Consider the following 48,689-nt stretch of genomic DNA (forward strand, 5'->3'; position numbering starts at 1 on the left):
CCCCGGCACCCTCCCAGCCCGATAACGAGTTGGCGCCCACCCAGGCCATCGCGTATGCTCTCGGACGTCGCCAAGCGCCGGTAACCCGGCGAAGACACCCCTCCAGAGCCGCTAAGCTCAGGGGGAAGCAAGGTCCTGTGGAGCAGTTAGGAGTGCTCGCCACCCTGTCAAGGTGGAGGCCGCGGGTTCAAATCCCGTCAGGACCGCCAGGCGCCCGATCCGAGCGCCCTGGGCAGGTAGCTCAGTCGGTACGAGCGTCCGCCTGAAAAGCGGAAGGTCGGCGGTTCGACCCCGCCCCTGCCCACACCATCGAGCACAACAAGAAGCGTCTGACCCGCAACTCCGCGGTCGGGCGCTTTTTTCGTCTGCGCGACCATGCCGGTCGCCCCCGGTTTCCCACGGCAGCCCGGGCCGAACTCGATGGGACGAGAAGGCTTTCGAAAGGGTTGGGTTTGAGCGGAACCAGGCATCGGACCGGCTGGCAGCCCCACAAACTCCGTGAACACCGCGAGAACCACGGCTTGACCCTGGAGGCCGCAGGCGACAAGTTGCGCCAGGTCGCACATCGGACAGGGTTGAGGGTCGCGGCGAACTTCCAAAGTGTGTCGGGTCACGAGAACGGCAACATGTACCCAGGCCCGCACTACCGCCGCGCCTACTGCCTCATGTACGAGGCCACCGAGCCCGAGCTCGGCTTTCGTCTCCCACTCCCCGCCGAGGAGACCGGAGACCTCACCCTCCCCTTGCCGGGACCCCTCAGCCCAGCAGCCACCGAGGAAGCCGCCTCCGCCATCACACAGGGCTTGGACCGCGTCTCCGACCAAAGCCAAGACCGCGACCCCACCGCCGGCGACGCCCTCAAAGCCCGCGTAGTCAGCGCATGGCGAGGCCGGGCCATGAGCGGCAGCATCGCCACGACCACCCTCGTCCTGGTCGGCGGTTACGCCGGATCAGGAAAAACCGAATTCGCCCGCTTTCTCGGCGACGTATCGGGCTGGGCATTTCTTGACAAGGGCTCGATAACGCGACGCCTCACCGAACGCCTACGTTCCAGGCCGCGCCACACCGCCAGCGATCAAGCTGCGATCACCCCATCCTGCATGGCGTGCTAAAAAGGCTCACTACTTCGATTTAGGGGAACCGACATACGAGGCAAGTACGTCGATGGCTGCCGCTAGGGAATCGACTATTTCAGCGCGCGGCAAACCTCCCCGCAACTCGACACGATATCTTCCACCACTTTGCATTGTCACCCAGAATTGGCGGGCGTTCCTCAGATTGACGTCATCGTGCAGGCGAAGTTGGGTATTGTGGCTGATCAAAGGAAAGAGCGAGCGCAATCCCTCAACTGTATGCACCGCGAACAAGAGGGGGCGGATCTCAAGAAAGTCATCATCCTCTAGGAGGGCTTGCCATTGAAAATCGACGGCATCACCCTGTTCAAAGGAAGCGGCCATTCGCGTGTGACTCATAAACGGGAATCGGGCAGTCAACTCTGTCAAGGTTGAGCCCTCGAACCAAAAGCTGATCACTTTCACCACGGATGCCAGATCGTCAGTTCCCCCAGTCGCGTACAAGAATCTTTTCTGAGAAACGATCATGGAGAACAGACGCTCTTCCGCGCCAAGGAGAACCGACGCCGATCTTCCCGCCGAGACGGTATCCGGTGCCGTAAAACGCACCTGCCCCGGCGCAGCCTCCACGCCTTCGAGTTCGATGCCCTGCCGTGTCGCAGCGCCGAGAAGTGCCGACTTCAAGCTGCCCGCAGAGATGACGTCCAGGTAAAGCCCATTATCGACCGTAGCATAAAACTCAGCGTGCGACGATCGCCTGTCGTCAACCACACCCACCCTCCTTGAAGTGACAGCGCTAAAAGAAATCACGGAATCTTCCGAGGCGTGAGGATGTGCGTGCCGGCGCCTTGGTAGGCCTTGTCGGCCGGCACGAGCAGCCCGGTGGCGGCCAGCGCTCGGATGAGGCCCCAGATCCGGGTCGCTGTCAGGTCGTGGACCGAGCTGCGCAGTGGTCCCGACACCCACAGCAAGGTCCCGTCCGGTGCGGCGATGACTTGGGGGTTCATGCCGTGGCGGCGATGCTTTCCCGAGTAGTAGGGCCGGGCGGCGACGACCCTGTCGATGGAGATCAAGGTTCCGTCCAGCACCAGGTACGGCAGCCCGGCTTTGACCGCTCTAGCCAGCGCCGCGCCGAGTTTGACCGCGCGGGCGGCGAGCAGGTCGACGGTCTCGTTGACGTAGCGCCACGCGGTGGTGGTGGAGATGCCGATTCGGCACCCAGTTCGGCGTAGGTCTCGCCTTTGCGCAGGTAGACCAGGGTCATCACGGCCTGCATGCCTGAGGGCGGGCACCGGCCTTTGCTCCCAATGGCCCGGCGGTGGCGGCAAACGACACCGGTGGCGTAGGCCGGGGTCCGGCGCGACAACGGCAGCGAAGCACGGTACAAAAGCATCTGAGGCCTCTGATGGGGTCGGGACGTTGTGAGAGACCAACCGTCCTACGAGGGTTTCTTGACGTCCGGCACCGTCCACGCCGTCCGCGATCATGCTGTGATCAGCCCACACCGAACTGCCGCTGGAAAGGGTCAATGAGCCTCACTGCCTTTCCGGACCACTCCATTGCAGTGGGGTCACTGTCCGGAATCCTCGGGCACTTCGGTAGACTACCGCTATCCATAGTCACCATTTTCTACATCACTCAAAAAGTCGGACCAATAACTTCCGTCGAACAGTGCAGATGAATCTCCTTTTGCCATCCGTGTACGAATGTCATTAGCAACCTTCAACCAACATTCGATGCACTCTTCCCCCAACTCTTCTTCTTCCTCATCGACACACTGTTGACTAGAAATCCTCTTTTCGCAGATAGCCATGAATTTCAGGAAGCCTTCGAGGCTCGAATTAATCAGAGAGCGACCGATAGGCGGATTCTCTGCCACCTCCCATATGGAAAGGTCAGTTGGCGAAATGCAGACCTTGCGGTGATCCCGAGTGAACCCGAAGTGAACTAGGCCGACACCAGGCCCCTCCTCGATGAGATTGAGTCCCTCTGCGGCTTGGAAGTAATAGAAGAATCTTGCGGGGACGCCCAAGTGCCGAAGTTCCGTTCTAACGTGGAGATCCACATCACCCCCCACCGCCTCCACGTAGCCAGCGACTCCGTGTTCCCATTCATGGGAATTATCGTTCAACGCTCACCGCCCCCCACAGGCCATTGATTGCCGCAGCGCGGTCTCGACGCGCCGCACTCTGTACCACCTTGTCGCTGTTCCAAACAGCACTCCACGTCACTTCGGCCTCATCGAATTGAGGCAGCCAATCGGCGCCACACTTGGCACATGACTGATACTCGACGTACAACTTTTTTTACGACGGAAGGCGAAGCACCCAATTCGCTGAGCCGAGCCACCATGTTCTTCTCCGCATGCCCCGCGCTATTAGAATTCACCACGAGGGTTTGAAGAAAACCGGCCTGATCTCTGTAAAGAGCAGCGGCATATGGGTTTGCGCTTTTCGCGCCGCCAAGAATTCGCGCCTCCAAAGTTGCCTGACTCAGCTCGGTGCTACCGTACGTTACCTGTTTACCGCAGTTGTGGACGAGGACTGGGGTGTTGGCTGTGAGGGCGTAGTAGGTGTGGTCGGTGTCTACGGTTAGGTTGTGGACGCGTAGGTAGGCCGTGTAAGGCTTGACCGCACAGGACCGTCTGGGGTGCGGTTTTGCCCGTGTCGGGGTCGGTGGCCAGGACATTGTCGCCGACTTTGAGCTTGTCGATCGGTTTGCGGGTGCCGTCGGCCATCAGGACGGCGGTGCCCGACACGAAGCTGCACATGGTGGAGCCTGCCGCCGCCGCCTTGGTGGCCGGTTTGGACGCGGTCTTGGGCTTGGTCAGCGACACCGGTTTGGCCTTGGCGACCGGGTTGCCCTTGCTCGGGGTACCACCTTTGCCGCCGCCGGATTTGATCTTGCTGGCAATGCGCGGGGCGACGTTGCGGATCACCGGGGTGGCGACCTTGGCGACCAGGCCCCGCGGCTCCGTGGGTGGCCACCCCTACCGCCGCGCCTACGGCGCCGGCTTTGAGGAAGCCCCCCGCGCTCCATGGGTCGCGTGGGGTGTTCTGGGCGTGGCTGACGATTCTGTAGACGGCTCCGGCTGCCGCAGCGCAGGCTGCGCCGCCGACTCCGGTCCAGGCGATGGTGGCTCGGTGCTTGCTGACGAAGTTGCCGGTCGCACTGGCCGCCTTCTTCAGACCTCCCTTGGCCTGGCACACCCAGTTGCAGGGCGGGGGTGCCGGCGGTGGTGCGGGGGGCGATCTCCTTGGCGTAGTGGTCGTAGGTGTGGTTCGCGGCGCCCGGTCGGTCAGTAGTTGCTGCCGGTTATGACGGCCGCCGGCCGTTCGGCGGGGAAGCGGTGGGTGAGGGCGGCAGCGATGGCTAGGGCGCCGGCTGGTTCGAGGAGTAGGCCGAGCATGTCTTGGGCTGCTCGGAGGCCTGCGCGGATCTGGTCCTCGTCGACGAGTACGACATCGTCGACGTAGGCGCGCATCCAAGCGACGGCTTCGGGCACGGGGACGCGGACGGCGACGCCGTCGGCGATGGTCCGAGCCTCAGGTGATGACACCGGGGTGCCGCGGCGCCAGCTCTCGGCCATCGCCGGAGCGCCCGCGGCGCACACGCCCACCACCTGGGTCGCCGGAGAGCGGGCCTTCATCCAGCAGCCGATGCCGCAGACCAGGGCGCCGTTGCCGACGGGCACCAGCACCAGGTCGGGATGTAGCGCGGCCAGTTCGATGGCGATGGTGCCGGCGCCCTCGCAGATGCGCGGCTCGCGGCCGTCCTCCACGAAGAGCCAGCCCTCGTCATTCGCGCTGTACGCCCGGGCCGCGTCCTTGGCGGCGTCGAAATCGTCGCCGGTCTGCACGATCTCGGCGCCGAGCGCGCGCATGGCAGCGACCTTGGTGGGGTTCGCGTTTCGCGCGCAGAACACCGTGACAGGAATCCCCCGTGCCCGTCCCGCGTAGGCGATGGCCTGGCCGAAGTTGCCCGCGGACGCGCACAGGACCCGCTGGCCTGCACTCAACCCGCGCATGAAGTAGTCCGCTCCGCGGCCCTTGAACGAGCGGATCGGGTTGAACGTCTCCAGCTTCACCGACAAGTCGGTGCCTACCTGGCGGGCGAGGGCCGGGTCCACGTACTGCGGCGTGTTCCGGAACACCGGCTCGATCAAGGCGGTGGCTTCCTCTATGCGCTGCACCTGCAGTGGTTCGGTCACCTGATTATCGTATACGATATGCGAATGGCAGTGAGAGCGACCGTCCAGTTGGGCGACCCGAGGCTGCGGACGTCCTGCACCGAGATTCGCGACCCGGGCGGAGCAACAACCGCGGAGCTGGCGACCGACCTCGCCGACACCCTTGCCGACTGGGTCGGCCGGACGGGATATGGGCGGGGCATCGCCGCCCCGCAGATCGGCGCACCGGTTCGGCTGGTCTATCTGCATCTGGACCGGCCGTGGGTGCTGGTCAACCCGGCCATCGTGGCCCGCTCCGAGACGACGTGGGAGCCGTGGGACGCGTGCCTCAGCTTCTCGCTGGAGTTCTTTTGCAGGGTCCGCAGGTCCACGTGGGTGGACGTCACGTACCAGTCGCTCAACGGTGAACGGCACGATCTGCGCGCGGACGGGGAGCTGGGCGAATTGCTGCAGCACGAGATCGACCATCTCGATGGGGTGGTCGCCGTCGACCGGATGACCTCGGTCGACACCCTGTGCATGCGCTCCGAGTTCGAGCGCCGGCACCGCGCCGAGAGCCCGTACCGCCGATGACCTCCCAGCAGCCGATCACCCGGGCCGAGCCGCTGCGCGAGGCCGTCTATCTGCGCATCGTCGAGCTGATCTCTTCCGGTGCGTACGCGCCGGGCGCGCCGCTGACCGAGGCCGGCCTCAGCCGGGCACTGCAGGTGTCGCGGACGCCGGTCCGCGAAGCATTGCTGCGGCTACAGGCCGAAGGGGTGCTCACGTCCACACTCGCCCGCGGGTTCACCGTCCGGACGCTTGCGGCCCGCGACGCGGCGGAGCTCTACCCCGTACTCGCCGCCCTGGAGGGATTGGCGGTCCGGTCGGTCACCTCGCTGGACGAGACCGCGCTCGGCACCCTGCGCCGCATCTTGGACGAGCTCGCACACTGCACGGATCCCGTACAGCGCTGGCGGCTCGACACCGCGTGGCACACGACGCTCACGGCCGCGGCGGGCAACCGGCACCTGCAGGCGATGATCGGCCAGTTGCGCACCAACCTCTCCCGCTATGAGCTCGCCTACATGCGCGAAGTCTGGCGACGCGACGCCGCCGACCGGCAGCACGCGGAGATCCTGGCCGCGCTCACCGCCGGCGACCGCGACCATGCGGCCGTTCTCGTCGAGCGCCACTGGCACGACGGCATGAAGCTGGTCATGGAGTGGCTGGCCGACCGGCAGGACGGCCCGAACGATCGGACGGACGGGACCGCGTAGCACCGCTCACTATCGGGACGGACGGTGCCGCCGCCGTAGTCGAGCCCCCGGTTCCTCGTCAACGAGATCGGGCGGGGGCTGGATGGGTGGCTTGTTCGTCTTGGGGCGCGGCTTCTTGAGCGGTGTTAGAGGGGGCGCCAGCGGGTGGTTTCGGTGGGGGTGTGGTGGCGGACGCGCAGGACCTCGCGGAACATCCGCTGGCGGCGCTGGAGGCCGTGGACGAGCATGATCTGGTGAGCGGCGACCTCGTCCGCGATGTTCAGCAGGCCGCTGCGGTCGGCGTGCGCGGACAGGCCCATGGTGGCCACGCGCGCGCGTACCGGGACGGTCACCTCCCGGCCGTGAGCCGGCAGCGTGAAGCCGCCGCCCTGCTCCGACAGCTTCCGCAACCGTGATCCGGGCGACTCCTCGTCCTGGTAGCCGGAGATGAAGAGGGCGCTGCCCGGTTCGGGGAGGATTCGTGCCGCCCACTGCACGGCCGGGCCCGCGGTCAGCATGCCGGAGGTCGTGATGACGACCCCGTTCCGGAACGTGTCGAAGTCGGCGGGGCGGTCGGCGATGGCGACGGCGCCGCCGAAGATCGTCAGAGGGCGGGCGGAGCCGGCGGTCGCCGTCTCGAACGCCGTGCTCAGATCGACGGCCATTCCGTCGATGCGGACCGGGACCTCCGGCAGGTGGCGCCGCATGAGGAGGGCGATCTCCTGGGCCCGGCCGAGGGCGAACGCGGGGACGAGCACCCGCCCGCCGCCCTGGTGGATCTCCCGGACCTCGCGGACGAAGTCGCCCACCCGCAGGTCCCGGTCGTCGCGCTCGACGCCGCAGCAGGTGGTCTCCATGACCAGCAGATCGGCGTCCCGCGCCGACTCCGGTAGCGCGTAGCCGTCAACGCTCTCCTGCCGGAATCCGGAGATGTCGCCGGTGACGACGACGCGGCGGTCGCCCGCGCGGAGCACCACCCCAGCCGCGCCCAGAATGTGGCCCGCCGGGAACAACTCGACCGTCAGCTCGCCGACACGGCGCGTTACCCCGAACGAGACCTCCTCGCAGCGGCGGGCCGCCGCGTCCGCCTCGGCCGGGCCGTACAGCGCGGCGGCGTCGGTGCCCCACCGGGTGAGCCGACTACTCCTGGCCGAGAGTGGCCATCACGCACGGAGAGTGACCTTCCAGGCCGAACCCGGACGGAGCAACGCCACCGAAGACCAGCCGCCACCCCACAACTCGTTGACTTGCGGCGTGTTGCCCTTATGGAGCGCTCCATAAGGGCAACACGCCGCAAGTCAACGCAGCCGGTGGACCTTGGTCGGTACCGCACCAGGGCGCGGATTGGGGCGACGCCTAGCGGATTCGGCGCTGTAACGGCTGAAGGAAGCGAGCCTTGTGCGCCAGCGGGGACGGCAGACCGCCTACTGGTACTTCGTGCGATGGCAGGAGCAGCGGGTCACGCTGCGGATGCTGGACGCGCTGCGGTGGCAGGTCCGCCAGGTCCAGGGCCGCGACGCCGAGCCCAGCGCGGGCATCCTCGACTCCCAGGGCGTCCAGGGCAGGGATTATGGAAGTGGTTCGTAGATGGAGTTGACGGCGGGTTGGCCGGTGTAGTTGGGGCCGGCTTGGTCGTCGGCTCCCATGTAGCGGTACGGGAATCGGGGTTGGGCGCTTCCGCGGCGGGAGATGCGGCGGCGGGTGGAGTCGTAGGTGAACCCTCGGGCACGAAGCTGGGCGGTGAGGCGACGGCCGATGGGTACGGCGTCCGCTCGGCGGACCGAGCCGGGGTCGAAGTTGGCGATGAAGAGCCCGTCGGTGGTGAGCCAGGAGGCGATGCGGCTCAGGGCACCGAGTTTGTCGCCCACGTAGTGCAGCCCATGCACGCAGGTGATCAGGTCGAAGCGGCTGTCAGGCGTCCACTGGTTCACCGAGCCGCTGATCAGGCGGAGAGATGGGGAATGGCTGTCTCGGACGAAGTGGTCTACGAGGTCCAGCCCGGTGATCTCCACCTGCCCGGTCAGGCCGCGGTCGGTGAGGAGCCCGGCTGCTTCGGCCGGCGCGCGTCCGCTTCCGCAGCACACGTCCAGCCAGCGTACGGGCGTTGCCCTGCCGGCGCGGGCGGTCAACTCGGCCATGACGTCCATGCCGAGTTCCCGACCGTAGCCGTTGGAGCCGCTGAGGGACCGTTCGCGGTTCATCATGCAATTCGCCACGACCGACGAGCGCACCAGCGCGTTCTCATCGAGCAATCGCGTCACTCCGGCATTGTGGCCCATCAGTGAGCTGGTTCCAGCGTCATCGGGGTTTGGCGATGGAGGGCGAGGGGGCCTGGAGGATGGCGGTCATGGGGCTGGGTGTCCTGCCTGTGCCGGTGGTCGCTTTCCACGTAAGAGATCGGTAAGGGGATCGGCAGGTCCATCGGCCCTGGTCAGGCGTTAGGTTGATCTTGCCGCGCGGATCTTTCCCTCCACCGAAATCCTGCAAGGAATTCCCATGCGTAAAGCCATGCGTATCGCCGTGACCACCATGCTGCCACTGGGGCTTTGCGCCGCCTTGCCGGCGGCCGCCGCGCACGCCGGCCCGGCCGAATGCGGCCGGGTCACCGGGAGCTGGGAGCCCGTCACCGTGAACGGGCTCAACCAGGCCAACGGCATCAACGAGACGGGTCAGATCGCGGGTGCCAAGCTCACCAACCCGGGGCAGGTGCCGCCGCGCAACGTCGCCGCCGTCTGGCGGGACGGGCAGGTCACCGAGCTGGGCTACCTCTTCGGGGCCCAGCTCCGCGGCCCCAACAGCGTTGCCACCGGCATCGACGACAAGGGGAACGCCTCCGGCTTCAGCACGCACCTGGACGGCAAGCGGCACGCCTTCATGTGGAACGGCTGGCTGCTACGCGACCTCGGCACGTGGGGCCAGCGGTCGGAGGGCCACGCCATCGGCAACGGGCGCGTCGGCGGGTACGTCGCCCCCGACGAGACGTCCGGCGACGACCTGAAGGTGCGGCGGCCGGTGTACTGGGAGGGCACCGAGTCGCACATCCCGGGCGCTTCGGGTGCGGAGATCGTGGACGTGAACGAGACCGGCGGGCTCGCGGGCAACGAGAACCTGTCGTTCGACACCGATCTCGGCGCGCCCGGCTCCTCGCGTGCCGTCCGCGCGTTCGCGCGCCTGGGCGCCGACTTCCGCGTGCTCGGAACACTCGGTGGCAACTGGTCCTACGCCGAGGGCATCAACGACCGCGGCCAGGTGGTCGGGCAGTCCTCGACCGGTCCGGACGGCGTCGGGCAGGACGGTTTCATCTGGGACGCCGCGGACGGCATGCGGCGGCTGCCCGACCACGACACCGGCAACGCGGCCAAGCCGGTCGCCATCAACAATGCCGGCGAGATCGTCGGCACCTACCGGTGCGACTTGGGCGAGGGCGCGGCCGTCTGGACCTCTCCGAAGGACGACCCGTACCTGCTGCCGCTCCCCGCGGGCGCCACGAGGGCGTCCGCTACGGACATCAACGACCGAGGCGAGATCGTCGGCACGGCCGCCTACCCGGGCGGCGTGACCCAGGCCGTCGCCTGGCGCAAGAAGAACTGACCCCGCGCATGCCCCCTGGGGACGCCCGCCGCCTACGAATCGGCGGGCGTCTCCGCGTCCGGAGACGGACGGTCAACAGGGCGCAGCTTTGACGGAGCTCCACCTGCGGCTATTCCTTGACCGCTTGCAACGTGTAGCTGGCGGCCAGGCGTTCGGGATGGTGAGTTAGGCGCCATTCGCCGGTCTCGTCCCTGGTCATGTGGCCGGGAATGGCCTGCCAGGGGACGCTGTCGTGCTCGGTGAGGCCGGTCAGTCGCATTCCGGCCGCGAGCAGCGCGGTTATGGTCTCGCCCAGGCCGTGGCTCCATGTGTGGGTGAGCGCGTGCGTGAAAGTGGTGTCGGTCTGCACGTAGGTACCGGCTTGTTCGAAGATCACCGGGTCGGCGGTCTCGAAGTAGGGGTAATGCAGGACGGGCGGGTCGGCGGTCTCGTCCAGTGCGTGCAGCATGGGGTGGCCCTCGCGGATGAACAGGCGGCCGCCCGGTCGCAGCAGGTCGGCGACGACGCGGGCCCACCGCGCCACGTCCGGCAGCCAGACCAGGGCGCCGATTCCGGTGTAGACCAGATCGAAGCTCTCCCGGCCGAAGACCTCGACGGCGTCGTAGACCTCGGCGTGGCGGAAGTCGATGGTGCTGTTCGTGCCGGCGGCCAGTCGTCGTGCCTGTTCCAGTGCGGCTTCGGAGAAGTCCAGCCCGCTCATCGTGGCGCCTAGTCGCGCAAGGGACACGGTGTCGGTGCCGATGTGGCATTGCAGGTGGACGGCACGCAGCCCGGTCAGGTCACCGAGGCGAGGGCGGTCGAACCGGACGACGCCGCTGAGGTGCTCGGGGTCGTTGATGAACTGGTCGAACTCGTAGTCGGGGGAATCCGCATGCGCGGGTGCTCGCTCGTCCCAGTTGGCCCTGTTGATGGCCACGTAGTCGTTCACGGCAGCACTGTGTCAGCGCGCCCCGCCCTCACCAAACGAATATCCGCCTGGCCGGCCGCAGCGGTTCGGTCCGGGTTGCTCGGGCTGCTTGTGCGCCCATGATTCGACCGGGATGCGACCGGGGGCAGGCCGGGTGGGGCTGGTTCTGTGGGAACGGACGATGCGTGCGATCCGAGAGGGGGCATCGGTGGCCCTGCCGCACCCGGCGACGGTCGAACTGCGCCACCAGGGCTGGACGCTTCTGCGCGACCAGCCGTTCCTCCGCGCCGACGCCACCGCGGACCCGCACCGCTGCCTCGGCCTCGCCGCGGGGTGGGGGCGTCCGTCCGCGCGGGACGGGGGGCGCGCGGCGTGGCCGGTGCGGGCGACGCGGGCGGGCGGAACGGTCTCGCAGACGAGCGGCGCGGCTCCGCTGCACACCGATGCGGCCTACCGGGAGCGGCCGGAGGCGGGGATGTGCCTGTTCTCCGTGCGGCCGGCGCGAGACGGCGGCCGCACCCTGCTGCTGGACGCGGACACGGCGCTGGCGGACTTGCCGGACCGGATGCTGAACCGGTTGCGCCGCGCGGACTGGTCGTGGCGGACGCCGGAACCGTTCGTGCCGGAGGCGCCGTTCCGGGCGGCGGTGGTGACGCTGCCGCCGTCCGGAGCGGCGGCACTGCGGTGGCGTCCGGACCTGCTGATGTGCGGCGATGCCGAGCAGCGGGCCGCGGCGGAGGAGTTCGCGCGGCACCTGGCCCGGCTGCCCGCCGTCGAGCTGGCACTGCGGCCCGGTGACGCGCTCATTCTGGACAACCGGCGCATCCTGCATGGTCGTACGGCGTTCGGTGATCCGGCGCGGATGCTGGTGCGGGTGCGGTTGTGGACGCTGCCGTGAGCGTCGCGACGGCTCCGGTCTCCTCGCCCGCGGCGGTCCGGTGGGCGCACGCGGCGGTGGCGGCGGCGCTCGGGGTCCCCGCGACGGGGAGCGAGCAGTCCGTGTGGGCGGTGCGGGGGCTCGCCGAGACGGCTCTGGGCTGCCTGCTGCTGAGGGTTCCGGAGGCGCTGTGGATCGTGGACGACGCCGTCCGGGACGCGCGGTTCGGTCCGGCCGGGGCGGCGGCGGCACGGCTGCGGCGGGTGCGGGCGCTGGCGGGGCCGGTGCCGCCGTTCTACCCGGAGGAGTCCGAGCCGGCCGTGCCGGTGCGGGCGGTGGACGCGGATGTCGCGGCGGCCGCGGCGGCGCTGCGCCGTTACTGCGCGGCGCTTGGCGACCTGCCGGGGGTGCGGCATGACGCGGACGAGTTGTGGGGCGGCGGCCCGGCGCCGTCAGCGCACGCTCTGCTGGCTCGCGGGGCCGTGTTGCGGCCGTCGGCGTACGACCATGCGGGCGTTCGGACGTCGCCCGCGTTCCCGCCGGGGACGGCGTGGCGGACGTGGTTCCGGCTGCCGCACGGTCCCGTGCTGGTGGAGCGGCCGCCGGTGGCTCCCGCACCGGCCAGGGCGGTGTGGCGGGCCGTGCACGACGGCGCCCATCTCGATCATCTCGCCGCGCTGCCGCCGGCCGCACCCGCGGTCGCGGAGTACGGTGCCGGGCTGCTGACCGCCGAGGCGTACGCGATGGCGGTGGAGATCGTCGCGGCGGCCGAGGCGTGGTGGACCGGGCGGGCCGGCCTCGTCCGCGAGCTTTGCAAGGGCATCGCGGAGCGTGCCGGGCGGCCGTCCGGCGACGGCGGGTTCGGGGCGCTGCCGTCGCTGGCCTCCGCCTACGTCCTCGGGCCGCTCCGCCTGCTGGGCGGGGCGGACCGGACGCTTCCCGGACGGCTGGGCCCGGACCTGCGGACGCGGTGGCGCCGCGTCGCCGCGCTCGTCCCGTCGGCGGCCGAACTGGACCGGCGGATGGGTGCGCTGTGCTGACCGCGGTGCCGGTTCCCGGGCCGGCGGGGTCACTACGGGTTCCGGGGCGGTCTGACGTGGATGCGGAACGGGGCGAGCAGTGCGTTGAGGTGGGCCGCGCCGGCGGCGTCGTCGAGCGGCAGCGGCTGCTCGTCTCCCGGCTTCAGCAGCCCGGGCGGTGTCCGGTCCCCGAACAGGACGGCCGCGGGGTTGCCCAGGTCGCGGCGCGACGGCCAGATCAAGCCCTGCCCCCAGTCGGCCCGGTCGCGCAGCCAGTGCCCCCACCGGCGGGTCCGCGGATACTCGGGCGGGTCGGCGGTGACCAGCCACTCGTCCTGGCAGGCGGCGGCGAGCTCGGCGCTGTCGCGCAGGGAGATCAGGTCGAGGTCCGCCGTGGTGCGCACCGACGACAGGACGAGGCCGGTGAGCGCGGCGCGGCGCAGGTGCCGGACGCCCCGCTCGTTGAACGGGACGGACCGCACCAGCGACTCCAGCAGCGCGGTCTCGGGCCGGAACCCCGCGTACAGGAAGGGGTACGGGTCGTCCCGCGTCGCGTCGAACCGGCCGCCGCCGAACTGCCCGTCGGCGGGCACCGGGTTGAAGGTCTCGGCGGAGCGGGTACCGCGGTGGACGCGCCACAGGACGGTCCCGGCGGGCAGTGCGGCGCGCGCCGGATCGACCTGCGCCGTGGCCGGGGGCGGCGTGGGCGGCATCGTCACACCACCGCCAGTTCGGCGCGGGCGGCGGCGAGCAGGTCCGCGTCGGGGACGTCGCCGAGCAGTTCGGCGGGCACGCCGCCGTCGAGCCAGGCGTTGCCGCACAGCCACCAGTCCGCGACGCCCCACGGGTCCCCGGCCGCGTCGAGCAGCCGGTTGATCTCCAGCACGACCGGGACGGGGTTCCCCGCGGCGTCGAACTGGAAGGCGGGGGCGCCGTCCGCGCCGTCCCGGGACCGGAGCCGGACGAGGGCGTCGCGGTCCGCCGGCGGGACGCGGACGTCCGCCCAGGCCACCATCGGCGCGGCGAGCAGCCGGGCGTCGGCGGCGCGGACGTCGAGCGCGGCGCGCGCGGCGATCCGCAGGCTCGCCAGCGCGGTGTCGGACCGGCCGCCGGACGTGCCGAACCGGAAGCCTTCGAGGAGTTCCCGGCGGGCGGGGTGGTCGGCGGGCAGGCCGGTCAGCAGGGTCCGGACGAGTTGCGCGACGGTGGCGGCGTCCGCGTCGGGCTCCGCGGCCGCGAGGGCTTCCAAGGTGGGCTCGGGCAGTGCGTCCACCGTGTCCGGCCAGGTCTCGGCCAGCGTGGCGAGCGCGTCGGACAGAGACAAGGAACTCCTCCAGCGTCGGGGGCGGTGTCCGGAGCCATCGTGGCTTCCACGGGAACTTGTACCGACTCTTCTTTTTATCTCCTATAAAGCTGTACCTTCGATAACGATCGGGGGAGGGGATGGGGTTCCTCTCCACGGAAGCACGCCTGGGGGCGCCGCGTGAGCGGTTCTGGTGGATACGAGTACTCCTACGCCGACCAGGAGCGGTCACGCCGCGCGGCGTTGCGCGGCGAGCTGGCGGCTTTGGACGCGCGCTGCACGGCGGTCCGGGCGGTGCTGCGGCGGCTCGGCGCGGGACGTGAGGCCCCGCGAGAGGTCGGCGCGCCCTCGGCGGACGCCGGTTCCGGCGAGCTGCAGGCGCTGGTCGACCGGGCCCGCGCGCTCGTGGAGGAGGCGGAGCGGAAGGCGATCGAGCTGCAGACCGACAGGTTGCTGTCCCGGGTCGCGTCCCGCGGCGACGAACGGCGCACGCGCCGCCGCGCCCCCGGCCGGGCGGCGGGCGGAACGGCCGATCGGGCGGGTGCCATGTTCGTCGACGCCGACCCGGACCACGCCCGCCGGAGCGCGCTCGAACGGGCCGAGCAGGTCCTCGCGCGGGAGGGCGGGCGCTGCGACCCCGAGCACCTGGATCGCATCGACGAGGTCCTGGCGGAGATCCGCGCCGCCCGCACCGCCGAGGCGGCGCGGCTGGGGCTCGCCCGCCTGGAGTCCGAGGTCATCGCGTCCGTCAAGGCCCGCGCGGACCGGGCGGAGGCCGCCGTCACCCACGCGAGGCTGTCCGCACGCACCGACGACCTGCCGGCGGAGCAGCGCCGGGTGCTGCGGGCGCAGTTGGACGCCGCCCACCGATCCGGGGACCGGGCGGCGGTCGCCGCGGTCGGCGCGCGCATCGAAGAGGCGGTGGCGGCCCACGAGGCGGAGCAGGTTCCGCAGCGGGTCGCGGCGGCCGCCACCGCGGCGCTGAAGGCGATCGGCTGCGACGTCGGCGACGAGTTCACCGCGGTCCTGGCGCACGACGGCCAGGCCGTCGCCGCGCTCGGCACCGCGTGGTCCGAGGCGTACGGCACCGACCGGTACTGGTTGCTGGTCCGCCACGACCAGAAGAGCCGGCGGATCTCCACCGCCGTCGTCCGCAACCCCGACGCGCCCGCCGACGCCGCCGCGGACGTCGAGGCGCAGCGGATGTTCTGCGCACGCAGGGACGAGGTGCGCGCCGGGCTGGGTGCGGCGGACGTGACCGTCCAAGGGGAGGCATGGATCGCCCCGGGGCAGCCGGTGCCCAACGCACCGACCGGCCCGGTGAGGCGCGCGAAGCCCGCCTCCGGCAAGCAGACCGAGAGGAGACGACGGACGAACACCGTTGCGGAACCGCGGGCTCGGGAGCGGGAGCTGCCGTCGTGACCGCCGCCGTACCCGCCTGGGTGCGGGAACTGGAGATGGCCGTCCCCGTCTACCCGCAGGTGCTCCTCACGGGCAATGTCCGGGACCGGTACATGCTTCCCGGCCGGGACGGCCGGCCGCAGCCCCACAACCTCCTCCAGGTCGTGCGGCACACATGCCAGGCGCAGGGGTTCGGTGCGTTCCTCTGGCACGACATGGTGCGGCAACGCATCCTCAGCGAGCAGTTCGACGCGTCGGTGCGCCTGCCGGAAGTACTGAACTTCCCGGACGCCAGGCCCGGGGACGCCCCGCCCGGGGGCGGCGACGAGCCCGCCGACCCCATGAACCAGCTGCAGCGGTTGCGCGACATCCTGGTCGCGCTGGTCCTGAACCGCGGCCCGGCGATCGGGGCGCTGTTCCCGTACGCCCCCGCCGTCGGCGGGGGCGACCCGAACGACCCCGAGGCCCGGACCCTGCTGTGGCTGGTCGAGGCGCTCGCGCACGTCGCCGCCCCGGTCCCGCCCAGCGCCAGCAAGGCGGCCGTCACGCCGCACAACACCATCTTCTGGGTGGCGGAGCGGCCCGAGCAGCTCCCCCGCGGATTCCCGGTGGACAACCGGCGGCTGCGGGTCATCTCCGTTCCCGAGCCGTCCCGCGACGAGCGCCGGGCCCTCGCCCGGCGCATCGTGCGGAACCTCTCCGGGGTGGAGCCGGAGGACCAGGGCGGCACGCTGCTGGAGGCCGTCGACACCCTCACGTCCGCCACCCACGGGATGCGCAACGTGGAGGCCCTCGCGATCGAGCGGCTCGCCCGGTTGCGCGGGCTGCCGGCGGAGCGGCTGGACGACGCGGCCCGCCTCTACCGCGTCGGGGTGGTCGACAACCCGTGGGCGTCCGCGGCGCTGCGCGAGAAGATCATCGGCTCGGCGGACCGGCCCGGCGGCGAGGCGTACCTGAACAGCCGGGTCATCGGCCAGCCCGACGCGGTGCGGCAGGCCGTCCAGGTGATCACCCGGTCGGCGACCGGGCTGACCGGCGCGCAGACCGGCAGCTCCCCGAACCGGCCGCGCGGCGTCCTGTTCCTGTCCGGCCCCACGGGGGTCGGCAAGACCGAGCTCGCCAAGGGCATCGCCCAGCTCATCATCGGCGACGACGCCGAGCCGATCCGGTTCGACATGAGCGAGTTCGCGGGCGAGCACGCGCGGGACCGCCTCATCGGCGCGCCGCCCGGCTATGTAGGGCACGACACGGGCGGCGAGCTGACCAACGCCGTCCGGGCGAACCCGATGTCCGTGCTGCTGTTCGACGAGATCGACAAGGCGCATCCGCGGCTGTTCGACCTCTTCCTCCAGATCCTGGAGGACGGCCGGCTCACCGACGGGCGCGGCGCGACCGTCTTCTTCACCGAGACCGTCCTGATCTTCACGTCCAACCTCGGGATCCGGGGCAAGGGCCCCTCGGGTGAGATCGTCGAGCTGTCGCCCCAAACCGACCGGGCTGCGGTCCAGAAGACGCTGCGGGCCGCGTTCAACGAGTTCTTCGACAAGCAGATCGGGCGGCCGGAACTGCGCAACCGCTTCGGCGGCAACTTCATCGCGATGAACTTCATCCAGCCCGAGCACGTCCCGGGAATCCTGGACCGCGCGCTCGGCTCGGTCATCGAGCGGGTCCGGCGCGTCCACGACGCCGAACTGGAGGTCGGTGACGACGCCTACGAGACGCTGCGCGGCCATGCGGTCGGCCAGCTCGACCACGGGGGGCGCGGCGTCCTCAATCTCGTCGAGTCCGCGCTGGTCAACCCGCTGTCGGTGAAGTTGTTCGAGGTCCCCGCCACGCCGGGCGAGACGATCACCGTGGTGAAGATCGACCAGGACGGCGAGCACTGGAAGCTGGGGGTCGACCGATGCCCCGGGTGAACCGGTACGGGTTCCCGGTCACCGCGCTCGGGCCGGGACGGCGGCTCGCCGTCTGGTTCCAGGGCTGCGCGCTGGCCTGCCGGGGCTGCCTCGCCCGCGACACCTGGGACCCCGGCGGCGGCGCCGAGATCACCGTCGCGGAGCTGACCCGGGTGTGGGCGGACGCGCTGCGCGACGGTGCCGACGGGCTCACCGTCTCCGGGGGCGAGCCGCTCGCGCAGCCGGACGGCCTGCGCGACTTCCTCGCGGCGGTGGCGGAACTCCGGGACGACCTCGCCCCGGCCGCCGATCTGCTCGTCTACACCGGATACGAACCGTCCGAGATCAGCGACGGCACCGCGCTGGCGCACGCCGACGCGGTGATCACCGGCCGGTACGACGTCACCCGGCCGACCCGGCTGATCTGGCGCGGTTCGGCCAACCAGGTCCTCACGCCCCGTACCCCGCTCGGCCGTGACCGGTACGGCCCGTATCTGGACCACGAGCCCGATCGGGCGCCCATGCAGGTCGCGGTGGACGACCGCGACGTGTGGTTCGCCGGCGTCCCCCGGCGCGGGGACCTGAACAGGCTCCGCCGGGAGCTCGCCGCCCGCGGGATCACGTTCAAGGAGGTCTCATGGCGGGGCTGACCTACCGCTGTCCGGAGGATCCGGAGAACTGCCCGGCCGGGGACGAGCCGGGGTCCTGCGAGGAGCACTTCGCCCCCTGGGAGCACATGCCCGAGTACGCCGGACCCGCCGTCCCGGAACCGGAGGACCCCGGCGTCCCGGACGCGGACCCGGCCGGCTCCGGGACGCCGGCGACCGGGGTCGCGCTCCTGTTCGAGGACACGATCCTGCCGGTGCCGCCCGAGGGCATGCGGATCGGGCGGACCTGCCCGCCCTGGAAGACCGTGCCGGGCTTCGCCGATCTCCACCAGGTCTCGCGCGAGCACGCGGAGCTGTACTGGCGGGACGGCACCCTCATGATCAACGACCTCGGTTCCACCAACGGCACCCACGTGGCCGGCGTCGAGATCGGCGAGCCGGCCCCGATCCCTCCCGGCACGCTTCTGCGGCTCGGGAACGACGTCCACCTGACGGTGGCGGAACTCGACGAATTCGGCTTTCCGAGGACGTGAGATGACCACGATCCCCCAATCCGGTCCCGACTCCGGCGACCGCCCGTACGACCACGAGGGAATCGACGCCGTCGAGAGCCCTCCGGCGCCGGAGACGATCGTCCAGCGGCCGCCGGCCCTGCCGTCCGAACCCGAAGCGCCGCCCACCATCAGCCAGCGGCCCGTGCAGGGCACGGACTCCTCCGCGTCCGCCTCCCGGTCCGCGCCGTTCCCGGACGGGCTGCGCGGCGAGTACGAGCCGGTGGAGGTGGTCGGGGACGGTTTCGAGAGCATCGTGTGGCACGCCAGGCGGCGCGCTGACGGCACGTCCGTCGCGGTCAAGGTCTACTGGATCGGCAAGTCGATCGACCACCGGGTCCTGGACGTGCTGCGGCGGCCGGAGTTCCGCAGGTACGCCCCGCGGATCGACGCGGTCGGCCGGGAGACGACCGAGCGGGGCGTCCACGAGTGGATCGTCATGGAGTACCTCCCGACCTCTCTGGCGCACGTCATCCGGGACGAACGCGCCGAGCCGGCCGGGCTGCCCCTCGACCGCGCACGAGCGCTCCTCAGCGAGATCGCCGAGCTGCTCGACTTCTGGTACGAGAAGGGCGGCCTCATCCCGACCGACGTCAAGCCGGACAACTTCGCGCTGCGCCGGGGGGCCGGCGGCGCGCCGGACGAACTCGTCCTGTGCGACTTCGGCGGCACCGCCCGCGACACCGCCACGGCGGCGATCGCGGCGAACGGCGAGATCCTGGCGGCGCGCGCCTACCTCGCCCCCGAGGCCCTCGCCGGGACGTTCCACCCGGCTTCGCCGTTCTGGTCGCTCGGGCACATCGGGTACGAGATGGTCACCGGGTCGCCGTACTTCCGCGTCGACGAGCAGAAGCGGACCGTACTGCAGTCCCTCGCCACCGCCGAACCCGACCTCTCCGCCGTCCCCGACGACACGTGGCGGCTGCTGCTGGCCGGGCTGTTCACCCGCCACCCGGACGACAGGTGGCGGGCCACCGAGGTCCGGCGGTGGCTCGCGGGGGACCGCCCTGACGTGATTCGCCCGGCCGCGCCGGGGAAGCGGGCACCGACGCCGATGCAGTTCCACACCACGACCCACCGCTCCCCCGGCACGCTCGCGGAGGCGCTGCTCGAAAAATCGGCGGAGGGCGCGCAGTGGATGCAGAGCGAGGGCGGCCGCCTCGCCGACTGGCTGGAGAAGCACGACCTCGCCGGTGACTTCGACGTCGAGCTGCTGCGCCGGGACCGCACCGGCCTCGGCCCGGAGCTGGTCCTCCAGTTCGGCGCCGTGCACGCCCCGGACGCCCGTCCCGCGTGTTACGGGCATCCGGTCGACGTCGACGGGCTCAGTCGGCTCTGCGACGACGCCGACGCCGGTCCCCGGGTGCTGGCACTGCTGCTCGGCAGCCAGGGGAAGGCCCTGTTACCGCACGCGGCGCGGTTCCGCTGCGCGCACCGCCGGTGCTGCCCGCATCCCGACCCGGCCGAGGGCGAGCGGGGATGCGGCTGCCAGTGCATGCGGCTGCTGGACGTCGCGGACGCCGCACCGGGCATCATCACCGAGGCACGGAAGATCGTCGCCGAGACCGCGCGGAGCCAGAACCCGCTCATCGGAAGCGGAGCGCGCGTGGAGGCCGCCGAGCGGACCCTCTACGGCACCACCGTGGGCCTGACACTGGGACTGCTGTCCGCCCGGGACGTCCTCGGAGACACCCTCTGGCTCCGGGCCAAGGCCGCTGGCCCCCGCGGGCTTCCGGGCCCTCAGCAGTGGGCCGAGCTGTCCGCGCGGGCGGCCCGCGCCGGACAGTCCGTGAACGACCGGGCGGCGATCACGGCCGTCGCCGTGCTCGGCCCCACGATGACGCTGACGACGGGGCCGAACGGGGCCGACCGGCTCCGCAAGGTCGGCCCGTACCGGTTGCGCGCCGCACTCGTCACACTCCTGGTCCTGCTGATGGCGGCCTGGTCCGGGGCGGTGTTCGTGCGCCTGGTCACGGGAAAGATCAACCCGTTCCCCACCGAGTTGGCGGCCGACACGTCCGAGCAGCTGGGAACCGCCGCGCTGACGCGGGTGACGACGCTGCTGCCAGTCCTCCTGCTCGCCGCGATCCTGGCCGGCATGCTGCCCCGCCGCGCGGCGAGCGCAGTGTTCACGTTCACGGGCCTGGCGTTCCTGCTCGGCTGGCTGCTCGATCCCCTCCCCATGCTCGACGAACGCACATGGGCGCCGGACGCGCTGGCCCACGTGATGGGCAACTGGACCGGCCTGGCCGGGTGCCTGATCGCGCCGGTCGCCGCACTCTTCCTGGCCACGGTCGCCGCCTCGATGCTGGCCGGCGAGAAGGCCGGCCTCGGCGACCGGCCGAGCGCCGCACGGGAGAGGCTGCGCGCACAGGTGCGCAGCCGGGGCGGCGTCGTCGTGATGCTGATCGCGCTGAACATGCTGCTGTGGTCGACAGTGGTGCTCGGCGACGTGTTCGCGGCGGGCTTCCCGTTCTCCGGCAACGCCGGCGACCCGGTCGACAGCTCCGCCGTCGGCCGCTACGCCGCGCGGTCCGCGATCGCCTACCTCCCGTACCTGGCACTGGGGGCGCTGGTCGTCGGGCTGTTGCTGCGCCGACGCCGCGACGCGACCGGGCCGATCCAGATCGCCGTCGCGATCACCGTCCTCGTGGGACTGAGCGCGCTGTGGGTCCCCGCCGAAATCCGGGAGCACGTGCCCGACCTGGAAAGCCCCACGCTTTCCGATCTCGCGGCGGGGCTCGGCGACCTCGGCGATGCCACCTGGTGGTGGGCAGTCGTGCTCGTCCCCGCCGTCCACACCGTCCTCGCCGTGATTCGGAGGAATGACTGATGGCCGAGTTCCGATCGGGTGACGCGAGGGCGGTGCCGGGCGGCGGGCACTGGCGGGGCCGCTGGTGGGAGTGCCGGAACTGCGGGCCGGTCGAGCGCGCGATCTCCGACCTGCCGCAGGGCGACGGCGTCTGCCCGAACTGCCCGGACGTGCCGCTCGAACTGGGCCGAGCACAAGATCCGCCGCAGTGAACAAGCTGCTGGAGACGCTGGCGATCCCGTGGACGCGGCGGTGGAGCGGGCAGGTCGCGGCCTCCGCGGTCGTGTTCTGGACGCTCGGCGCCTACCTGGTTCTCGTCACCGGCCCGGACCGGTCACGCGGCTGCCCGGCGCGCAACGACGGCCTGCTGGTTGTGTGGTGCCGCGCCGAACGGTACGGCACGACGGGCCTGGTCCTGACGGGGCTGCTCGCCACGGCGGCGGTCCTGGGATCGGCACTGGTGGTCGCGGCGTCCGCGCCCCGCGTCCTGGAGCTGTTCACCAGCGACCATCGCGGCGGCCCGGTCTCGCGGTGGCTGCTGCACCGCGCACTGGCCCGCCGGCGCCGGATCTCGCGCGTCACCCCGCCCGCGGTCGCGCGGCAGCCCCCGACGCCCACTCCGGACCCGGGCCTACTGGAGCGGCTGCCGGTGGTCGGTAAGCGGCTGGCCCGCCGGCGGCGGCTGGTGCGGGCGGAGCGGCGGCGCAGCCGGGAGGTCCAAGAGGAACGCCGTTCCAGCGCGGCCAGTGCCGAACTCCGCCGCTACCCGCGCGCCGACGCGCTGCTCGCCCCCACGCGGGTCGGCTGCCTCCTCGCCGCGCTGACCGAACGGGTCGAGCACCGGCACGGACTCGACCTCCCGCTGTGCTGGGAGTTGTTCCTGGCCGTGCTGCCCGCCGAACCCCGCCGCCGCCTGGAGGACGAGGCGCGGCGGGTCACCGTACGTGTGCAGATCCTTGTCTGGACGTCCGCCGCGCTGCTGTGGACGCCGCTGTTCCCCGGTGGCTGGCGGGCGGTGTGGGTGCTCGCCGTGCTGCTCTTCGTCCGGATCGCGCATTCGGGGCTGCGGGACGCCGTCGAGGTGTACTGCGATCTGGTGGAGGTGTCCGTCGCCCTGCACCGGGACCGGATGTACACCGCGCTCGGCTGGACGCCACCCGAATCCACCGCGGCCGAACGTGACCTCGGCCGGGCCCTGAGCGCCTATCTCGACGGCCACACCTCCGACTCCCGCCCGCTGACCTGGCCGGACCCGCAGCCGCCGCTGCCGGTCACCCTCACCCCGGGAGCGTGATGACCTCCACCGACGATTCCCTGTACGGATTCGAGTTCGAGTCCGTCCTGCTGGAGCTGCGCGCCCGCCATGCCGCCGCGCCGGCGGGCAGCGACACCGCCCGCACCGCCGCGCGGGAGCTCGCGTTCCGGCTGGCCGACCGGAACCGCGGCGCGGGGACGTCCGACGATCTTGACGAGATCATCGGCTACGCCGAGGAGGCGTTGGGCGGGTCCTACGAGGGCGGGCGCACTGAGCTGCGGTGCATCGCCGCCGAGGCCCTCCGCGCCCGCTGGAACGCCGGGGACGGCACCGGCACCGGCACCGACGACCTGGACCGCGCGATCGACCATCTGACGGCCGCCGCCCGGGACGATCCCCTCCACGAGGAGGTCGTGCAGGACCTCGGCACCACCCAGCTCCTCCGGGCGGAAGCCCTGCCGGAGGGTTCGGCGGAACGGCGGGACGCCCTCGACCGCAGCGTGGCGCATCTGCGTACGGCACGGGCCCGCACCCCTGAACCCACTTTGTCCGTCCTGTACATGCTGGGCGTCGCCCTCGCCTACCGCGTGGAGGAGCACGACGAGGACCTGCCCGACGAACGGGAGGAAGCGATCGGCTGCCTCGTCCCGGTGTGGCACGAACTCCCGGCCGGGGACGACACTCGCATCTCCGTCGCGGAGTACGTCGCGGACCTGCACTTCGATGCCTACCTCTGCGCCGAAGAGCAGGATGCGGAGGTCGCCGCCCTCACGCGCGCGATCGAGTGGTACCGGAGAGTCGAGGGCGAGCCGTCCGACTGGATCCGTTTCCGGCACGGCACGGCGCTGGTCCGCAGACGCTTCCTTGAGGCGGGCGAGCCCGGCGACGATGAAACCGCCCGCGGCCTGCTGACCGGCGTCCTGCCAGAGCTGCCACGGGAGCCCGCCGCCCGCGCGAACCGCGAACTCGGCGACCTCGCGATGGCTCGGACGTTCGCGGACCCGGACGCGGCCGACCACGAGGACGACCTGACGGAGGCGGTCACGCGGTACCGGGCCGCACTTCTCGACGACGCCGTCCCGGACTGGAACGGGCCGGTCCACGCATGCATCGCCGACGCCCTGTCGCAACTCGCCCCGGCGGAATTCAACTCGCTCGCCGAAATCCAGGAGTTGGTGGACCACGCGTCCACCGCATGGCGCATGCTCGCCCCCGGGCCTGACCGGCTCGGCCCCGGCCTTTGCCTGTTCGCGGTGATGGGCGGTATCTGGGCGGACCTGATCAGGGACGAAGTTTCCCGGGACCTGCTCGACGTGATCGTCGAGGTCTGCCAGGAGATCGGCCCGGAGTTCGACGAGGAGATGCGCCGCGAGAACGACGACCCGGCCCGTGGCGAGTTCCGGGTGTTCCACGGCACGATGCTCGCCCATCGCGGCGACCTGCGCGACGACCACGGCGACCTCGCGGCGGCCGAGCGGCTCCTCGACGCAGCGTACGAATTGGTTGACCTCGACGCCCCGGAAGAGGAATCCACCGTACTTCTCCTGGCGGGCGGATACGCGACCCTCGCGACGAATGTCCACGGCCCGAAGAGCACGCAACGCGCCGAGTACCTGCTGCGCCGACTGCTGCGCCAGGAGCCCGGCAACCTGGACCTTCGCCATGTCTTCGCTTCGGTCCTCGCTGCCAAGGCCAGCAACTCGCAGAATACGTTGCTGCTCGACGAGGCCATCAGGGAATTCGAGCTGCTTCACGCGGATTACCTCGCAGGGGATGGGAATCGGCTCAAAATCCTGCAAGTCCTCGCGCCTCTGTACCAGGGGCGCGCCGGCCGTTCGGGCCGCATGGACCACATGGAGAAGATGAAACTGCTCAACAGGGAGCTGCCGACGCTGGCCGCGCGGTCGGACGTCTACGCCGACGAGAACCGAATCGCGCTGATGGCCGTCAATGCGATCAGCGAGATGCTGGCCGAAGCCGCCAGCGGGAAGCGGGAACCGTTCATGCGGGACCGTCTGGAGAAGGCCGATGCCCTCCTGCGGAGCCTGCCAGCCGACAGCCTGATCCGGAAACGGATCGGCGACTACCGGCAGCTGGCGAGCTGGGCCCACGACGTGATCACACATTCCGGCGCGACGAGCGACATCCCCGCCATGCTCTCGGAGCTCTCCGAACTCTCCGAGCACCTCCTGGAAGAGCCGCAGCCCGGCGCATACGAAGCGATGCGGCGGAACCAGCGGGCGTGGTACGCCACCAGGCTGGCCCAGCTGGGCAGGGATCAGCATGACCTTTCCCTCGTCTTCCGCGCCATGGAGCACATCCCCGAGCTCCCGAGCGGAGCGTCCGATGAGGACCTTGCTCAATTGGTCCTCCAAGCCGGCGGAGCCGCAGTCGCCTACATGGGATGGCACATCAGTCGGGACGCCGAATGGTTGCGCGACGCCCTTCGACGGTTCCAGTGGCTCATCGAGCAACCGGGCCTCCCTGCGATCTCGCAAGTCGGCATGAGGCTCAACAGCGCTATGGCCAGCCGCGATCTGGGCGACCGCGCCAAAGCGCGCGACCTCGTCCTGGCCGCCTTGCACCATGTCGGCCGGCTCGTACTCCTTCAGCCGAAGTCCGATGACGTGCTGCAGAGCGTTCGACAGATCGGATCGCTGCAGGAGACGTACGCCCGCTGGTTCGTGGACGACGACGACCCGGAGGGCCTCGTCAGCTTCCTTGAGCACACCCGCGGCCTCGTCCTGCACGCGGCGACGTCCGTTACCGGCATCACGGAACTGCTGGAGCGGACAGACCGGGAGGACCTCGCCGAACAGTGGCGCGCGTCGCCGCACGCGCACACTGCGCCGTTGCAGGACTTCCAGCCGACCGGTGACCTGCTCATGACCGGTCCCCTGGCCGAGCTGGGGTTTCACGACGACCTGCGGAACCGGGTGATCGACGCGCTGGCGGCGACGCCCGAGGCGGCACCACTGTTCACGCCACCGGCCCGCACCGAGTTGGCGGGGGCGCTCACCGAGACCGGCGCGGACGCGCTCGTCTACCTCGTCCCGCCGGTGGAGGGGCGGCCGGGCGCAGTCGTGATGCTCACGGCCGAAGGCGCGATCGAATGGATACCCACGCCCAACTTCACCGCCGGCCCCATGCGGGTGCTCGACCAGTACGCGGACGAACAGCGGGCCTACCTCGACCTGCTCGGAACGCCCGGCGAGGACAATGCGGACGACGAGGACGCCGAGGCGTGCAAGGAGGCGGTGCGCGCCGCCGTCCAGCGGGTCGAACGGTCCCTCGGGCAATTGTGCGACTGGGCCTGGTTCGCGGTCATGCGCGAGGTCGTCCCGGCCGTGCGGAGACTGCGCCCCGCCGGGGCAGAACCCCGCGTCGTCCTCGTCCCCACGGGACGGCTCGGCATGGTGCCGTGGCACGCCGCCCGGCGGGTGCCGCGCGCTGGCGGCGCCCCCCGCTACGCGCTGCACGACCTGGTGATCTCCTACGCCGCGACCGGCCGCCAGCTGATGGACGTCGCGGGACGCCCGGCCCGGCCCCTCGCGGAGGAGCCGGTGATCATCAGTCCGGAGCTGAGAGACCTGCCCATGGGCTGGTTCGAGTGCGCCGAACTCCGCGACCGGTTCTACCCGGACGCCGTGGTCTACGGCCGTGACGCGCCGGGCAAGAGCGGGCTCGGCACCCCGGGCCAGCTCCGGCGGCACTTTCCCGGGCCGGACCGGCCGGGCGCATCACTGCTGCACTCCGGCTGTCACGCGGTCGCCCTCCCGGATCAGCCCACCGAGTCGTACCTGAAACCGCTGCGGGACAGCGGGCAGGTGCTGCGCATCTCGCACCTGCTGCGCGACGCGCACGGCCGTGATCCCCGCGCCCCCGGTGGGACGATCGTCCTGGCGAGCTGCACGAGCGATCTCACCCGCGCCGACCACGACGAGGTGCTGACGCTCGCGACGGGGTTCCTGACGCTCGGTGCCGTCACGGTGATCGGGACGAGGTGGGCGGTGTCGGACCCCTTCTCCGCCGTGCTGTCCGTCCGGATCCACGAGCTGCTGGCGGCGGGACGGCCACCCCGGGACGCGCTCCGCGAGGCGCAGCTCTGGATGATCGACGGTGCGCAAGGCCCGGGCGGGCCCACCGATCCCGCCCTGCGCGCAGTGGTCGACGGCAACGCGGAGTCCGCGTCCGGTTTGCGCCTGCACAACCTCTTGAGCTGGGCGGGGTTCACGCATCAGGGTCGTTGACCACCGCACGCGAAACGGCCCCGCCTCGGGGGGCGGGGCCGGCTCGGCACGTGGCGGCCCGTTACCTCTTCCAGTGCGCTCCGTGGTCGCTGCAGACCTGCCCGCGGTGACACTTGCTGCAGGTCAGCTTGTTGCCGAAGTCGGACGCCCGTCCTCCGTTGCAAGCCTGGCAGTCATTGAGCGGCCGAGAGCACTTCTCGCACTTCATCTTCTCCACCCCATTTTGATCGCCACCGAAATACTGAAGTCGAGTAAAGCAGATTTTCGACATCAAAGACGCATCAACTACGATTCAGATGGATGGCCACAGGTGGCCGACGGCGACCCATCCCGTAGGTAAGGTCAGGCCATGATCGTTCGGCGAAGGCGGTGAGCCCGGTGAGCAGAGCCGAGGACGAGCGCCTCAAGGCGATCGGCCAGGCCGCCGCCACAGTGCTGCGGGAGACGGACTACCACCTCGCCCGAACCGAGGACATCGCAGCCGCCGTCAAGGTCCCGGCCGGCGATGGCGACGGCCGGTCGCGGGGCGGCCGCCGCAGCGCCGTGTGGGTGTACTCGGAGGTGCGGAGCCGCCGGGTGCTCGTCGCCCTCGCGCTGTACGAGGCGTGGCGCGCCCACCTGGAACGGCACCCCGTGCAGTCCGCCCCCGACCGCTGCACCACGCTCGCCGACGCCCGCGCCGCGCTTACCGACGCCCTACTGCCGATCATCCGGTTCCACCGCACCGAGGCCCGGCTCGTCCAGCAGGTCGGCTACGGCATCGGAGACATCGCCACCACCGAGAAGAAGCGGCCGCCCGCCGCACCCGAGTTCGCCGACAGCCCCCTCGGCCGGGTCGCCGCCGAGGCGTTCGCGATGCGGGTCGCGGTGTTCGCCGACCATCTCGCGCCCCGGCTGCGAAGTGTCCTGGAGTCGGTGACCCGCCCCACCGCGGCCGAGGTGGCCGACAGCGCCCGTGCGCTGTCCAACCTGGTCTTCCGCACCTGCCTCGGCGACCCGGACGGTCCCGTCGACCGGATCGCCGACGCGCTCACCGCGTTCTGGATCGAACGGGACCTGGTCCGGCTCGCCGGTACCTGGACGCGCGACCTGGACGGGGCCGAGCGCAGTCTCGCCACCGTCCGGCGCCGGGCGAACGATCCGCGCGGCGAGTGCCACTCCCGCGCCGTCCTCGTCCGCGTGCTGCTGGAGGCGGGCACGCTGCACCGGCGCGCGGCCGACGAGGGCGCCCTGCTGGTGCAGCGGCTCCAGGACCTCACCGGCGGGAAGGACGGGGGCGACTCCACCGACCTGCGCGCCCTGTGCGACGCGTCGTCCCGGCTGGCGCTGGCCCGGCGCGCGTACGGCGATCTCACCGGCGCGGTCGCCGCCGCCGACCTGTCGCTGACCGTCGCGAAGGAGCTCGGTGACGCGTCACTCGCCGCCCGCGCCGAGACCGGGCTCGGCGAGTCCTATGCGCTCCTCGGCCGGTACGACCAGGCGGACGCCCTGCTGGCCGCGGCCCGCGACACCCGGCGCAGGCTCGTCGAGACGGCCGGCGAAACGGAGGTCGCGACCGCCCGCCGCCGGCTGCGGGTCACCGAGCACGCCATAGCGTTCTCCCTCACCCGGCGCGGAGCGGGCGGGACGGCACTGCTGCTGATCAACACGCTGGACGCCGCGGACCGGCCGCCGTCCCCCGACCTCGCCGCCCAGGAGGGCATGCTCCACGCGACGGCGCTCCTGGAGGCCGGTCACCCGACGGCGGCCCGGGAGGCGGCCATGGCCGCCTACCACCTGCCGCACAGCGGTCTCGCCTCCTCCGGCCTTCGCCGGGCGCTGCTCGTGCTGCTGCTGGCGGAGGCGTCGCGGCAGGCCGGTCGCCCGGACGCAGCGGTCCGGCTCCTCGCCGGGGCCCCGGTGGAGTCGCCGTGGTTCGGCGAGCGGGTGTCCGCCCGGTGCGCCGTCCAGGGCAGGATGGTGCACGCCGCCGCCCTCCTCGACCGGGCCGGAGAGGGGGATGCGGAGCGCGCGCTCGACTTGCTGACCGATCTCCCCGCCCTGGACCCCGCCGATCCGCTGCATCTGGACGTCCACATCCGCCGGGCGGCGGCCGTCCACGCGAACGGTGACTCCGGTGCGGCCCTCGGCGAGTTGGACATCGTGACCGGGGCGGCCGCACCGCCGCTGACGATGCTCCGGGCAGCGTTGCTGTGCGCCCGCATCCAGCGGGACACGACGGCGGTCGCCGACGCTCTGACGGCCGACTTCGTCGACGCCGAGCACCCACTCGTCCTGACCGCCAAGGCGACGCTCGCGGAGCACCGCGTGGCGGCGGGGGACCTGGCGTCCGCGCAGGCGCTCCTGGAGCCGTTCACGGATGCGACTCCGAGGGACCACGGCAGAACGGTCCTTGGCGTCGATCATCCGCTGCTGCACAAGGCCGTGAGCCTTCTCGACCGCATCGGCGCCAGTCACGGCTGGGGCGAGCTGCCGGACGCGATCGACCTCAACTGACATCCGCCCGCACGAGCAGTCCCCTAGAGGCCCTTGGTTCTATGTGGGGATGGCTATTGCCAGCTTGCCGGCGGGGCGGCCTGATTTGAGGTCGTGGAAAGCGGCAGGGGTCTGGGCCAGGGGGTAGGTGCGGTCGAGGGCCGGGGTCACGGCGCCTGCGTCGATCAGGGCGGTCAACGTCCGCAGGTCTTCGGCGGTCTCGGTGGAGAAGAGGGCGGTCAGGCGTTGGCGGATCAACGGGGACAGCAGCACCGCGCGGATTGTGCGGTCGAAGCCTTGGAGGATGCGGCCCTCTCCCGGGCCGCCGACCAGGACGAGTGTGCCGCGGGGAGTCAGGGCGCGGCGCAGGCGCTTCAGGGGGCGGTTGCCGGCCGTGTCGAGGATCAGGTCGTACCGGTCGGTGGCGGTGGTGAAGTCCTCGCGGGTGTGGTCGATGACGTGGTCGGCGCCCAGGGAGCGGACCAGGTCGGTCTTGGCGGTGCGGCATACGCCGGTGACCTCGGCGTCGTAGGTCTTGGCGAGTTGGACGGCGAAGCTGCCGACGCCGCCGCCCGCGCCGGTGATGAGGACGCGCTGCCCGGCGGTGATGAGGACGCGCTGCCCGGCGGTGAGGCGGCCGGCGTCGCGTAGGCCGTGGAGGGCGGCGCAGGCGGAGATGGGAACGGTGGCGGCCTGGGCGAAGGTGAGGGTGGTCGGTTTGGGGGCGAGATCGTCCTGGTGGGCGCGGGCGTATTCGGCGTAGGCGCCGTCGCAGGTGCCGTAGACCTCGTCGCCGGGGCGGAAGCGGGTGACGTCGGCGCCGACGGCCTCGACGTGTCCGGCGACGTCCATGCCCGGGACGGGGTTCTTGGGGCGGCGCAGCCCGAAACCGGCGCGCACGATGTAGGGCAGGCCCGTGACGACGTGCCACGCCCCCTGGTCGACTCCGGCGGCCGCGACGCGGACGAGGACTTCGTCGCCGCCGATGGTCGGGACGGGCACTTCGCGCAGTTGCAGCTGCTCCGGTGCGCAGTAGGCGTCTCGTGCGATCGCGATCATCGTCATCTCGTTCCCGGTCGGTCAGTCGGTGTCGGGGTAGGCGAAGACGTCGTCGAGCGGCACGCCGAACACTCGGGCGATCTTGAAGGCCACCTCCAGGGACGGCGAGTAGCGGCCCTGCTCGATGGCGATGACGGTCTGCCGGGTCACGCCGACGCGGTCGGCCAGCTCCGCCTGCGTCATCTCGCCGTTCGCGAACCGCAGCGCCCTGATCGAGTTCGTGACCCTCGTGGGTTTGACCATGGCTACCAGGCCCGCCGGTACAGGACGATCTTCGCTGTCGACGAGGCGAGCGCGGCCAGGACGAACGCCAGGTACAGCGTGTTGGCGATCCAGAAGTGGGCCGCCTCCGTCATCGCCAGGACGAGCGGGACGATCGCGGCGACGCTCATGACGTAGAAGCCGACGTACTCGCCCAGCCGGTGGATCTGCCGGTCGCGCTCGTCCACCCGCCCGGCCTCCTTCGGCGAGGCGATGGCGACCGCGATGCCCGCGACGATGGCCAGGCCGATCGCGGCGCCGATGGCGATGAGCATCGGCCGCACGTAGGCGATCTGCGCGACGTCCGCGCCCGGCACCTTCGACAGGATTGCCGCGAAGTAGACCGCGGCGACGCCGGCGCCGACCACGAGATAGATCCACGCGCGTTTCTCTTCGGACGACACGACCCGCTCCCATGTACAGAATCTTTGACATGCACCAAAGTAAAGCAGCGCGGACACGATGTCAAAGATTTTTGACTCTCGCCGAGCGCGGTGCCTGAAATTGGTGGCATCATCCGGATCGCGGTGGTGGAGTGAGGGGGTGAAGATCAGGCGCAAGCGGTGGCCCATGGGGCGGGGGACGCCCCTTCGAGTACGTCACCACGCACGCATCGAGGCGGTCCAGCGCGGAGATGCGCGGGTGAGCGCCTCGGTCGGTCCCGGCGGCGAGGTCATCGCGCTGTGGACGGCCGCCGCCGATGAGGGGGCCGTAACGGCGAAGACGCAGACGAGGGGGGCCGTCTTCCCGAATCCCCGCGCCACCCGCCCGGTGACCGCCCGGGTGACGGTGCACTCGCCAGAGCTGACCGCTGCGACGACGATTCCGGACTTCCCGCTCGCGTTCCCGGCCGTCCAGCCGCTGCCGGACGGCCGGATCCTGGCCGTGGGCACCAGGGCCCAGTGGCGCCCGGACGGCCCCGACCGCAACGCGATCGTCTACTCCGCCGACGGTGCCGCGCTGGCCGCCGAGACGCTCGGCGACGGCATCGCGCACGTCTTCACCACCGGCACCGGCCACGTCTGGGTCGGCTACTTCGACGAGGGCGTCTACGGCAACTTCGGCTGGGGCCTCACCGGTAGTCCGGCGCCGATCGGCGCCTGCGGGCTCGCACGCTTCTCCCCCGGCCTGGAAGCCGACTGGCGCTTCCCTTCCGGCGACAACCCGTGGGGTGTGATCCACGACTGCTACGCGCTCAACGTCGACGCCGAGACCGCCTGGACGTGCTACTACTCAGATTTCCCCGTCGTCCGCGTCCGCGAAGGGGGCCTCACCGGCTGGCACGGTGACGGCACCGCGGCGAGCACGCTCATCACCGACGGCTCACGCATCGCGCTGTACGGCGGATACGGCTCCGACCGCAACCGCCTGGTCACCGGGCGGCTGGCCGATTCCCAGGTGCAGCGCACGGGTCAGTACCGGCTCGTACTCCCCAACGGGCGGAGCCTCCCCGAGGACGCGCGCGCCATCGGACGCGGCCCCGACCTGCACATCCTCACGTCCGACAACTGGTACCGGCTCGACCTCCACGACATACCGTGACGCCGCCCGCGACGGCTCACGGTCTTGAAGCCTGACTCAGTGCCGCCTCGACGATCCCGCCCGGAGCTGCTCGTAGGGCGGCATCGGCGAGTCCGCGCCGATGACGATCATCGGGTGGCCATGGCCCGCCGCGCCGCGGTCGCGACACCGGCGCTGCGCTAGTGAATCAGCGGGAGCGCGATGACGCCCGCCACCACGAGCGCCATCGAGGCCGCGTTCCACCAGCCCAGCGACAATGTCAACCCTCCGTCGAGCATCCGACGAGCCGGGCGCTGTCGTCCCACAGCGCACGGGCCAGTTCGTCGCTGCGCGCGAGGGTTGAGGGGGCGGTCCAGGTGAGCCGACCTCGTCTCAGGGCGGCGTATGCGTGTCCGTGCGGGGGCGGCGTGCATCGGCCGAGGGTCAGGTCGGCCAGGGCTTCACCCGCGGCGATTCGGCTGTTGAGCACGGGTTTCAGCTTGCGCAACGGCCGTCCCAGCACCCGGGTGCCCAGCAGCGACCAGGCCGTCCGCATGGGCAGCGGCAGGTGGTCCGCCAGGCCCGTGCCGAACACCTGGCCGGGGTCGTAGGCGATCACGGTGAAGCCCCGGCGCCCGGTGCCGGGGTGTCCGGACAGTGCCCGCGCGGTGAGGACGGCGCACAGCTTCGACGCGGTGTAGGCGTGCTGGCCCGCCGTGCGCGGCCGGGGGTCCAGGTCAGCGTCGCGGTCCGGGTGTGCCAGCAGATTGGCGTCGGCGTGGCGAGGAGTGGCGAGCCCGGCGCCGGTGGCGGGATCGTGCGTGCCGCTGGTCGTCAGGACGACGGTCGCGCGGTCCGCGAGGGCGGGTGCCAGCAGACGCAGCAGCAGGTAGTGCGCGAGGTGGTTGACGGCGAACGTCGTTTCGAAGCCGTCGACGGTCCGTCCGGTGACGTCCGGGTGGATGACGCCGGCGTTGAGCACGAGCGCGTCGATGCCGGCGCCGCCGAGTCGCTCCCGGACCGATGCCGCGAACGCGCGTACCGAGTCGAGTGACGCCAGGTCGAGCGGGACTTGCTCGCCGGCCGGTGCCGGCCGGCGAGCCCCCAGGATCAGGCGGGTGTCGCCGGTGCGGGTCAGCCGCTCGGCCGTGATCGCCCCGAACCCGGATGTTCCGCCCGTCATCACGATCGTGGACTCGCCGCCGGCTCCCGGACCGGGGGCGGGGGTCGGCGGAGTCATGCCGCGGGCCTTCCGGTGGCGGCCCCGACCACGTGGCGCAACGTCTCGTCGATCTCCGTGCTGACCGCCGACTGGCGGTCTCCGCGGGGGTGGAACAGGCCGTGCTGTTCCGCGGCGTACAGTGCCGCGAGTTCGTGCGCGAACGGCGCGGGGAGCCCGGCCTGGAGCATCGCGTCGATCCAGCCGGCCTGGGGGATGGTGACCACCTGGAGCGGCTTGCCGAGCACGGCCGCCAACCGCTCGGCGACCTCCCGTTCGGTGTACTCGGGGGGCAGCAGGTCGACGGTCTCACTGGCCGGCGGCGGCGCCAGCAGCGCTGCGGCGGCGGCCTTCCCGATGTCGCGGGTGGCGATCATCGGGGTGCGGACGTCGGCGTCCTCACCGAAGACGGGGTAGATCCCGCCGTCCAGCGCGGCGGGGAGGACGGTCTCGACCTTCTCCTGGAAGTGCGGGGGACGGAGCGCGGTCAGCCGCACGCCGGTCCGGCGCAGCCGGTCCTCGAGATGGTGCAGCCAGCGGACCGGCCCGGTGCCCTCGGCCAGGTCGGCGCCGATCGAGGACAGCATGACCGCATGGCCGACACCGCTGTCGCCGACCGCGCCGGCGATCGAATCGGCCAGCCCCCGGTGCTCGGCGTCACCGGCGGCCGGGACGGTGGGCAGCATGACGAACGCCCCGGCACTGCCCCGAAGCGCCGCGGCCAGGGCGGCTCGGTCGCCGAAGTCGGCGACCACCACCTGCGCTCCCCGCCGCTCCCAGGCAGGCGCCTTGGCCTCGTCCCGGACCACGGCCCGTACCGGCGCGCCCTGATCGAGCAGTTCCTGTGCGGTGACCGATCCGACGTGTCCGGTGACTCCAGTGATGGTGTACATCGTTCCTACTCTCCCGTGCTCGGTTGCTCGTCCTCTCTTCAGCCAAGCGGCCCCGGGTGAGGCGATACATATTTCAGAAGCGCGTTTCCATGTCCGTGCGTCTACGATGAGGCCGTGGACCCCTTGAGCGACCTCCTGGAGGGCGTCCGCGCGCGGACCGCGGCCTTCTGCCAGGCGATCCTGAACCCGCCGTGGGCATTGCGCATCGCCGACGGTGCCGCCCTAGCCCTGGCGACCACGCTGCGCGGACACGCCTGGATCGTGCCGGACCACGGTGAACCGACGCTGATGCACACCGGGGACGTGGCCATCATCAAGGGCCCGCACCCCTACAACGTCTGTGACGATCCGGCCACCGTCCCCGACGTCATCGTCCACCACGACAACCGCCTCACCAGCGTGGACGGCATCGACATCACCGACGCCGTGCGGCTCGGACCGCGCACCAGCGGATTCGCCCGCGACGGCTCGGCGATCGTCGCCAGCGGCACCTACCAGATCGGCAGCGACGTCACCGACCGGCTTCTCAACGCCTTGCCCGACATCGTGCTGGTACCTGCCGCCGAGGCCCAGAACCCGGTGATGACCTTGCTGGCGCAGGAGGTGGGCCGCGACGGCCCGGCCCAGGACATCGTGCTCGCACGGCTGCTCGACATCGCACTCGTCACCACGTTGAGCGCCTGGTTCGCCCGTCCGGACGCGCAGGCCCCCGGCTGGTACCGCGCGCAGAGCGACCCGCAGGCCGGGCCCGCGCTGCGGCTCATGCACGACGATCCCGCGCACCCCTGGAGCGTCGCCGAGCTCGCCGTGAAGGTGGGCTGCTCCCGCGCGTCCCTCGCGCGCCGCTTCACCGCGCTGGTCGGCGAGCCGCCGATCACGTACCTGACGCACTGGCGGATGGCCCTGGCCGCAGACCTCCTCCGGACGTCCGACCTCACCGTCGAGACGATCGCCCGCCGGGTCGGGTACGCCAACGCGTTCGCCTTGAGCGCCGCCTTCAAGCGCACCCGCGGAGTATCGCCGACGCGGTACCGCGCGGGCGGCTGACGCGCGCCCTTCGCGGCGGCGCCGGGCGGTCGGTTGGGGGTTGGACATACCGGGTACGGCTGCCTGAAATAACGTCTATCACCTGGTCAGGGGGGATTTCCATGACCGGGACAATGCGAGCGCCGCGCAGCCGCGGCATGATCAGCGGGCTGCTGCTGGTGCTCCTGGCGATCTGGGGCGGGCTCATTCCGTTCGTCGGCCCCTACTTCAATTTCGGCTTCGGTCCGAACGAGCCGTGGGTGTACACCGCGGACCGGCTGGTGCTGTCCATCCTTCCGGCGGTCGCCGTGGGGCTCGGCGGGCTGATCCTGCTGAGCGCCGCGAACCGGCCCATCGCGCAGTTCGGCGGCTGGCTGGCCGTCGCAGGCGGGCTGTGGTTCGTCGTCGGCAACACGATCGCCGCGCTGTGGAACATGGGCGTGGGCGCGCCGCTCGGCGGGGAGGGACGCCGCGTCGCCGAGCAGATGTCGTTCTTCGAGGGCCTCGGCGCGGTCATGGTCCTGCTGGCGGGGCTGGCGCTCGGCCGGTTCCTGGTGGTCGGCATTCGCGAGGCGCGGCGGGCGAACCTGGAGGACCGGCGCGTCGTCGACGACCGCGTCGGCGCGGGCGGCGGTGGCGAGGCGACGGCCGTCCCGGCGCAGCGCAAGCGCGGGCACTTCCACCTCGGCCGGCAGAAGGCGGGGACGTCGGCGGGCAAGCAGCGCACGCCACCGCGAAGGGACTGAACGCCGGTCGCCGGTCGGGGTTGTCCGGGGCGTCGGATAGCGTCGCGGGGTGATCGATGACCTGGTAGGACGTGCGGAAGCCGGCGATGACGCGGCCGCGGAGGAGCTGGCCGATCTGGCGGCGGCCGATCCGGCGGCGCTGACCCCGTACCTGTTGCGGCTTCTCGACGCCGGGGTGCTGTGGCGCGCCGAAGTCCTGTACCGCGGTGCGGACGAGGGGTTCCAGCGCGAGGTGGCGGCCCGGATCGATTCGGGCGAGCACCAGGGTGCGCACCGCCTGGCGTACCTGCTCGCGCAGGCGCGCGGCCCCGTCGTCGAAGAGGCGTTCCGCCGCTGGACGCAGGCACCCCCGCCCGGGGACTTCGATCCCCTCCAGCGGGGCGCGGCGGCGCTGGCCCGTGACGCCGGCTGGGAACTGACGGCGGACGGCGTCCGGGAACTGTGCGGCCCCACCGCCTACCGCCTGGCCCTGGAGCCGGGCAAGGAGCGTCCGGAGGGAACCTGTCCGTGGTGTGAGAGCCCGCTGTGGACCGCGCTGGACGTCGACACCGCCGACGCGAAGGTGGCCGCCGCGCTGGCGCACACCGGCTGGCGCGGCAGGCTGCGCATCGTCACCTGCCACTTCTGCACCTGCTACGGCACCACCTACGCCGAGGTCACCGCGGACGGCGACGCGCGTTGGTCGGCGCGCAACGTGCGGCCCGACTTCCTTCCCGGTCCGGCGCCCGAGGAGCCGCCGCTGGTCGGTTTCGCGGCCGGTGAGCAGCGCGCGACGCCCTACCTTTCGAGCGCCTGGGATCGCGAAGGTTCCACCCTCGGCGGCTGGCCGGACTGGATCCAGGAGTCCTGCTACCCCGACTGCCCGAGTTGCACCGAGGCGATGGACTACGTCGGTCTCGTCGGCAGTGCGGACCTCCACGACTACGGGGACGGCGCCTACTACCTGTACCTGCACGCGCCGTGCGGGCTGGCCGCCGTGACGTACCAGCAGAGCTGACCGCGTCGGCTAGAGAGTGATGGCGACTTTGCCGCGGGCGTGGCCGCCTTCGATGTAGCGCAGGGCCTCGGGGATCTCGGCGAACGGGTAGGTCCGGTCGATGACGGGGGTGAGCCGGCCGTTCGCCATGAGGTCCGCCAGGAAGCGCAGGTCCGCGGAGTTGGGTCTCCACTGGACGCCGGCGATGCGCTGGCTCACGAAGGGGGCGGCCAGCGCACCGCGGAGCTGCTGCGCCGCCGGGCCGAGCAGGCGGCCGCGGCCGGAGGCGATGCCGCCCACGATGACGAGCGTCCCCTTGGGGGTCAGGGGACGTCGCAGGGCGGCCAGTGAGCGGTCGCCCACGATGTCCATGACGAGGTCGTATCTTCCCTTTCGGGCGGTGAAGTCGTCGCGGGTGTAGTCGACGACGTCGTCCGCGCCGAGGGAGCGGACGAGATCGACGTTGCGGGCGCTGCACCCGCCGCCGGCTCAGCGGGATGCGCGGCTGCTCGGCCAGCTCGTCGGCGTCGGTCGTCCGTGGGGTCATGGGATCTCCCGACGCACCTTACCCGCCCGCGGCGCGTCTCCCCCGGGCCCCGCGGCGGCGCGCGCGGACGGCGTTCCGGTGGGCAGAATCGGTGCATGACTCAGACCGTGAACCTGCCCGGCGGCACCGCACTGCCGATGATCGGTTTCGGGACCTGGCAACTCGGGTCCACGACCGCGTACGAGTCGGTGCGTGCGGCGCTCGACGTCGGCTACCGGCACATCGACACCGCGACGCTCTACAAGAACGAGGCGGACGTCGGCAAGGCCGTCAAGGACGACGGCATCGACCGGGAGCAGATCTTCATCACCACCAAGCTCCGCCCCCAGGACGCGCGGCACGCCCGCAAGACCCTGGAGTCGAGCCTTCGCCTCCTCGGCACCGACTACGTGGACCTCTGGCTGATCCACTGGCCGACCGGCCCGGACGACCTCGTCCCGACCTGGGAGGAGCTGCTGCGCGCCAAGGACGATGGCTTGATCCGCAACGCCGGCGTCAGCAACTACAGCCCGGCGCAGATCGACCTGCTGACGGAGGCCACCGGTCAGCAGCCGCCGGTCAACCAGATCCCGTGGAGCCCGGCGGAGCACGACCCGGACCTGCTGGCGGAGCACCGCCGCCGGGGTGTCGTCGTCGAGGGCTACAGCGGCCTGAAGAACACCGACCTGAACCACTCGGTCCTCACCGAGATCGCGCAGCGGCACGGGGTCGAACCCGCACAGGTCGTCCTTCGCTGGCACCTGGAGCACGACATCGTGATCCTGCCCAGGTCGTCACGTCCGGAGCGGATCGCCTCCAACTTCGACCTCGAAGGCTTCAGCCTCACCGAGGAGGACGTCGCCGCCATCGACACCCTCGCCTAACCCTCGCCGCGGGCCTGCAGAAGAAGCGCCGCGACAGCGCCGCCCAAAAAGTAGATCCAGGTCCGGGAGTGACCGTCGCTCACCGTGCCGACCGAGCCCGGCGAGGTGCGGGTGCGTCCACGGAGCTTTCGCCGAGTCGGCGAGCGGACGGGTCGTTGACTTCTACTCCGCGAGCCAGTGGCGGATCAGGGAGTAGTCCGCTTCGGTGAGGCCGGCGTACGGGTCGACTCGGTGCAGGAGCGCTCTGTTGCCGTGCTGCGCCGCCGCCCATTCGCGGTCGGCGTCGGTCAATTCGTCGTCGAGCCAGACGAACGGGCGGCCTGCCGCCCATTCGATGATGGGTTTCGTCTTCCAGTGCAGGCCGTGCGGGGGGTCCACGTCCGTGCCGGGCCATTCGACGACGGGCAGTTCCGGAAGGCCCAGCAGTGGCGAGAGGACTTCGTTCGCGTCCGCCATCCACGTCGTCGCCCAGACCAGTTCGCAGTTCAGCGCCAGCAGCCGCCGCCCGTCGTCCGGGTCCAGCCGGTACAGCAGCGGATTGCCGTAATCGCGGAGGTCCTCGTCCGGGAAGGTCCGGCGCCCGGCCGGCCTGGAACGGAGCGGAATCAGCGGGCCATCGACATCGAGGAACATCAGTGGACGGTCGGCGGCGCTGAAAATCACTGGAAGAAGCTACCAACGGCTGACGAGCGGTCGGCATTACGCTGGGCTCATGGCCGATGGCGAGAGTCGGCCCGCGCGCGTCGAGGACGTCCACGAGCTCGCGCTGGCCATGCCGCACGTCACCATCTACCCCGGCACCGAGGACAGACCGGTCTACCAGGTGGGCGGGAAGTCGTTCGTCTTCTTCCGCACTCCGCGGCCGGACGCGGTCGATCCCGAGACCGGGGAACGCTACCCGGACGTGATCGTCTTCTGGGTCGGGTCCGAGGACGACAAGCAGGCGCTGGTCCAGGACGAGGCGTCGCCGTTCTTCACCACCGCCCATTTCAACGGCCACCTGTCCGTGCTGCTGCGGGGAAGCCGCATCGGCGAGCTCACGAGGGACGAGCTGGCGGAGATCGTCCAGGACGCGTGGCTGTCGCGAGCGTCGGCGCGCCGTGCCGCGGCCTGGCTCGACGCCCATCCCCCGGGCTGAGCACCGTCGGCCACCGGCCACTCCGGCCAACCGGAAGCACCGGTGCCGCGTCTCATGAGTGCCATGGACGAGAACGGGCGCGGTTGGCGCGGCGCAGTCGAGCGCAGGCAGGCGCGGCGACAGGCCGCCAACGCACGTGAAGCCGCGGGTCGGCGTTCCTGGGAGAGGCGCACGCAGCGCGGCTGGCCGGCCGTCCGCACCCTCCTCACGATCATGCTCGTGACGCTCGCCGCGTTCTCTCTGACCGATTCGGCATTCTCCTACTGGGAGGCGACCATCCTGCGCGACGAGGGTGTGCCGGCCACCGGGCTCGTCGAGAAGATCGGGCGGCCCAACAAGGGCCCGCGCTACGCGGATGTGCGGTTCACCACGCGCGACGGCCGCGCGGTGTCCGCCAGGGTCGACAACTGGCAGGGGCTTCCGGCTGAGGGTGACCGCGTGGCCGTCTGCTACGCGCCGCGCAAGCCGCGGAAGTACGTCCAGGACGCTCGCGTCTGTCCCGACTTCGGTGTGGTGAGGTTCGGGGTCGTCACGGGGTCTGGCTCGCTCGGCCTGGCCATTGCCGTCTGGGTGCCCTGGCTGGTGCGTCGCCGTCGTCGGTCCGGGATCACGGTCGCGGGCGGCGGATAGGCTCGGGCGATGTTCTCGCCTCAGGGACCGTCGCTGCGTGAGCTGGCCGTCCAGGCGCTGTCGTCGGTCGAACGCGGCTACGACCTGCTCGCCCCGAAGTTCGACCACACCCCGTTCCGCACGCCGGACGCCATCCTCGACGCGACCGCCGACGTGCTGCGTCCGCTCGGGCCGTTCGGTGCGGGGCTGGACGTCTGCTGCGGAACCGGCGCGGGGATGCGGGTCCTGCGGCCGCTGTGCGAAGGACGGATCACCGGCGTCGACTTCAGCGGCGGCATGCTCGACCAGGCCGCCGAGGCGCACCCGGACGCCGAGTGGGTGCGGGCCGACGTCCGCGCCCTGGAGTTCACCGGGGAGTTCGACCTCGCCGTGACCTTCGGGGCGCTCGGCCACCTGCTGCCCGCCGAGCGGCCCGCGATCTTCGCCGGGGTGTACCGCGCGCTGCGTCCCGGCGGGCTCTTCGCCTTCCCGCTCGGCGCCCCGCCGCGCATCGCCTCGGCGCAGTACTGGGCGCTACTCGGGTTCGACGCGGTCATGCGCGTCCGGAACGCCGTCTGGCGTCCCCCGTTCGTCATGTACTACCGCACCTGCCCGCTCGGCGCGGTCCGCGACGACCTGGCCGCGGCCGGCTTCACCGTCACGTCGGCGCCCATGCCGAGCCTCGGCCGGCGCACGGACGGAACTCCCCGCTACCGCCTCGTCCTCGCCCGTAAGGCCGCGGACGGGACGGGCTAAGCGTCCGCATCGTCGGCCATCGGGGGGCGCGGCGGGCGGGGGGCGTGCCATTCGAGGTGGACGCCGAGCATGCGGATGGTGAAGCAGGCCGCCACGGCGAGCAGCGCGGCGGGGAGGTCGTACAGGTCCAGGTGGACGGCGGCGACCGTGATCGCGGCGGCGACGAAGGCCGGGATCGCGTAGAGGTCGCTGCGGAGCACCGAGGGGATCCGGCCGATCAGGACGTCGCGCATCGTGCCGCCGCCCACGCCGGTGACCACGCCCAGGAGCAGGGCGGGGCCGACGCCCATGCCGTAGGCGAGCGCCTTGCTCGCGCCGATGACGGCGAACGTGCTCAGGCCGATCGCGTCCATGATCGTGATCGAGAGCTCCAGCCGGTACAGGAAGCGGCTGAAGCCGAACGCGAGCAGGCCGCCGAGCGCGGCCAGGGCGAAGTAGCGCCAGTCGACGAACGTGGCGGGCGGGACCGCGCCGAGGATCACGTCCCGGATGACCCCGCCGCCCAGCGCGGTGATCATCCCGAGGCCGACGACGCCGACCACGTCCAGCCGGGTCGCGCGCACGGCCGTCAGCGCGCCGTTGAGGCCGAAGGCGAAGGTGCCGGCCAGGTCCAGCGCGAGCAGCAACGGCGGTACGGTGCTCATCCCGTCTTTCTACACGCTCACTCCCGCCTCACCCGCCCCGCAGGTCGGCCGGGGCGGCGGGACGGAACCGCACCGCCTGCCCGCCGCTGCGCTCAAGGGCGGCGGTGAAGGTGCCGGCGCGGGTGACGACGGAGCGCTCGACGTCGACGGCCTCCGGGTTGCGGGCGTAGTCGGTGTCCGGGCCGTCGGAGTAGGACTCCGCGATCCACGTGCCCTCGCCGAGGAAGGAGAGCGGGTACCGCAGGGTGCGGGGGTTCTCGCCGGTCATCGCGCCGACGTACCAGTCGGTGCCCGAGCGCCGCGCCATGACGAGGTGGTCGCCGACTTCGGCGGAGAGCACCCTGGTCTCGTCCCAGGTGACGGGGACGTCCTCGATGAACTTCAGGCCGGGCGAGTCCGCGTAGTGGCGGGGCAGGTCGGCGGCCATCTGCGCGCCTGACGAGTAGGTCACGTAGTAGGCGAGCTGCTTGGCCAGTGTCGTATGGACGCGGCGCCCGGCCTTCTGCGGGTCCCAGCGGATTGGTGAGGCGCAGGCCGAGGGCCGACGGCTCTACGAGGACGGAACCGGCGCGGCGCACGGCGTACCGGAGGCGGCCGCCGTCCGCGGAGACGGTCAGCCTGAGCGTGCCGTCCGGCGACGTGACCTCGGGTTCCGCGGGCGGGGGCGGCGGGCCGGCGGACGCGCCGGCGAGCACGGCCAGGAAGGTGCCCGCGGTCAGGACGGCCGTCACGGTCCGCAGCGCTCGGCGCGTGGGTCGCGTGGATCCCGGGTTCGGCATGGTGGTCTACATCGTGCCGTCCGGGGAAGGGACAGTGAACACCTGATCCTCCTGTTAATGCCGGTTTTAGATGCAACGCGATAGAAAGTCGACATGAGTCTCACCCGTCGCGGTTTTCTCGTCGCGGGGCTCGCCGGAGGAGCGGCCCTCCTCAGCGGCGCAGGGCCCCGCGGTTCCGGCACCGGCGCCCGGCCCGCACCGGACGCCGGGGAGTACGTCACGATGCCGGGGGTGCCGCGGCCGCGGCTGACGGCGCGGCGGCACGGCCGGACGGCGGACGGCCTGCTGCTCATCGGCCCGTTCCGCGGCCGCGACGACGCCGACGCCCTCATCGTGGACGACAGCGGCGAACCCGTATGGATCCACCGCTCGGACCAGCTCGTGACCGACGTGCGGGTCCAGACCTACAAGGGCGAGCCGGTGCTCACCTACTGGGAGGGCGAGCGCAGGACGGGCGGTTACGGCTACGGGGTCGGGGTCGTCCTCGGGCAGGACTACCGGCGGGTCGCCGAGGTCCGCACCGGCAACGGCGTCGAGGGCGACTTCCACGAGTTCGTCCTGACCGACCGCGGCACGGCGCTGTTCATCGCCTATCCGGAGGTGGCGGCCGACATGCGCCCGATCGGCTGGCCGCGGGACGGGCGCGTCCTCGACAACCGGGTCCAGGAGATCGACGTGGCGACGGGCGAGGTGCTGCTCGACTGGAGCGCCCTCGGCCACCTCGACGTCGCCGAGACGCTCATGCCGCTGGCCGAGGGCGCCGACGGCACGCCGGGCAAGCCGTTCGACCCGATCCACGTCAACTCGATCCAGGACGACGGGGAGACGCTGCTGCTGTCGGCCCGCAACTCCTGCGCCCTGTACTCGCTCGACCGGCGGACGGGCGAGGTCCGCTGGCGCCTCGGCGGCAAGCGCAGCGACTTCCCGGTGAGCGGGAAGGCGGAGTTCTTCTGGCAGCACGACGCCCGCCGCCAGCCGGACGGGACGATCTCGCTCTTCGACAACCAGATCACCGACCCGGGCGACGGGCCGTCCCGGGGCATGATCCTGGAGGTCGACGAGGAGGCCCGGCGGGTGCGGCTCGTCCAGGAGTTCAGCGACGGCCGCACCTTCGGCCAGTACATGGGGAACATGCAGCTCCTGCCGGGCGGGAACGCGCTCGTCGGCTGGGGCTCGACCGGGGCGGTGACGGAGTTCGCCGGCGACGGAAGGCCCGTTCTGGAGCTGACCGGCGTCGGGAACGGCTCGTACCGCGCCTACCGCTCCCCCTGGCACGGCCGTCCAGCGACGGGCCCGGCCGTCGTGACGACCCCGCTGGACGACGACTTGATGCGCGTCCACGTGAGCTGGAACGGCGCGACCGGGGTGTCCGCGTGGCGTTTCCACACCGGGGCGGAGCCGTCCGGCCTGTCGGTGGCGGGGACGGCCCGGCGGACCGGTTTCGAGACGGCCGCGACCGTCCGCCGGGCCCCGTACGTCGTCGTGGAGGCCGTCGCGGTGGACGGCTCGTCCCTCGGCCGCTCCGCCCCGCGGGCCGTGACCGCGTAGGTCAGTCCCAGGTCAGTCCTGCCGGGGCGGTTCGTTGAGGGTGCGGTAGCGGTCGAGGAGGCGTTCCAGCTCGCGGCGCTCGCGCTTGGTGGGGCGGCCCGCGCCGCGCTCGCGGCGGCCGACCGGGATGAGCGCCTCGCGCGGCGGCGGGGGCGGGCTCTTGTCGATCAGGCACTCGGCGGCGGCCGGCGCCCCGACCCGCTTGCGGATGACCTTCTGCACGACGACGATCCGCTCGCGCCCGTCATGGCGCAGCCGGATCTCGTCGCCGGGCTTCACCGCGGTGGACGGCTTGGCGCGCTCGTCGTTCACCCGGACGTGCCCCGCGCGGCAGGCGGTCGTCGCCATCGAGCGGGTCTTCAGCAGGCGCACGGACCAGAGCCACAGATCGACCCGCACGGTGCCCTCGTCGGCCATGCGTCCATGATGTCACTTCGCGGCGGGTGCCTTGTTGGCGCTGATCCAGGCGTCGGCGCGCTCCCACTGCGTGTACAGCCAGTCGGTGCGGGCCGCGCGGTCCGCGGGGACGTCCTCGGCGGGGATCCGCCACCAGAGGGCGTGGACGGGCTCGGTCAGCGGGACGTGCCGCCAGACGTCGCCGGGCGTGGCCATGTGGTCGAGGCCGACGTGCGCGACGAACACGACGTCGGCGGTCGGCGCGGCGTCCAGCGCGGCCAGCACGCCGCCGGGTCGGGGCGGCATCAGGTTCCGCATCCGGGTGGCGCGTTCCGCCTCGCGCACGCGGCGGAGCCGGGCCAGCCGCCGGATCGCGCGGCGGCGGCGCTCCGGGGAGAAGTTGCCGCCCTCGGGGAAGATGACGAGCGCGTCGCGGGGGCCGAGGCCGGCGGCGAGCCGGCCGATGTCGTCGACGGCGCCGCCGCCGGGCGACACCCACGCGTTCGGCATGCGGTTCGCCGCGATGTCGATGCACGGGTCGAGCTGGAGCATCGCCTTCATGACCACGCGGGGCCGCCGCAGGTAGTCGGTGAGCAGGTGGTGGACGAGGAGCAGCGCGTCGCCGGGGCCCGCGTGCCGGCTGAGGACGATCAGCGGCCGGTCGCCGTCCGCCGGCTCCCGGCCCGTGTCCCCCTCCGTCTCCCCCTCGATCAGCAGCCGCAGGCCGAGCACCCGCTCCGCGGCGGCGTACAGGCCGGCGACGTAGCGGCGGATGATGTCGTAGTGCCGGTCGTCGCGGGTCCGGCGGCGGAGCCACAGCCACCCGCACTCCAGCACCGCGGCCGACTCCCGCGTGCCCCACACCAGCGCGAACCAGAGCAGGCGGGCGGCGCGCCTGCGCTCGCGCCCGACGACGTAGGCGACCGCGTAGGCGACCGGGAACACCACCACGAGCAGCAGTGTCAGCACGAACAGGAACGGCGTCAGGACCAGGCGGCGGACGATGGGGGGAGGCAGCATCTCACGCTCGTTCTTTGAGGTACTCCAATGATGCCTGGTAGGCGCGGTCGATGTGGACGCGGATTCCGGCCACATTCCGGTACCTCATCTGGGCGAGGTCGACCCCCGCCTTCGGCGGTTCGGTGCTCGCGGGCAGGACGTGGACGTCCAGGTCGTCCGGCAGTTCGGCCATCTCCTCGAAGAACCGGTGCCGCCGCGCGATCTCGAACGCGACCATGCCGACCTCCCAGGGCCTGCGGGGCGGCGGCAGGTCGCGCTCGATCCGCCCGACGTGCAGCACGTAGACGGTCGTGGCGCCGAGCATGACGGCGCGGCCGACCGGGATGCTGTGCACGAGCCCGCCGTCGAAGTAGTGCCGGTCGCCGACCCGGACGGGCGGCAGCAGGCCTGGGACGGCGGACGAGGCGAGCACCGCCGGGGCGAGCGGCCCCTCGGTGAACCAGTGCGCCATCGCCGTCTCGATGCCCGCCGCGACGCACTGGAACGGGACGGCCAGCTCCTCGAACGTCCGGGCGGGCAGGGTCTCGTCCAGCATCCGGTGCAGCGGCTCGTTGGAGTGCAGGTGGGTGCCGGAGCGGGCGAGCGTCCACAGCCGCGACCAGACCCGCGCGCCGAACACGTCGCGGACGGAGTCGTCCGACCACAGCTCGGTGAGGCGGTCGACGGCCGTGTCGGGCGAGGCGGCGATGAACGCGCCGTTCACCGCCCCGATCGAGGTGCCGACGACGAGGTCCGGGCTGATGCCCATCTCCTGCAGCGCGCGCAGCATCCCGACCTCGTGCGCGCCGAGGACACCGCCGCCACCCAGTACGAACGCGACCCGCGGCTCCCGTTCCACCCGCCCTCCTTCGAATGCTGAGGGCAGCTTCTCCCCCTAGATCAACCGTAAACGGGGCAAGGGCCACGAACCACCACCGGCGATGTGCCGACGGGGCCAGGAGGGGGCCAGGAGGGGGCCGGCCGCCCGGAGGCGCTGGGCGGCCGGCCCCGGTTCCCGGCTCAGTGGTGGCCGCGGCGGGTCCGCAGGCCGTATCCGTAGGGGAACAGCGGGTCGTACTTCCGGTCGCCGACGTTGATCGGCTCCTGGTCCTCGCTGCGCGGCCAGGTCACCGGGAGGCGGCCCTGGAACGGGCGCTCGCCGAACAGGACGTCCGCGACGCCCGCGCCCTCGCTGCCGGGCAGCCAGGACATGACGAACGCGTCCATCTTGGACAGCCGGTCCGTGACGATCTGCGGGCGGCCCGCGACGTCCAGGACGACGCACGTCTCGATCGCGCCGCACACCTTGTCGATGTTGGCCTTGTCGGCGTCGGACAGGTTCAGCGTGTGCCCGTTGCCGACGTCGCCGACGCCCTCCGCGTAGGGCGTCTCACCGACCACGACCACGCCGACGTCGCTGCCGGACGTCGGAGCCGAGGCGTCCTCGCTGTAGGTGACGTTCCTGGAGTACTGCCTGATGCCGTCCAGGATCGTCGTGCCGGGGATGATGTCGCCGGACTGGCCCTGCCAGGTGACCGTCCAGCCGCCGGCCTGGTTGCCCATGTCGTCGGCGTTGACGCCCGCGACGTAGATGTCCGCGTTCCGCTTCAGCGGCAGCGCCCGCCCGCGGTTCTTCAGCAGCACCTGCGATTCGGCGACGGCCCGGCGCGCCACCGCGCGGTGCGCCGGCGAGCCGATCGTGTCCGCGTACCTGCGGTCGGTGTACGGCCGCTCGAACAGGCCGAGCCGGAACTTCGCCGCGAGGATGCGGCGCACGGCGTCGTCGATGCGCGCCGTCGGGACGCGTCCCGCCCGCACCTCGGCCAGCAGCGTCTCGACGAACTGGGGCGCGCTGAACGGCTCCATGAACATGTCGACGCCGGCGTTGACGGACGTGCGGACCTGCGCGGCGTAGTCGCCGGGGATCTGCTGGATGGCGGCCCAGTCGCTGATGACGAAGCCCTCGAACCCGATCTTCTCCTTTAGGACGCCGGTCAGCAGCTCCTTGTGCGCGTGCATCTTCACCGGGTTGCCGACGCCGTCCTCGGTCCAGTCCACGCTGGAGAAGGACGGCATGACGCTGCCGACGCCGTACTTGCGCACGGCCGTGGCGTACGGCGCCACGTTGATCTTCATGAACGTCCGGCGGTCGGTGACCGTGACGCCCTGGTCGATGGTGTAGTCGCCGGTCGTGGACGAGCCGAACACCGTGTCGCCGTCGCCGGCGTAGTGCTTGACCGTGGCGAGGACGTGCTCCGGCCTGCGCATGTCGGACGGGCGGCGGCCCTGGAAGCCCTCGATGCCCGTCTCCATCCGCTCGACGAGCTCGGGCGTCTCGCCGTACGCCTCGTACGAGCGGCCCCAGCGCAGGTCGCGCACGACGCAGACGCACGGCCCGAAGATCCACTGCGGCCCGGTCGCCCGGGTCTCCTTCGCGGTGATCGCCTGCATCTCGCGGACCAGGCCGGGATCGCGCGCCGCGCCCATCCCGATGTTGTGCGGGAAGACGGTCGCGCCGACGAGGTTGCCGTGGCCGTGCACCGAGTCGATCCCGTAGATCAGCGGGATGCGCAGCCGGGTCGCGAGCGCCTTCTCCTGGAAGGCGTCCACCATGTCGGCCCAGCCCGCGGGGGTGTTGTCGGCGGGGACCGAGCCCCCGCCCGACAGCACCGAGCCGAGGTGCAGCTCGGTGATCTGGTCGCGGGCTCCGTCGACGGCGCCGCGCTCCGCCTGCGTCATCTGCCCGACCTTCTCTTCGAGCGTCATGCGGCGGAGCAGGTCGTCCACCCGTTCCGACACGGGCAGCCGCTCGTTCAGGTAGGCGGCTCCGGCCGGCGCGGCGGGCGTGGCGGCCGCCGCGGCGGGCGCCGCCGCGACGGACGACGGCAGGGCGGTGATGGTCGCGAGCGCGACGAGCGTCCGCCCGATCCGGGTGCGGGCGCGTCTGTGGGGGTGTCGCAAGTCGTCCCTCCTGGGTCGCTTCCTCGACGCCGCGCGGCCCGGCGGACCGCACGCCGGAGCCCGGGGGCCATGGCTCGCCCGGACGGCCATGACCCCTGCACCGGTGACGTCGTCACCCAGGAACCTCCCCCGGCTCCCCCTACCTGTCAAGAAACCTAACTATTTGCGCGAACCCCCTCCGGCGGGGCATGAAAGGGGCATTGACAGAGATCAACTCCGCGCGTTATGCGGACGCCGACACGCTGGTCGTCCACGCCCGGCCGCCCACCGCCCGGCCGCCGCGCCGAGGGCGCGCGCACACCGCGTGGAAAGCACGACCCCCACC

The 48,689-nt window shown here is 71.6% G+C and carries 47 protein-coding genes, 2 tRNA genes and 1 pseudogene; 27 read left to right on the forward strand and 23 right to left on the reverse strand.

Features of this window, described 5'->3' with window-relative positions:
• Positions 1–131 precede the first annotated feature (131 nt).
• From E1200_RS04000 to E1200_RS04010, 3 genes are all read left to right on the forward strand, one after another.
• Positions 132–209, forward strand: a tRNA-Asp gene (locus E1200_RS04000).
• A 21-nt stretch (positions 210–230) separates the two neighbouring features.
• A tRNA-Phe gene (locus E1200_RS04005) sits at positions 231–304 on the forward strand.
• A gap of 217 nt (positions 305–521) precedes the next feature.
• A complete protein-coding gene (locus E1200_RS04010) occupies positions 522–1,112 on the forward strand; it encodes a hypothetical protein (protein WP_131950410.1) in 591 nt (196 codons plus the stop codon).
• A 9-nt stretch (positions 1,113–1,121) separates the two neighbouring features.
• Here the strand turns inward: E1200_RS04010 and E1200_RS04015 are convergent, their stop codons facing one another.
• The 5 genes from E1200_RS04015 to E1200_RS04035 all read right to left on the reverse strand — a co-directional run bounded on the left by E1200_RS04015 (position 1,122) and on the right by E1200_RS04035 (position 5,283).
• The gene (locus E1200_RS04015; RefSeq protein WP_131950411.1) at positions 1,122–1,844 is read right to left on the reverse strand and encodes a DUF6193 family natural product biosynthesis protein; all 723 of its coding nucleotides are present in this window, start codon (positions 1,842–1,844) and stop codon (positions 1,122–1,124) included.
• 35 nt (positions 1,845–1,879) lie between these two features.
• The gene (locus E1200_RS04020) at positions 1,880–2,365 is read right to left on the reverse strand and encodes a transposase family protein (protein ID WP_165950190.1); all 486 of its coding nucleotides are present in this window, start codon (positions 2,363–2,365) and stop codon (positions 1,880–1,882) included.
• A gap of 317 nt (positions 2,366–2,682) precedes the next feature.
• A complete protein-coding gene (locus tag E1200_RS04025; protein ID WP_165950191.1) occupies positions 2,683–3,159 on the reverse strand; it encodes an SUKH-4 family immunity protein in 477 nt (158 codons plus the stop codon).
• Positions 3,160–3,594: 435 nt separating this feature from the next.
• Positions 3,595–4,011: a hypothetical protein gene (locus E1200_RS34615; protein WP_243708330.1), complete on the reverse strand. Its 417-nt coding sequence runs from the start codon at positions 4,009–4,011 to the stop codon at positions 3,595–3,597.
• Between the two features lie 360 nt (positions 4,012–4,371).
• Positions 4,372–5,283: a pyridoxal-phosphate dependent enzyme gene (locus E1200_RS04035; RefSeq protein WP_131950414.1), complete on the reverse strand. Its 912-nt coding sequence runs from the start codon at positions 5,281–5,283 to the stop codon at positions 4,372–4,374.
• Positions 5,284–5,307: 24 nt separating this feature from the next.
• Between E1200_RS04035 and E1200_RS04040 the strand changes: the two genes are divergently transcribed.
• Together E1200_RS04040 and E1200_RS04045 are read left to right on the forward strand one after the other, a co-directional pair.
• Positions 5,308–5,835 carry a peptide deformylase gene (locus E1200_RS04040; protein WP_131950415.1) on the forward strand — a complete coding sequence of 176 codons (528 nt, stop codon included), beginning with the start codon at positions 5,308–5,310 and terminating at the stop codon, positions 5,833–5,835.
• Positions 5,832–6,521, forward strand: a complete 690-nt coding sequence (locus E1200_RS04045) for a GntR family transcriptional regulator (protein ID WP_131950416.1) — start codon at positions 5,832–5,834, stop codon at positions 6,519–6,521. The genes E1200_RS04040 and E1200_RS04045 overlap by 4 nt, the downstream gene beginning before the upstream one ends.
• A 125-nt stretch (positions 6,522–6,646) precedes the next feature.
• Here the strand turns inward: E1200_RS04045 and E1200_RS35135 are convergent, their stop codons facing one another.
• A complete protein-coding gene (locus E1200_RS35135; protein WP_131950417.1) occupies positions 6,647–7,477 on the reverse strand; it encodes an MBL fold metallo-hydrolase in 831 nt (276 codons plus the stop codon).
• Between the two features lie 421 nt (positions 7,478–7,898).
• Here E1200_RS35135 and E1200_RS04055 point away from each other — a divergent pair, with 421 nt between their 5' ends.
• Entirely contained in the window at positions 7,899–8,087 is a 189-nt protein-coding gene (locus tag E1200_RS04055; RefSeq protein WP_131950418.1) for a hypothetical protein, read from the forward strand.
• Here the strand turns inward: E1200_RS04055 and E1200_RS04060 are convergent.
• The gene (locus E1200_RS04060; RefSeq protein ID WP_207933161.1) at positions 8,069–8,761 is read right to left on the reverse strand and encodes a class I SAM-dependent methyltransferase; all 693 of its coding nucleotides are present in this window, start codon (positions 8,759–8,761) and stop codon (positions 8,069–8,071) included. The genes E1200_RS04055 and E1200_RS04060 overlap by 19 nt on opposite strands.
• A 235-nt stretch (positions 8,762–8,996) precedes the next feature.
• On the opposite strand from E1200_RS04060, the gene E1200_RS04065 reads away from it, so the two are divergent.
• A complete protein-coding gene (locus E1200_RS04065; RefSeq protein ID WP_131950420.1) occupies positions 8,997–10,091 on the forward strand; it encodes a hypothetical protein in 1,095 nt (364 codons plus the stop codon).
• Positions 10,092–10,200: 109 nt separating this feature from the next.
• On the opposite strand, the gene E1200_RS04070 is transcribed toward E1200_RS04065, so the two are convergent.
• On the reverse strand, positions 10,201–11,019 hold the full coding sequence (locus E1200_RS04070) for a class I SAM-dependent methyltransferase (RefSeq protein WP_131950421.1): 819 nt from the start codon (positions 11,017–11,019) through the stop codon (positions 10,201–10,203).
• Between the two features lie 187 nt (positions 11,020–11,206).
• Here E1200_RS04070 and E1200_RS04075 point away from each other — a divergent pair, with 187 nt between their 5' ends.
• Both E1200_RS04075 and E1200_RS04080 read left to right on the forward strand, forming a co-directional pair.
• On the forward strand, positions 11,207–11,896 hold the full coding sequence (locus tag E1200_RS04075; protein WP_165950192.1) for a TauD/TfdA family dioxygenase: 690 nt from the start codon (positions 11,207–11,209) through the stop codon (positions 11,894–11,896).
• Positions 11,893–12,915, forward strand: a complete 1,023-nt coding sequence (locus E1200_RS04080) for a hypothetical protein (RefSeq protein ID WP_131950423.1) — start codon at positions 11,893–11,895, stop codon at positions 12,913–12,915. The genes E1200_RS04075 and E1200_RS04080 overlap by 4 nt, the downstream gene beginning before the upstream one ends.
• 32 nt (positions 12,916–12,947) lie before the next feature.
• On the opposite strand, the gene E1200_RS04085 is transcribed toward E1200_RS04080, so the two are convergent.
• Positions 12,948–13,607, reverse strand: a complete 660-nt coding sequence (locus tag E1200_RS04085) for an RES family NAD+ phosphorylase (protein ID WP_131950424.1) — start codon at positions 13,605–13,607, stop codon at positions 12,948–12,950.
• A 2-nt stretch (positions 13,608–13,609) separates the two neighbouring features.
• Positions 13,610–14,218 carry a hypothetical protein gene (locus E1200_RS04090; RefSeq protein WP_131950425.1) on the reverse strand — a complete coding sequence of 203 codons (609 nt, stop codon included), beginning with the start codon at positions 14,216–14,218 and terminating at the stop codon, positions 13,610–13,612.
• A gap of 159 nt (positions 14,219–14,377) precedes the next feature.
• Here E1200_RS04090 and E1200_RS34625 point away from each other — a divergent pair, with 159 nt between their 5' ends.
• The 9 genes from E1200_RS34625 to E1200_RS04135 all read left to right on the forward strand — a co-directional run bounded on the left by E1200_RS34625 (position 14,378) and on the right by E1200_RS04135 (position 29,465).
• Positions 14,378–15,619 carry a hypothetical protein gene (locus E1200_RS34625; protein WP_131950426.1) on the forward strand — a complete coding sequence of 414 codons (1,242 nt, stop codon included), beginning with the start codon at positions 14,378–14,380 and terminating at the stop codon, positions 15,617–15,619.
• Positions 15,616–17,514: an AAA family ATPase gene (locus E1200_RS04100; RefSeq protein ID WP_131950427.1), complete on the forward strand. Its 1,899-nt coding sequence runs from the start codon at positions 15,616–15,618 to the stop codon at positions 17,512–17,514. The genes E1200_RS34625 and E1200_RS04100 overlap by 4 nt, the downstream gene beginning before the upstream one ends.
• Positions 17,502–18,143, forward strand: a complete 642-nt coding sequence (locus E1200_RS04105; protein ID WP_131950428.1) for a 4Fe-4S single cluster domain-containing protein — start codon at positions 17,502–17,504, stop codon at positions 18,141–18,143. The genes E1200_RS04100 and E1200_RS04105 overlap by 13 nt, the downstream gene beginning before the upstream one ends.
• Complete coding sequence (locus E1200_RS04110; RefSeq protein WP_131950429.1) at positions 18,131–18,634, forward strand: FHA domain-containing protein; 504 nt, start codon at positions 18,131–18,133, stop codon at positions 18,632–18,634. Before E1200_RS04105 ends, E1200_RS04110 begins: the two co-directional genes overlap by 13 nt.
• 1 nt (position 18,635) lies before the next feature.
• Positions 18,636–21,485, forward strand: a complete 2,850-nt coding sequence (locus E1200_RS04115) for a hypothetical protein (protein WP_131950430.1) — start codon at positions 18,636–18,638, stop codon at positions 21,483–21,485.
• A complete protein-coding gene (locus tag E1200_RS04120; RefSeq protein WP_131950431.1) occupies positions 21,485–21,676 on the forward strand; it encodes a hypothetical protein in 192 nt (63 codons plus the stop codon). The genes E1200_RS04115 and E1200_RS04120 overlap by 1 nt, the downstream gene beginning before the upstream one ends.
• On the forward strand, positions 21,673–22,758 hold the full coding sequence (locus E1200_RS04125; protein ID WP_131950432.1) for a hypothetical protein: 1,086 nt from the start codon (positions 21,673–21,675) through the stop codon (positions 22,756–22,758). The genes E1200_RS04120 and E1200_RS04125 overlap by 4 nt, the downstream gene beginning before the upstream one ends.
• Positions 22,758–26,969 (forward strand): CHAT domain-containing protein, encoded by a 4,212-nt coding sequence (locus E1200_RS04130; protein WP_131950433.1) that lies wholly within the window; start codon positions 22,758–22,760, stop codon positions 26,967–26,969. The genes E1200_RS04125 and E1200_RS04130 overlap by 1 nt, the downstream gene beginning before the upstream one ends.
• A gap of 378 nt (positions 26,970–27,347) precedes the next feature.
• Positions 27,348–29,465 carry a hypothetical protein gene (locus E1200_RS04135; protein ID WP_131950434.1) on the forward strand — a complete coding sequence of 706 codons (2,118 nt, stop codon included), beginning with the start codon at positions 27,348–27,350 and terminating at the stop codon, positions 29,463–29,465.
• A gap of 39 nt (positions 29,466–29,504) precedes the next feature.
• On the opposite strand, the gene E1200_RS04140 is transcribed toward E1200_RS04135, so the two are convergent.
• Genes E1200_RS04140 through E1200_RS04150 form a run of 3 tightly spaced genes read right to left on the reverse strand, consistent with a single transcriptional unit; the run spans position 29,505 to position 31,168 of the window.
• Positions 29,505–30,503 carry an NAD(P)-dependent alcohol dehydrogenase gene (locus E1200_RS04140; RefSeq protein WP_131950435.1) on the reverse strand — a complete coding sequence of 333 codons (999 nt, stop codon included), beginning with the start codon at positions 30,501–30,503 and terminating at the stop codon, positions 29,505–29,507.
• Between the two features lie 21 nt (positions 30,504–30,524).
• Complete coding sequence (locus tag E1200_RS04145; RefSeq protein WP_131950436.1) at positions 30,525–30,746, reverse strand: helix-turn-helix transcriptional regulator; 222 nt, start codon at positions 30,744–30,746, stop codon at positions 30,525–30,527.
• Between the two features lie 2 nt (positions 30,747–30,748).
• Positions 30,749–31,168: a hypothetical protein gene (locus E1200_RS04150; protein ID WP_131950437.1), complete on the reverse strand. Its 420-nt coding sequence runs from the start codon at positions 31,166–31,168 to the stop codon at positions 30,749–30,751.
• A gap of 238 nt (positions 31,169–31,406) precedes the next feature.
• Between E1200_RS04150 and E1200_RS04155 the strand changes: the two genes are divergently transcribed.
• The gene (locus E1200_RS04155; protein ID WP_131950438.1) at positions 31,407–32,306 is read left to right on the forward strand and encodes a hypothetical protein; all 900 of its coding nucleotides are present in this window, start codon (positions 31,407–31,409) and stop codon (positions 32,304–32,306) included.
• 238 nt (positions 32,307–32,544) lie between these two features.
• Here E1200_RS04155 and E1200_RS04160 read toward each other — a convergent pair whose 3' ends face one another.
• Together E1200_RS04160 and E1200_RS04165 are read right to left on the reverse strand one after the other, a co-directional pair.
• The gene (locus E1200_RS04160; RefSeq protein WP_207933165.1) at positions 32,545–33,504 is read right to left on the reverse strand and encodes an SDR family NAD(P)-dependent oxidoreductase; all 960 of its coding nucleotides are present in this window, start codon (positions 33,502–33,504) and stop codon (positions 32,545–32,547) included.
• Positions 33,501–34,376 carry an NAD(P)H-binding protein gene (locus tag E1200_RS04165; protein WP_131950439.1) on the reverse strand — a complete coding sequence of 292 codons (876 nt, stop codon included), beginning with the start codon at positions 34,374–34,376 and terminating at the stop codon, positions 33,501–33,503. The genes E1200_RS04160 and E1200_RS04165 overlap by 4 nt, the downstream gene beginning before the upstream one ends.
• Positions 34,377–34,490: 114 nt before the next feature.
• Between E1200_RS04165 and E1200_RS04170 the strand changes: the two genes are divergently transcribed.
• The 3 genes from E1200_RS04170 to E1200_RS04180 all read left to right on the forward strand — a co-directional run bounded on the left by E1200_RS04170 (position 34,491) and on the right by E1200_RS04180 (position 37,145).
• Positions 34,491–35,423, forward strand: coding sequence for an AraC family transcriptional regulator (locus tag E1200_RS04170; RefSeq protein WP_131950440.1), 933 nt, complete (start codon positions 34,491–34,493; stop codon positions 35,421–35,423).
• Between the two features lie 101 nt (positions 35,424–35,524).
• Positions 35,525–36,148: a hypothetical protein gene (locus tag E1200_RS04175; protein WP_131950441.1), complete on the forward strand. Its 624-nt coding sequence runs from the start codon at positions 35,525–35,527 to the stop codon at positions 36,146–36,148.
• A 49-nt stretch (positions 36,149–36,197) separates the two neighbouring features.
• Positions 36,198–37,145, forward strand: coding sequence for a hypothetical protein (locus E1200_RS04180; RefSeq protein ID WP_131950442.1), 948 nt, complete (start codon positions 36,198–36,200; stop codon positions 37,143–37,145).
• 9 nt (positions 37,146–37,154) lie between these two features.
• Here the strand turns inward: E1200_RS04180 and E1200_RS04185 are convergent.
• Positions 37,155–37,556: pseudogene (locus tag E1200_RS04185) on the reverse strand (zinc-binding dehydrogenase); the annotation flags it as partial.
• A gap of 210 nt (positions 37,557–37,766) precedes the next feature.
• On the opposite strand from E1200_RS04185, the gene E1200_RS04190 reads away from it, so the two are divergent.
• A complete protein-coding gene (locus tag E1200_RS04190; protein ID WP_131950443.1) occupies positions 37,767–38,534 on the forward strand; it encodes an aldo/keto reductase in 768 nt (255 codons plus the stop codon).
• A gap of 162 nt (positions 38,535–38,696) precedes the next feature.
• Here the strand turns inward: E1200_RS04190 and E1200_RS04195 are convergent, their stop codons facing one another.
• Positions 38,697–39,197, reverse strand: coding sequence for an HAD domain-containing protein (locus E1200_RS04195; protein WP_243708331.1), 501 nt, complete (start codon positions 39,195–39,197; stop codon positions 38,697–38,699).
• Positions 39,198–39,246: 49 nt separating this feature from the next.
• Here E1200_RS04195 and E1200_RS04200 point away from each other — a divergent pair, with 49 nt between their 5' ends.
• The 3 genes from E1200_RS04200 (at position 39,247) to E1200_RS04210 (ending at position 41,037) form a co-directional block, all read left to right on the forward strand.
• Positions 39,247–39,672, forward strand: a complete 426-nt coding sequence (locus E1200_RS04200) for an MmcQ/YjbR family DNA-binding protein (protein ID WP_131950444.1) — start codon at positions 39,247–39,249, stop codon at positions 39,670–39,672.
• Between the two features lie 63 nt (positions 39,673–39,735).
• Positions 39,736–40,302, forward strand: a complete 567-nt coding sequence (locus E1200_RS04205; protein WP_165950193.1) for a DUF3592 domain-containing protein — start codon at positions 39,736–39,738, stop codon at positions 40,300–40,302.
• Between the two features lie 9 nt (positions 40,303–40,311).
• Positions 40,312–41,037: a class I SAM-dependent methyltransferase gene (locus E1200_RS04210; RefSeq protein ID WP_131950446.1), complete on the forward strand. Its 726-nt coding sequence runs from the start codon at positions 40,312–40,314 to the stop codon at positions 41,035–41,037.
• On the opposite strand, the gene E1200_RS04215 is transcribed toward E1200_RS04210, so the two are convergent.
• Both E1200_RS04215 and E1200_RS04220 read right to left on the reverse strand, forming a co-directional pair.
• On the reverse strand, positions 41,034–41,681 hold the full coding sequence (locus E1200_RS04215; RefSeq protein ID WP_131950447.1) for a TRIC cation channel family protein: 648 nt from the start codon (positions 41,679–41,681) through the stop codon (positions 41,034–41,036). The two genes, E1200_RS04210 and E1200_RS04215, sit on opposite strands and share 4 nt — an antisense overlap.
• Positions 41,682–41,709: 28 nt before the next feature.
• A complete protein-coding gene (locus E1200_RS04220) occupies positions 41,710–42,201 on the reverse strand; it encodes a glycoside hydrolase family 97 C-terminal domain-containing protein (protein WP_279483825.1) in 492 nt (163 codons plus the stop codon).
• A 352-nt stretch (positions 42,202–42,553) separates the two neighbouring features.
• Between E1200_RS04220 and E1200_RS04230 the strand changes: the two genes are divergently transcribed.
• Positions 42,554–44,008, forward strand: a complete 1,455-nt coding sequence (locus tag E1200_RS04230) for an arylsulfotransferase family protein (protein WP_131950449.1) — start codon at positions 42,554–42,556, stop codon at positions 44,006–44,008.
• Between the two features lie 12 nt (positions 44,009–44,020).
• Here the strand turns inward: E1200_RS04230 and E1200_RS04235 are convergent, their stop codons facing one another.
• The 4 genes from E1200_RS04235 to E1200_RS04250 all read right to left on the reverse strand — a co-directional run bounded on the left by E1200_RS04235 (position 44,021) and on the right by E1200_RS04250 (position 48,364).
• On the reverse strand, positions 44,021–44,425 hold the full coding sequence (locus E1200_RS04235; RefSeq protein WP_131950450.1) for an RNA-binding S4 domain-containing protein: 405 nt from the start codon (positions 44,423–44,425) through the stop codon (positions 44,021–44,023).
• A 12-nt stretch (positions 44,426–44,437) separates the two neighbouring features.
• A complete protein-coding gene (locus tag E1200_RS04240) occupies positions 44,438–45,424 on the reverse strand; it encodes a 1-acyl-sn-glycerol-3-phosphate acyltransferase (RefSeq protein WP_131950451.1) in 987 nt (328 codons plus the stop codon).
• Position 45,425: 1 nt separating this feature from the next.
• On the reverse strand, positions 45,426–46,262 hold the full coding sequence (locus E1200_RS04245) for a patatin-like phospholipase family protein (protein WP_131950452.1): 837 nt from the start codon (positions 46,260–46,262) through the stop codon (positions 45,426–45,428).
• Positions 46,263–46,423: 161 nt separating this feature from the next.
• The gene (locus tag E1200_RS04250; RefSeq protein ID WP_243708332.1) at positions 46,424–48,364 is read right to left on the reverse strand and encodes a glycoside hydrolase family 3 N-terminal domain-containing protein; all 1,941 of its coding nucleotides are present in this window, start codon (positions 48,362–48,364) and stop codon (positions 46,424–46,426) included.
• Between the last annotated feature and the right edge of the window lie 325 nt (positions 48,365–48,689).

Origin of the sequence: Actinomadura sp. GC306 (genome assembly GCF_004348665.1) — a bacterium.
In the GTDB taxonomy this organism is placed as follows: domain Bacteria; phylum Actinomycetota; class Actinomycetes; order Streptosporangiales; family Streptosporangiaceae; genus Spirillospora.

Bases quoted from the DNA above. Each gene is read 5' to 3' on its own strand.
- E1200_RS04230 (WP_131950449.1), top strand. From the start codon at position 42,554: ATGAGTCTCACCCGTCGCGGTTTTCTCGTCGCGGGGCTCGCCGGAGGA.
- E1200_RS04175 (WP_131950441.1), top strand. From the start codon at position 35,525: ATGACCGGGACAATGCGAGCGCCGCGCAGCCGCGGCATGATCAGCGGG.
- E1200_RS04045 (WP_131950416.1), top strand. From the start codon at position 5,832: ATGACCTCCCAGCAGCCGATCACCCGGGCCGAGCCGCTGCGCGAGGCC.
- E1200_RS04065 (WP_131950420.1), top strand. From the start codon at position 8,997: ATGCGTAAAGCCATGCGTATCGCCGTGACCACCATGCTGCCACTGGGG.
- E1200_RS04115 (WP_131950430.1), top strand. From the start codon at position 18,636: ATGACCACGATCCCCCAATCCGGTCCCGACTCCGGCGACCGCCCGTAC.
- E1200_RS04215 (WP_131950447.1), bottom strand. From the start codon at position 41,681: ATGAGCACCGTACCGCCGTTGCTGCTCGCGCTGGACCTGGCCGGCACC.
- E1200_RS04160 (WP_207933165.1), bottom strand. From the start codon at position 33,504: ATGACTCCGCCGACCCCCGCCCCCGGTCCGGGAGCCGGCGGCGAGTCC.
- E1200_RS04200 (WP_131950444.1), top strand. From the start codon at position 39,247: ATGGCCGATGGCGAGAGTCGGCCCGCGCGCGTCGAGGACGTCCACGAG.
- E1200_RS04085 (WP_131950424.1), bottom strand. From the start codon at position 13,607: ATGCCGCCCACGCCGCCCCCGGCCACGGCGCAGGTCGATCCGGCGCGC.
- E1200_RS04040 (WP_131950415.1), top strand. From the start codon at position 5,308: ATGGCAGTGAGAGCGACCGTCCAGTTGGGCGACCCGAGGCTGCGGACG.
- E1200_RS04210 (WP_131950446.1), top strand. From the start codon at position 40,312: ATGTTCTCGCCTCAGGGACCGTCGCTGCGTGAGCTGGCCGTCCAGGCG.
- E1200_RS04110 (WP_131950429.1), top strand. From the start codon at position 18,131: ATGGCGGGGCTGACCTACCGCTGTCCGGAGGATCCGGAGAACTGCCCG.
- E1200_RS04105 (WP_131950428.1), top strand. From the start codon at position 17,502: ATGCCCCGGGTGAACCGGTACGGGTTCCCGGTCACCGCGCTCGGGCCG.
- E1200_RS04130 (WP_131950433.1), top strand. From the start codon at position 22,758: ATGACCTCCACCGACGATTCCCTGTACGGATTCGAGTTCGAGTCCGTC.
- E1200_RS04165 (WP_131950439.1), bottom strand. From the start codon at position 34,376: ATGTACACCATCACTGGAGTCACCGGACACGTCGGATCGGTCACCGCA.
- E1200_RS04235 (WP_131950450.1), bottom strand. From the start codon at position 44,425: ATGGCCGACGAGGGCACCGTGCGGGTCGATCTGTGGCTCTGGTCCGTG.
- E1200_RS04205 (WP_165950193.1), top strand. From the start codon at position 39,736: ATGGACGAGAACGGGCGCGGTTGGCGCGGCGCAGTCGAGCGCAGGCAG.
- E1200_RS04140 (WP_131950435.1), bottom strand. From the start codon at position 30,503: ATGATCGCGATCGCACGAGACGCCTACTGCGCACCGGAGCAGCTGCAA.
- E1200_RS04190 (WP_131950443.1), top strand. From the start codon at position 37,767: ATGACTCAGACCGTGAACCTGCCCGGCGGCACCGCACTGCCGATGATC.
- E1200_RS04240 (WP_131950451.1), bottom strand. From the start codon at position 45,424: ATGCTGCCTCCCCCCATCGTCCGCCGCCTGGTCCTGACGCCGTTCCTG.
- E1200_RS04120 (WP_131950431.1), top strand. From the start codon at position 21,485: ATGGCCGAGTTCCGATCGGGTGACGCGAGGGCGGTGCCGGGCGGCGGG.
- E1200_RS04145 (WP_131950436.1), bottom strand. From the start codon at position 30,746: ATGGTCAAACCCACGAGGGTCACGAACTCGATCAGGGCGCTGCGGTTC.